Annotated in this window: 45 protein-coding genes (1 of these 45 running past the window's edge); 29 read left to right on the top strand and 16 right to left on the bottom strand. The window is 72.6% G+C overall.

Going from position 1 to position 57,671, the window contains the following annotated elements; genetic code table 11:
- The first annotated feature begins 66 nt into the window (after window positions 1–66).
- From AMK29_RS18130 to AMK29_RS18120, 3 genes are all read left to right on the top strand, one after another.
- Entirely contained in the window at window positions 67–684 is a 618-nt protein-coding gene (locus AMK29_RS18130) for a TOPRIM nucleotidyl transferase/hydrolase domain-containing protein (RefSeq protein ID WP_073814094.1), read from the top strand.
- 92 nt (window positions 685–776) lie between these two features.
- Window positions 777–1,985 carry a serine hydrolase domain-containing protein gene (locus AMK29_RS18125; protein WP_079196955.1) on the top strand — a complete coding sequence of 403 codons (1,209 nt, stop codon included), beginning with the start codon at window positions 777–779 and terminating at the stop codon, window positions 1,983–1,985.
- Window positions 1,986–2,607: 622 nt separating this feature from the next.
- Window positions 2,608–3,525, top strand: a complete 918-nt coding sequence (locus AMK29_RS18120) for a S1 family peptidase (protein ID WP_073814090.1) — start codon at window positions 2,608–2,610, stop codon at window positions 3,523–3,525.
- A gap of 66 nt (window positions 3,526–3,591) precedes the next feature.
- Here AMK29_RS18120 and AMK29_RS18115 read toward each other — a convergent pair whose 3' ends face one another.
- Both AMK29_RS18115 and AMK29_RS18110 read right to left on the bottom strand, forming a co-directional pair.
- Window positions 3,592–4,449, bottom strand: coding sequence for an SDR family NAD(P)-dependent oxidoreductase (locus AMK29_RS18115; RefSeq protein ID WP_073814088.1), 858 nt, complete (start codon window positions 4,447–4,449; stop codon window positions 3,592–3,594).
- A 97-nt stretch (window positions 4,450–4,546) separates the two neighbouring features.
- Entirely contained in the window at window positions 4,547–6,025 is a 1,479-nt protein-coding gene (locus AMK29_RS18110; protein ID WP_073814086.1) for a glutamate--cysteine ligase, read from the bottom strand.
- 225 nt (window positions 6,026–6,250) lie between these two features.
- On the opposite strand from AMK29_RS18110, the gene AMK29_RS18105 reads away from it, so the two are divergent.
- The 4 genes from AMK29_RS18105 (at window position 6,251) to AMK29_RS18090 (ending at window position 14,818) form a co-directional block, all read left to right on the top strand.
- Window positions 6,251–8,329: a DUF4139 domain-containing protein gene (locus tag AMK29_RS18105; protein WP_073814084.1), complete on the top strand. Its 2,079-nt coding sequence runs from the start codon at window positions 6,251–6,253 to the stop codon at window positions 8,327–8,329.
- 8 nt (window positions 8,330–8,337) lie between these two features.
- A complete protein-coding gene (locus AMK29_RS18100; RefSeq protein WP_073814082.1) occupies window positions 8,338–9,900 on the top strand; it encodes a mucoidy inhibitor MuiA family protein in 1,563 nt (520 codons plus the stop codon).
- Between the two features lie 213 nt (window positions 9,901–10,113).
- Entirely contained in the window at window positions 10,114–12,303 is a 2,190-nt protein-coding gene (gene katG, locus AMK29_RS18095; protein WP_073814081.1) for a catalase/peroxidase HPI, read from the top strand.
- Between the two features lie 235 nt (window positions 12,304–12,538).
- The gene (locus AMK29_RS18090; RefSeq protein ID WP_073814079.1) at window positions 12,539–14,818 is read left to right on the top strand and encodes a SpoIIE family protein phosphatase; all 2,280 of its coding nucleotides are present in this window, start codon (window positions 12,539–12,541) and stop codon (window positions 14,816–14,818) included.
- 24 nt (window positions 14,819–14,842) lie between these two features.
- Here the strand turns inward: AMK29_RS18090 and AMK29_RS18085 are convergent, their stop codons facing one another.
- The 4 genes from AMK29_RS18085 to AMK29_RS18070 all read right to left on the bottom strand — a co-directional run bounded on the left by AMK29_RS18085 (window position 14,843) and on the right by AMK29_RS18070 (window position 19,430).
- Window positions 14,843–17,851, bottom strand: a complete 3,009-nt coding sequence (locus AMK29_RS18085) for a hybrid sensor histidine kinase/response regulator (RefSeq protein ID WP_079196954.1) — start codon at window positions 17,849–17,851, stop codon at window positions 14,843–14,845.
- A gap of 150 nt (window positions 17,852–18,001) precedes the next feature.
- Entirely contained in the window at window positions 18,002–18,433 is a 432-nt protein-coding gene (locus tag AMK29_RS18080) for an STAS domain-containing protein (protein ID WP_079196953.1), read from the bottom strand.
- Window positions 18,434–18,490: 57 nt separating this feature from the next.
- On the bottom strand, window positions 18,491–19,006 hold the full coding sequence (locus AMK29_RS18075) for an SRPBCC family protein (RefSeq protein WP_073814756.1): 516 nt from the start codon (window positions 19,004–19,006) through the stop codon (window positions 18,491–18,493).
- Between the two features lie 88 nt (window positions 19,007–19,094).
- Entirely contained in the window at window positions 19,095–19,430 is a 336-nt protein-coding gene (locus tag AMK29_RS18070; protein ID WP_073814077.1) for a DUF3040 domain-containing protein, read from the bottom strand.
- Window positions 19,431–19,613: 183 nt separating this feature from the next.
- Between AMK29_RS18070 and AMK29_RS18065 the strand changes: the two genes are divergently transcribed.
- Together AMK29_RS18065 and AMK29_RS18060 are read left to right on the top strand one after the other, a co-directional pair.
- A complete protein-coding gene (locus AMK29_RS18065) occupies window positions 19,614–20,666 on the top strand; it encodes a DNA topoisomerase IB (protein WP_073814075.1) in 1,053 nt (350 codons plus the stop codon).
- Window positions 20,667–20,719: 53 nt separating this feature from the next.
- Window positions 20,720–21,421, top strand: a complete 702-nt coding sequence (locus AMK29_RS18060; RefSeq protein WP_073814073.1) for a nucleotidyltransferase family protein — start codon at window positions 20,720–20,722, stop codon at window positions 21,419–21,421.
- A 275-nt stretch (window positions 21,422–21,696) separates the two neighbouring features.
- Here AMK29_RS18060 and AMK29_RS18055 read toward each other — a convergent pair whose 3' ends face one another.
- Window positions 21,697–22,839, bottom strand: coding sequence for a S1 family peptidase (locus AMK29_RS18055; protein WP_073814071.1), 1,143 nt, complete (start codon window positions 22,837–22,839; stop codon window positions 21,697–21,699).
- 240 nt (window positions 22,840–23,079) lie between these two features.
- Between AMK29_RS18055 and AMK29_RS18050 the strand changes: the two genes are divergently transcribed.
- On the top strand, window positions 23,080–24,039 hold the full coding sequence (locus tag AMK29_RS18050) for an adenosine kinase (RefSeq protein ID WP_073814069.1): 960 nt from the start codon (window positions 23,080–23,082) through the stop codon (window positions 24,037–24,039).
- Window positions 24,040–24,059: 20 nt separating this feature from the next.
- Here AMK29_RS18050 and AMK29_RS18045 read toward each other — a convergent pair whose 3' ends face one another.
- The 3 genes from AMK29_RS18045 to AMK29_RS18035 all read right to left on the bottom strand — a co-directional run bounded on the left by AMK29_RS18045 (window position 24,060) and on the right by AMK29_RS18035 (window position 27,819).
- Entirely contained in the window at window positions 24,060–24,956 is an 897-nt protein-coding gene (locus tag AMK29_RS18045) for a geranyl diphosphate 2-C-methyltransferase (protein ID WP_073814067.1), read from the bottom strand.
- A gap of 3 nt (window positions 24,957–24,959) precedes the next feature.
- Window positions 24,960–26,213: a family 2 encapsulin nanocompartment cargo protein terpene cyclase gene (locus AMK29_RS18040; RefSeq protein WP_073814065.1), complete on the bottom strand. Its 1,254-nt coding sequence runs from the start codon at window positions 26,211–26,213 to the stop codon at window positions 24,960–24,962.
- A 193-nt stretch (window positions 26,214–26,406) separates the two neighbouring features.
- Window positions 26,407–27,819, bottom strand: a complete 1,413-nt coding sequence (locus AMK29_RS18035) for a family 2B encapsulin nanocompartment shell protein (protein WP_073814063.1) — start codon at window positions 27,817–27,819, stop codon at window positions 26,407–26,409.
- 383 nt (window positions 27,820–28,202) lie between these two features.
- Here AMK29_RS18035 and AMK29_RS18030 point away from each other — a divergent pair, with 383 nt between their 5' ends.
- Window positions 28,203–29,663, top strand: a complete 1,461-nt coding sequence (locus tag AMK29_RS18030) for a basic amino acid/polyamine antiporter (protein ID WP_073814062.1) — start codon at window positions 28,203–28,205, stop codon at window positions 29,661–29,663.
- A gap of 69 nt (window positions 29,664–29,732) precedes the next feature.
- Complete coding sequence (locus tag AMK29_RS18025) at window positions 29,733–30,995, top strand: arginine deiminase (protein WP_073814060.1); 1,263 nt, start codon at window positions 29,733–29,735, stop codon at window positions 30,993–30,995.
- A 68-nt stretch (window positions 30,996–31,063) separates the two neighbouring features.
- On the opposite strand, the gene AMK29_RS18020 is transcribed toward AMK29_RS18025, so the two are convergent.
- The 4 genes from AMK29_RS18020 to AMK29_RS18005 form a co-directional block, all read right to left on the bottom strand.
- Window positions 31,064–31,570, bottom strand: coding sequence for a DUF1269 domain-containing protein (locus AMK29_RS18020; RefSeq protein WP_073814058.1), 507 nt, complete (start codon window positions 31,568–31,570; stop codon window positions 31,064–31,066).
- 32 nt (window positions 31,571–31,602) lie between these two features.
- On the bottom strand, window positions 31,603–32,211 hold the full coding sequence (locus AMK29_RS18015; protein ID WP_073814056.1) for a hypothetical protein: 609 nt from the start codon (window positions 32,209–32,211) through the stop codon (window positions 31,603–31,605).
- A gap of 93 nt (window positions 32,212–32,304) precedes the next feature.
- On the bottom strand, window positions 32,305–33,399 hold the full coding sequence (locus tag AMK29_RS18010; RefSeq protein WP_073814054.1) for a baeRF3 domain-containing protein: 1,095 nt from the start codon (window positions 33,397–33,399) through the stop codon (window positions 32,305–32,307).
- A gap of 52 nt (window positions 33,400–33,451) precedes the next feature.
- Window positions 33,452–33,940 (bottom strand): DUF1269 domain-containing protein, encoded by a 489-nt coding sequence (locus AMK29_RS18005; RefSeq protein ID WP_073814052.1) that lies wholly within the window; start codon window positions 33,938–33,940, stop codon window positions 33,452–33,454.
- Between the two features lie 261 nt (window positions 33,941–34,201).
- Between AMK29_RS18005 and AMK29_RS18000 the strand changes: the two genes are divergently transcribed.
- From AMK29_RS18000 to AMK29_RS17960, 9 genes are all read left to right on the top strand, one after another.
- A complete protein-coding gene (locus AMK29_RS18000; RefSeq protein WP_073814050.1) occupies window positions 34,202–35,482 on the top strand; it encodes a serine hydrolase domain-containing protein in 1,281 nt (426 codons plus the stop codon).
- Between the two features lie 276 nt (window positions 35,483–35,758).
- Entirely contained in the window at window positions 35,759–39,790 is a 4,032-nt protein-coding gene (locus AMK29_RS17995) for a bifunctional nitrate reductase/sulfite reductase flavoprotein subunit alpha (RefSeq protein WP_241845549.1), read from the top strand.
- A 148-nt stretch (window positions 39,791–39,938) separates the two neighbouring features.
- Window positions 39,939–41,030, top strand: a complete 1,092-nt coding sequence (locus AMK29_RS17990; RefSeq protein ID WP_073814046.1) for a sugar ABC transporter substrate-binding protein — start codon at window positions 39,939–39,941, stop codon at window positions 41,028–41,030.
- Between the two features lie 84 nt (window positions 41,031–41,114).
- Window positions 41,115–41,879 carry an ATP-binding cassette domain-containing protein gene (locus AMK29_RS17985; protein ID WP_382823084.1) on the top strand — a complete coding sequence of 255 codons (765 nt, stop codon included), beginning with the start codon at window positions 41,115–41,117 and terminating at the stop codon, window positions 41,877–41,879.
- Window positions 41,876–43,174: a sugar ABC transporter permease gene (locus AMK29_RS17980; RefSeq protein WP_073814042.1), complete on the top strand. Its 1,299-nt coding sequence runs from the start codon at window positions 41,876–41,878 to the stop codon at window positions 43,172–43,174. The genes AMK29_RS17985 and AMK29_RS17980 overlap by 4 nt, the downstream gene beginning before the upstream one ends.
- 213 nt (window positions 43,175–43,387) lie before the next feature.
- On the top strand, window positions 43,388–43,891 hold the full coding sequence (locus tag AMK29_RS17975; protein WP_073814040.1) for a hypothetical protein: 504 nt from the start codon (window positions 43,388–43,390) through the stop codon (window positions 43,889–43,891).
- A 32-nt stretch (window positions 43,892–43,923) separates the two neighbouring features.
- Window positions 43,924–44,370 (top strand): hypothetical protein, encoded by a 447-nt coding sequence (locus AMK29_RS17970; protein ID WP_073814038.1) that lies wholly within the window; start codon window positions 43,924–43,926, stop codon window positions 44,368–44,370.
- 17 nt (window positions 44,371–44,387) lie between these two features.
- On the top strand, window positions 44,388–45,089 hold the full coding sequence (gene cseB, locus AMK29_RS17965) for a two-component system response regulator CseB (RefSeq protein WP_073814036.1): 702 nt from the start codon (window positions 44,388–44,390) through the stop codon (window positions 45,087–45,089).
- Window positions 45,090–45,094: 5 nt separating this feature from the next.
- A complete protein-coding gene (locus AMK29_RS17960) occupies window positions 45,095–46,324 on the top strand; it encodes a sensor histidine kinase (protein ID WP_073814035.1) in 1,230 nt (409 codons plus the stop codon).
- Window positions 46,325–46,399: 75 nt separating this feature from the next.
- Here AMK29_RS17960 and AMK29_RS17955 read toward each other — a convergent pair whose 3' ends face one another.
- The gene (locus AMK29_RS17955) at window positions 46,400–48,148 is read right to left on the bottom strand and encodes a BCCT family transporter (protein WP_382618460.1); all 1,749 of its coding nucleotides are present in this window, start codon (window positions 48,146–48,148) and stop codon (window positions 46,400–46,402) included.
- Between the two features lie 223 nt (window positions 48,149–48,371).
- Here AMK29_RS17955 and AMK29_RS17950 point away from each other — a divergent pair, with 223 nt between their 5' ends.
- On the top strand, window positions 48,372–49,154 hold the full coding sequence (locus AMK29_RS17950; protein WP_274535641.1) for a GntR family transcriptional regulator: 783 nt from the start codon (window positions 48,372–48,374) through the stop codon (window positions 49,152–49,154).
- Window positions 49,155–49,322: 168 nt separating this feature from the next.
- Window positions 49,323–50,708 (top strand): amidohydrolase, encoded by a 1,386-nt coding sequence (locus AMK29_RS17945; protein WP_073814033.1) that lies wholly within the window; start codon window positions 49,323–49,325, stop codon window positions 50,706–50,708.
- Window positions 50,709–50,783: 75 nt separating this feature from the next.
- Here the strand turns inward: AMK29_RS17945 and AMK29_RS17940 are convergent, their stop codons facing one another.
- Complete coding sequence (locus tag AMK29_RS17940) at window positions 50,784–51,158, bottom strand: VOC family protein (protein ID WP_073814031.1); 375 nt, start codon at window positions 51,156–51,158, stop codon at window positions 50,784–50,786.
- Between the two features lie 496 nt (window positions 51,159–51,654).
- On the opposite strand from AMK29_RS17940, the gene AMK29_RS17935 reads away from it, so the two are divergent.
- The 6 genes from AMK29_RS17935 to argJ all read left to right on the top strand — a co-directional run.
- Entirely contained in the window at window positions 51,655–52,329 is a 675-nt protein-coding gene (locus tag AMK29_RS17935; protein ID WP_073814030.1) for a hypothetical protein, read from the top strand.
- Between the two features lie 271 nt (window positions 52,330–52,600).
- A complete protein-coding gene (locus tag AMK29_RS17930; protein ID WP_073814028.1) occupies window positions 52,601–54,181 on the top strand; it encodes a pectate lyase family protein in 1,581 nt (526 codons plus the stop codon).
- A 187-nt stretch (window positions 54,182–54,368) separates the two neighbouring features.
- Window positions 54,369–55,064 carry a beta-glucanase gene (locus AMK29_RS17925; RefSeq protein ID WP_073814748.1) on the top strand — a complete coding sequence of 232 codons (696 nt, stop codon included), beginning with the start codon at window positions 54,369–54,371 and terminating at the stop codon, window positions 55,062–55,064.
- Window positions 55,065–55,210: 146 nt separating this feature from the next.
- Window positions 55,211–55,942: a hypothetical protein gene (locus AMK29_RS17920; RefSeq protein WP_073814027.1), complete on the top strand. Its 732-nt coding sequence runs from the start codon at window positions 55,211–55,213 to the stop codon at window positions 55,940–55,942.
- Window positions 55,943–56,139: 197 nt separating this feature from the next.
- Window positions 56,140–57,180 (top strand): N-acetyl-gamma-glutamyl-phosphate reductase, encoded by a 1,041-nt coding sequence (argC, locus tag AMK29_RS17915; RefSeq protein WP_073814026.1) that lies wholly within the window; start codon window positions 56,140–56,142, stop codon window positions 57,178–57,180.
- Window positions 57,177–57,671: the beginning of a bifunctional glutamate N-acetyltransferase/amino-acid acetyltransferase ArgJ gene (gene argJ / locus AMK29_RS17910; RefSeq protein WP_073814025.1), read on the top strand. It continues 657 nt past the right edge of the window; only the first 495 of its 1,152 coding nucleotides appear in the window; it begins with the start codon at window positions 57,177–57,179; its stop codon lies off the right edge, out of view. Before argC ends, argJ begins: the two co-directional genes overlap by 4 nt.

Below are 57,671 nucleotides of genomic sequence, written 5' to 3'. Positions count from 1 at the left end.
CGGACCGCCGCGGCGGGTGGCGAATAATCCCTGGTCCGGTGGGCATCGCGCGGGCAGACTCGCCCCATGGTGACCATGGGGGCGTTCCGGGACGCGATCGGTCGGTGGGCGGCGGGCGGGCCCGGTGAGCCGGCGCGTGCCCTGGCGGCGCGGCTGGAGCTGCGGGCGGCGGTCCTCCTGGAGGGGCCGAGCGATCTGGCGGCGGTCGAGGCGCTGGCCGCGCTGCGCGGCAGGGACCTGGGCGCCGAAGGGGTGGCCGTGGTGTCGATGGGCGGGGCGATGAGCGTGGGGCGCTATGCCGACCTGCTCGGGCCGGAGGGCCTGGGCCTGCGTCTGACCGGTCTGTGCGACGAGCGCGAGCAGCGCTACTACGACCGTGCCCTGCGGCGGGCCGGGGAGCTGTCCGGGGGCTTCCTCGTGTGCGCGGCGGACCTGGAGGACGAGCTCATCCGCGCGCTGGGGACGGCGAGGGTCGAGGAGATCATCGGGGCGGAGGGCGACATGCGGGCCTGGCAGACGTTCCTGCACCAGCCCGCGCAGCACGGGCGGCCCCGGCAGCAGCAGCTGCGTCGCTTCCTCGGCACGAAGAAGGGCCGCAAGATCCGGTACGGCCTCCTCCTGGTGGAGTCCCTCGGCTCCGCGCGCGTGCCGACGCCGCTCGAGGAGCTCTTCGCGCGCCTGTGACCGGTGTCCCGGACGGATCGGCAGCGCACTCCCTTCCCTCCGATCCGACCAGTCGGTATGTTGCTCGCGACCGTCGAGATCCGGAGGACGACATGCCCGAACCCGAGCCGGCCCCATCGCCCGCTCCCGCATCCCCGCCCGTGGCCGAGCCCACGGTCGAAGGGCTCTGCGAGCCTCGCTTCCACGCCGTGCGCGAGGCCTTCGAGGCCAACTTCCGCACGCGGGAGGAGCTCGGCGCCGCCGTGACCGTCCAGGTCCACGGCGAGACCGTGGTCGACCTGTGGGGAGGCTGGGCGGACGCCGCCCGCACACGTCCCTGGGAGCGCGACACCGTGGTCAACGTCTGGTCCACGACCAAGGGCGTGACGGCCCTCTGCGCCCACGTCCTCGTGGACCGCGGGCTGCTCGACCTGGACGCGCCGGTGGCCTCGTACTGGCCGGAGTTCGCCGCCGCGGGCAAGGAGAAGCTCCCCGTACGCCACCTCCTGTCCCACCGGGCGGGTCTCGCCGGTCTGCGCGAGCCGCTGTCGCTCGCGGAGTTCTACGACTGGGAGGTGACGACCGCCCGGCTCGCGGCGACGGAACCGTGGTGGGAGCCCGGCACCCGTTCCGGCTACCACGCCATGACGTACGGGTTCCTGGTGGGCGAGGTGATCCGGCGCGTCACGGGGAAGCTGCCCGGCGCCTTCCTCCGCGACGAGGTCACCGGGCCCCTCGGCATCGACTTCACCATCGGCCTCCCGGAGGAGGATGCGGCCCGGGCGGCCGAGCTCGTCCACCCCCGCGCCTCGACCGCGGGCGAGCAGGCCGCGGTCTTCGCCCAGTTGGAGCCCGCGGCGCGGGCCGCTCTGGCCAATCCCCTCGTGGGCGCCGCCCAGGCCAACAGCCCCGAGTGGCGCGCGGCCGAAGTGCCGGCGGCCAACGGTCACGGGACGGCCCGCGCGGTCGCCCAGCTGTACGGGATCTTCGCCGGACGCGGCCGGTCCGGTGAGCGCCGGATCCTCTCCGAGGCGGCCGCCGAACGGGCCCGCGAGGGCCAGGGGCCTGGCCGGGACCTGGTCCTGGGCGCGGGCTTCGCCCACGACACGGAGTGCGCCCTCGGCCTCTGGCTCAGCGGCGCCAACGCCTCCTACGGGCCCAATCCGCGCGCGTTCGGGCACGACGGCTTCGGGGGCTCCTGCGGCCTTGCGGATCCGGAGTCCGGCGTCTCCGTCGGCTACGTGATGAACCGCATGGGGCCCCGGATCGCGGACGATCCCCGCAAGATGGCCCTCGTCGAGGCCGTGTACGCGGCGCTCTGACCCCGGCCACGACGGAATCCGGACACCCGTTCGCCCGGACGGAGGGAACGATCGCGACATTGGGGGGCGCCCTTGACGACCCCTCGGGGCCGGAGGGACGGCCTCTCCTCGACTCGACGAGGCGCTCCGGTCGCGCTCAGGTCCGAGCGGAGGCGACGGCCGGAACTGTGCACCCGCTATGCCCGCGGCGGACGACCGCGGGCAGCCGCCCGCCGGGTCCGGTGGCAGTCGCCGCGCCGGACCCGGCAGGGTGCGCGGCCGGCGGTTGAACTGGCGAAACGGTATGGATTCTTCCACTTCCTCGGAGTCCTCGTGGCGCCGCATCAGCGGCGGAAAACGCTTACTGAGAGGCCGTCAGCAAATTCCAGCAAGCGTTTGCACCACGCCGGGGCATCGAGCCGCCCCCGGGCCGACGGCCCCGCCGCCGCGCACTCGCGCGGCCCGGCAGGGCGGGAACGCGCGTAGATCGGCCGAAAGGCGTCCTTGCCGCCGAGGTCGCCGGCTTCCAGGATTCCACCTGTCGAGCTTGACAGGTTCATGCCTCACAGGGCGGGACCTGGCTCCCTCGGCGCCAAGGGGTCGCCCACCCAGCGATTCCCCCACTCCCCCACCGGAGGATCCAGTGAACCTCAAGCGTCTGTCCCCCCTCGGCGGCGCCGCCAAGGGCGCACGGCTGATCGCCGTCGCCTCCGCGCTGCTCGCCGCGTCGGCGCTTGCCGTCCCCAGCTCGTCCGCGGCCCCGGCCGTCGACGGCCGGGCCACCGCCACCCAGCTCGCCGCCGCCGACCAGGCGGTCCGCGGAGCCGACGTGCCCGGCACCGCGTGGTACACCGACCAGGCGACCGGGAAGATCGTCCTCACCGCCGACTCCACCGTCTCCGCCGCCGAGATCGCCAAGATCAAGCAGGCGGCCGGCGACCGCGCCTCCTCCCTGGAGATCAAGCGCACACCCGGCACGTTCAGCAAGCTCATCGCTGGCGGCCAGGCCATCTACGCGGGCGGCGGGCGCTGCTCGCTCGGCTTCAACGTCCGCAGCGGCTCGACCTACTACGCCCTGACGGCCGGTCACTGCACCAACATCGGCAGCACCTGGTACACCAACTCGGCCAACACCACGGTGCTCGGCACCCGCGCCGGTTCCAGCTTCCCGACGAACGACTACGGCATCATCCGCCACTCCAACGCCTCCGCGGCGGACGGCCGGGTCTACCTCTACAACGGGAGCTACCGCGACATCACCGGCGCGGCCAACGCCACCGTGGGCCAGTCGGTGCAGCGCAGCGGCAGCACCACCGGTCTGCGCGGCGGGACCGTCACCGGTCTCAACGCCACCGTCAACTACGGCGGCGGCGACATCGTCTACGGCCTGATCCAGACCAACGTCTGCGCCGAGCCGGGCGACAGCGGCGGCGCGCTCTTCTCCGGCACCACCGCCCTCGGCCTCACGTCCGGCGGCAGCGGCAACTGCTCCAGCGGCGGCACCACGTTCTTCCAGCCGGTGACGGAGGCGCTGAGCGCGTACGGCGTGAGCGTCTTCTAGTCCGGACACCGGCCGAGGAAGCTCCACAGACAGGCCGGCGGGCCCCTCGGGGGTCCGCCGGCCTCCTCAGTCCACGGCCGGACGGCCGGCGCCCGCGCCCACCCCCACGAGCGAGTCCGTCAGCGCCATCAGCCGCCTGCGGGCGTCCGGGTCGTAGGCCTGCTCATGAGCGCGGGCATCCGTGAACCGGTCGAAGTACCGCCCGGTGGTGTGCGCCAGGTCGGGATCCATGACGAGCCGTACGGTGGGCCGCACCCCCTCGTCGATCCCGACGGCCGGGGTCAGCCCGTACTCGCGCACGCCCCGGGTGTCCATCAGGTGGGCGGGGTGCAGGGTGTTGACGGTGACTCCGGTGCCGCGGAGTTCGGCCGCGAGCTCGAAGGTCGCCATGATCATCGCCAGCTTGCTGCGGCAGTAGGCCCGCAGCCCCTCGTACCCCTCCTCCAGCATGACGTCGTCGAAGTCGATGCGCTCCTGCCCGAGGGAGGCGACGTTGACGACCCGGGCGGGCGCCGAGGCCGTGAGGAGGGGCAGCAGGGCGCGGGTGAGGAGGTAGGGCGCCGCGTGGTTGACGGCGAACCGCAGCTCGTGTCCCTGGACGCTCAGTTCACGCCGGAGCGGTTCGGCCCCGCCTCCGGCGACCGCGTTGTTGACGAGCGCGTCGAGCCTGGGCTCGGTGGCGCGTACGCGGTCGGCCATCGCCCGGACCTGGTCCAGGTCCGCGAGGTCGGCGAGGAAGGTCCTGACCGTGGTGGGCCCGGCCGTGGCCGTCCGGATCTCCTCGGCGACCGCTTCGAGCCGGCCGGGGTCACGGCCGTGGAGGAGGACGGGGCAGCCCCGGGCGGCGAGGTCGAGGGCGATACCGCGCCCGAGCCCCTGGGTCGCGCCGGTGACGAGGACGGTGGGTGCGTGACGTGGGTTCATACGGCCAGCGTGGACGGGGCGCCACGCGCGTGGGGAGCGGGAGGTGATCCTGGTGTCGCCACCACCAGGATGACGCGTGGCGCCCCCTCGCGTCACGTCACTCGACCGGCCAGGTGTGCGCCGGCACGTTCAGATGCATGTACTCGATGTACTGCTGCGTCATCCGCCGCAGCGCCTGGTGCCGGTCCACGTGGACGATGTCGTGGAGGTGGTGGAACATCTCCGACTGCCACACCGCGCCGTTGCGGCCACTGACGCACCGCTGCTCGATGATCCCCAGCAACGGCTCCCGCCGGGCCGCGTCCATGCCCAGCCGTTCCAGGCCGCGGTCCGCCAACGGCAGCAGGCGCCGGAGCACCAGCTCGGTGACCGGGACCTCGCCCATGCCGGGCCAGTACAACTGCGCGTCGATGCCGTGCCGGGCGGCGGTGTGCAGGTTCTCCTCCGCCGCGGCGAAGGACATCCGTGACCAGACGGGCCGGTCCTCGTCGACGAGGGCGCGGACGAGGCCGTAGTAGAAGGCGCCGTTCGCCAGCACGTCGGCCACCGTGGGTCCCGCCGGCAGCACCCTGTTCTCCACGCGCAGATGCGGTACGCCGTCGACGACGGCGTAGACGGGCCGGTTCCAGCGGTAGACGGTCCCGTTGTGAAGGGTGAGTTCGGCGAGACCCGGGGTTCCGCCGCGGGCGAGGGTCTCCTCGGGGTCCTCGTCGTCGCACAGGGGCAGCAGCGCGGGGAAGTACCGCGCGTTCTCCTCGAAGAGGTCGAAGACGGACGTGATCCACCGCTCCCCGAACCAGACCCGCGGCCGCACGCCCTGCACCCTGATCTCGTCCGGCCGGGTGTCGGTGGCCTGTTCGAACAGCGGGATGCGCGTCTCGCGCCACAGCTCCTTCGCGAACAGGAACGGCGAGTTCGCCGCCAGGGCCACCTGCACCCCCGCGACGGCCTGCGCGGCGTTCCAGTAGTCCGCGAACTCGTCGGGCGCGACCTGCAGATGGAACTGGGTGCTGGTGCAGGCCGCCTCCGGCGTGATGGTCTCGGCGTAGGTCCGCAGTCGCTCGACGCCGTCCACCGAGATCAGGAGGTCTTCGCCCCGCGCGGCGAAGATCTGCTCGTTCAGCAGGTGGTAGCGCGGGTTCTCGGAGAGGGACTCCGGGCCCACGTCCGCCAGTTCCAGCGTCGGCAGGATGCCGACCATGACGAGATGCGCGCCGATCGCCGCGGCCTTCTCCTCGGCGTGGTTGAGGGCCCCGCGGATCTCCTGCTCCCAGGAGTCGGGGCCGCCCTCCGTGAGCCGCCGCGGCTCGATGTTGATCTCCAGGTTGAACCGGCCCAACTCGGTCGCCCAGGACGGATCCGCGATCGCCTCCAGGACGTCCGTGCTGCGCATGGCGGGCTCGGCGTCGGCGTCCACCAGGTTCAGTTCGATCTCCAGACCGACCTGGGGGCGCTCGAAGTCGAACCGCGACTCCCGCAGCATCCGCGCGAACACGTCGAGGCAGGTGTGCACCTTGTTGCGGAAGCGGCGACGGTCGTCGCGGGTGAACTCCGCCGCCGGGACGTCACGGCCCATCGGTCCCTCCCGAGTCTCGTCGGCACGGACCCCCACCACTCAGCGTCCCACTCCCCGGGCCGCCCAACCACCGAGGCCGTCGGCGCCGGACCCCTCACAGCCCTTCGAACACGGCGGTGACCTGCGGGTTTCCGGCCGCGGCGAACCGGTTCCCGGTCCCGCCCGACGCACGGCCCGTCCGGGCGTAGGCTTCGCTCTGCATGGACACGACGGGGGGCGGGGCATATGACTGCTGAGACGGCACCGAGGTGGGGATCGACCCTCGATTCGGTCGTGGTGTACGCGCAGGGCGCGCTCTGCCGCCGGCTGGCCCGGGGCAGCGTGCCCCCGGAGGGCCGGGTACGGGTGACGGGGCTGCCGCGCTCGCTGGACCCCGGCTCCCTGCGCGCCCGGGTCCTGGGCCCGTCCGGGGTCCGGGTCACCGAGGCCCGGGTGGAGGTCGAGGCGCCCGGCACCGACGCCGGAGGACCGCCCGACGCGCTGCGGCACGAGTTCGAGCGGCTGCGCGACGCGTACGCGGCGGCGGAAGCACGCCGGGACCGGCACCTGGGCCTGATCGCGGAGGTCACCGGGCTGCGCCCGGTGCCGCCCGCCCGCAGGCGCGACGATCCGCAGCACCGCCGCACCCCGGTCGACGCGTGGCTGGAACTCGGCGACTTCGTCGACGAGCGGCTGACCGGACTGCACACGCGTCTGACCGAGCTGGAGCAGGCGCTCCGCGACGCGGAACACGAGTTCACCGTCGCCGCCGACAGGCTCGACCGTGCCTCCACGGACGCGCCGTCGGCGCACGTCGACACCACGGTCTCGGCGCTGCTGACCCTCACGGGCGCCGCCGACGACGAGGTGGAGCTCGACCTCGAGTACGGCGTGCCGGGCGCCGTGTGGGTCCCGGCCTACCGGCTCACCCATCGTCAGGGCGACGACACCGGACGCCTGGTGCTGCGCGCCTCGGTCGCCCAGCGCACCGGCGAGGACTGGACCGGGGTACGGATCGCCCTGGCCACCGCCGACCTCCGCCGCCGCACCGACCTGCCGAGGCTCCGCTCGGTCCGGATCGGACGTCGCCAGTCCGCCCCGGAGCCCTCCGGCTGGCGCGAGCCTCCGGCCGGGCTCTCCGACCTCTTCACCGGGTACGGGGCCGCGGGCCCCCGCCCCGCCTCGGGCGCCGCCGCCCCCGGCAGCGCCGCCGGGGGCGTACCGGAAATCGACCGGTACGGCGAGGTCCCGCCTCCGCCGTCGGTGGGTCCCGGCGGGCCGGTCATGCCGCCCCCGCCGGCGTCCCAGGGCTTCGGTGCGCCGCCGCCGGCGCCGGGCGGCGCGTACGGCGCCGCCCCCGCGCCCCCGGGCGCACGTCCCCGCGCCGCTCGTCCGTCCTTCGCCGCGCCGGCCCCCGCCGCCATGGTTCCCGCGGCTCCCGGCGCCCCTGCCGGGGCCGCTCCGGCCCCGCCTCCGCCGCCGGTGACCGGTCCGCCGCAGCCGAGCGGCGCCGAGCTCGACTACGCGGCCCTGGTCCTCAGCGGCCCCGACGAGCCGGGCGGTCGCCGGGGAAGGCTGTTCCCCGCGTCGCCGTTCGACGGGGTGACGGCCGAGTACCGCCGCCGCGCCGAAGCGGTGGCCTCGCTTCCGCTGCCCGGGCACGCCGTACGGCCGCGCGCGTCGGCGGGCTCGTTCGACCACCGGTTCGACGCCGCCGCCCGTGCCGACGTCCCTTCGGACGGCACCTGGCACACCGTCACGGTCGCCGAGATCCCGGTCGGACTGCGCACCGAGTACCTGTGCGTACCGTCGGTGGAACCGACCGTGTACGCGACGCTCGTGCTCTCCAACGCCACCGATCAGGCGCTGCTCGCCGGGCCGGTGGAGGTGACCGTCGACGACGACTTCCTGCTGACCGCCGCGCTGCCCACGCTCGCCCCCGGCGGCGTCCGCCGGGTCGGGCTCGGGCCCGCCGAGGGCATCCGGGTCACCCGCCGCACGAACCTGCGCGAGTCGACAGCGGGCCTGCGCAACAACGTCACCGTGCTCGACCACGACGTCCATGTGGAGCTGGCCAACCGGCTCGCGCGCCCCGTCACGGTCGAGGTGCGCGAGCGCGTGCCCGTCGCCTCGGAGCCGGACGTCCGGATCGAGGAGCGGGCCGGCTGGACGGCGCCCGCGGACGGCGGGCCCGAGCAGCACGCCCCCGGCACCCGCCTCTGGCGCGTGGAGCTTCCCGCCGGTGGCACCACCGCCCTCGACGGCGGCTACGAGATCCGCATCCCGGCCGGCAAAGCCCTGGTCGGCGGCAACCGCAGGAGCTGAGACACCCCATGTCCACGGTCTCGAAGACGATCGCCGTCCCCGTCACCGCCGTCACCCTCCTGGAGGACCGCGCCCACGTCGAGCGCGCCGTCGCACTCGACCTGGAGTCCGGGGTCCAGCGGCTGCGCCTCGGCCCGGTCAGCGCGCTGGCCGTCGACCGTACCCTCCATGCCGAGGTGACCTCCGGGCACCCGGCCACCGTGCTCGACGTGCGTGTCGTCCGCGCCTGGACACCGCGCGGCCCCCGGCCGCCCGCCGACGGGGACTCCGCCCTGCGCCACCGCGCGCACGCCCTGAAGGAGGAGCGGCTCGGCCTGCGGCAGAGGAGCGAGCGGCTGCGGGCCCGCCTCGACCTCCTCGGCCGTGTCGCCACCGACGTGCTGCGCGAGATCGGCGAGGGAGCCGGCTCCGGGGAGACCGAGAGCCCGCGCTGGGCCCGCGAACTGGACCGGGTGGACGCCGAGCGCGACACCTACGGCGAGCAGCTCCGTGCCGTGGACGCCCGGCTGACCGCGCTCGCCACCGAGCTGCGCGAGGTCCAGCACGCCACGGAGCTCACGGAGGAGGAGCCCGCGGAGCTGCTCGCCCACGTCGAGCTGACCGTGGACGCCTCGGTCGCGGGGCCGGTCGGGCTGCGCCTGACCCATCTCACGCCGTGCGCGCTGTGGCGGCCGGCCTACCGGGCCGTGCTCGACGGTGACGCGCTGACGCTGGAGACCGAGGCGGTGGTCTGGCAGCGCACCGGTGAGGACTGGTCCGACGCCCGGCTGACGCTGTCGACGGCCCGTTCGGCGCTGGCGACCGACCCGCCCCGCCTCTCGGAGGACCGGCTGACGCTCAAGGACCGCACGGCCGCGGAGCGCCGCACGGTCGACGTCGAGATCCGCGAGGAGGAGATCGGGGACCTGGGGCCGGCGCCGGTGCTCGGCCTGCCCGGGGTCGACGACGGCGGCGAGGCGCGGGTGCTGCACGCCCCCGCGCCGGTCTCGGTGCCCTCGGACGGCCGCGCCCACCGGGTGCCGCTCTCCGCGTTCACCACGGCCGCGCGCAGCGAGTACTCCTGCTCGCCCGAGCTGTCCCCGCTGGTCACCCAGGTGGTGCGGTTCGACAACCTGTCCGGACACGTCCTGCTGGCCGGGCCCGTGGACCTCATCCGGGGCAGCGGCTTCACCGGTCGCGGCACACTGGACTTCGCCACCCCCGGCGCCCCGGTCGAGCTGGCCTTCGGCAGCCGTGACGACCACCGGGTCGTGCGGGTGGCCGAGGAGTCCCGCGACACCACCGGGATCACGCAGCGGACCGTGGTCACGCGCACGGTCCGGCTGCATCTGTCGCGGTTCTCCGCGCCCGGGGAGCTCGGTGAGCGGGTGGTCGTCCTCCGGGAGCGCGTCCCCGTCTCCGAGGTCTCGGCCGTGGAGGTACGGCTGCGCAAGGAGGCCTGCTCGCCCGCGCCCGACACGGTCGACGCCGAGGGCATCGCGCGCTGGGACGTGGCTCTCGCGCCCGGCGGGCGCCGTACGGTCACCCTGGTCTACGAGCTGTCGGCGAGCGCCAAGGTCGCCGGACTCTAGGCCCGCGGGGACCGGCGGAGCCGGCCGGTCCCTCGCCGGCTCGCGGAATTCGACCGCGTGTTATGCGGCGGTGCCCTGCGTGTTCTCTCAGCGGGGCGGTATGCGGTGCGCGACCATACGAACGCCACGTCGCAGTCTTGACCCGGCGAAGCGGGCGGCGTCAAGAGCAGGCGGCCGGCAGACGGAAACACCGCGACAGGAAGAAGGACGGACGTGTCCGGCAGCGAAAGCGAGAACCCGGCAATCCCCTCCCCGGCTCCCACGGCGACCCGCCCCAGGACGAATCGGGACTGGTGGCCGAATCAGCTCGACCTCCAGGTGCTCCACCAGAATTCACCCCAGTCCGATCCCATGGACGAGGACTTCGACTACGCGAAGGAATTCGCGACGCTGGACGTCGACGCGCTGAAGCGGGACGTCTTCGAGGTGATGACGGCGTCGCAGGACTGGTGGCCCGCCGACTACGGCCACTACGGACCGCTGTTCATCCGGATGAGCTGGCACGCGGCGGGGACGTACCGCATCGAGGACGGCCGGGGCGGTGGCGGCGACGGCGCCCAGCGTTTCGCCCCGTTGAACAGCTGGCCCGACAACGCGAGCCTCGACAAGGCGCGCCGGCTCCTCTGGCCGGTCAAGCAGAAGTACGGCCGGAAGATCTCCTGGGCCGACCTGCTGGTGTTCGCCGGCAACTGCGCCATGGAATCCATGGGGTTCAAGACGTTCGGTTTTGGATTCGGCCGGGAGGACATCTGGGAGCCGGAGGAGGTCTTCTGGGGGCCGGAGGACACCTGGCTGGGAGATGAGCGGTACAGCGGCGAGCGGGAACTCACCGGTCCCTTCGGCGCCGTCCAGATGGGGCTGATCTACGTCAATCCGGAGGGCCCCAACGGGAATCCGGATCCGATCGCCTCCGCCCGGGACATTCGCGAGACGTTCCGGCGCATGGCGATGAACGACGAGGAGACGGCCGCTCTCATCATCGGCGGCCACACGTTCGGCAAGTGTCACGGTGCGGTCGATCCGGAGTGCATCGGTCCGGAGCCGGAGGCCGCGCCCGTCGAGCAGCAGGGCATCGGCTGGCGGAACACGTGCGGCAGCGGCGTCGGCGTGGACGCGCTCACCAGCGGACTCGAGGGGGCCTGGACCACCGAACCGACGAAGTGGGACAACGGCTACCTGGACAACCTGTTCGGGTACGACTGGGAACTGACGACGAGTCCGGCGGGCGCCAAGCAGTGGACGCCCACGGACCCCTCGGCCCGGGGCACGGTGCCGGACGCCCACGATCCGTCGAAGCGGCACGCGCCGATGATGCTGACGACGGACCTCGCGCTGAAGCTGGACCCGGTCTACGGCCCGATCGCGAAGCGCTTCCACGAGAACCCGGACCAGCTCGCGGAGGCGTTCGCCAAGGCCTGGTACAAGCTGCTCCACCGTGACATGGGGCCCCTCTCGCGCTACCTCGGCCCGTGGATCCCCGAGCCGCAGCTGTGGCAGGACCCGGTTCCCGCGGTCGATCACCCGCTCGTCGGCGACGCGGACGTCGCGGCCCTCAAGGAGCGGATCCTCGCCGCGGTACCGACCCTCGCCCACCTGGTCACCACGGCGTGGGCGTCGGCGGCGAGCTTCCGCGGCACCGACATGCGCGGCGGCGCCAACGGCGCCCGGATCCGGCTCGCGCCGCAGCGGGACTGGGAGGTGAACGACCTCCCCGAGGTGGCCGGCACGGTGCAGGCCCTCGATCAGATCCGGCAGGAGTTCGACGCCTCCCGGTCCGACGGCGTACGGGTGTCGCTCGCCGACCTGATCGTCCTCGGCGGCTGCGCGGCCGTCGAGCAGGCCGCGCGGAAGGCCGGGTACGCCATCACGGTCCCCTTCGCACCGGGGCGTACGGACGCCTCGCAGGAGCAGACGGACGTGGAGGCGTTCGCCGTGCTCGAACCGAGGGCGGACGGGTTCCGCAACTACCTCCCGGCGGGAGAGAAGCTGTCGCCGGAGACGCTGCTGCTCGACCGGGCCAACCTGTTGACGCTGACCGCCCCCGAGATGACGGTCCTGGTCGGTGGCATGCGGGTCCTGGACGCCGGCTTCCGGGGGGCCCGCCACGGGGTGTTCACGGACCGGCCGGGGACGTTGACCACGGACTTCTTCGTGAACCTGCTGGACATGGGCACGGAGTGGAAGCCGTCGACCGCGACGGAGAACGTGTTCGAGGGCCGCGACCGCGCGACGGGCGAGGTCCGGTGGACCGCCACCGCGGTCGACCTCGTCTTCGGCTCGCACTCCCAGCTCCGGGCCCTGGCGGAGGTCTACGCGTCCCAGGACGCCGGGGAGAAGTTCGTGCGTGACTTCGTGGCGGCGTGGGACAAGGTGATGAACCTCGACCGGTTCGACCTGTCCTGACCCCGTGGCCCTGGCCCGGCGGCGACCGGCGCGCCCACCGCGTCGCCGCCGCCGGGCCGAGGAGCGGGCCCAGGGGCGTCCGGCGTCCAGGGGTCTTCCGGGTGCCCCGGCGCTCCCGGCCGTGCGGCGGGACCCCCGGTAGAATTCGTACGCGTATCACATCTTCTGTCCCTTTTCGTACACGTATCTGCTCCACCTCTCTGTACGTCGCCGTGCGGGCGGATCGGAGGTCGCCGTGACGGGTTCCGGAGGTTCGTCGGAGGCGTCCGCCCTCCAGCCGGTGTCGGGCTTCGCCGGGCTCGCCGCGGAGAACCGGCGGCTGCGGGAGCGGGCGGCGCGCCGTCGTCTGATCGATCTCGCCACCGGGATGCTCGCCGTCCAGCTGGGGCAGTCCACGGCCGGCGCCGCCGACCATCTGGAGGACCTCGCCCGAGCGACGGGGGTGTCGCCGGAGGACCTCGCCGCCGACATCGTGAACTCCGTCGCCGCCCCCGGTGACCCGCGCGCCGATCCCGGACCGGAACCGCCCCTCCCGGCCCGCCGGCTCCGTCGCACGGCCTCCGCCGCCGAGACGGCGGACAGCGTCGGCGACGCTGCCCTGACCCTCCTGGAAGGCGGGCTGACCCTGCTCGGCGCGGACAGCCTGTGGCTGTGGCGGTGCGCCGACGCCGGGCATCTGCGGCTCGCCGGATGCGCCGGTGTCTCCGCGACGGAGGCGGCTGCCTGGCGAGGGATCCCCCCTGCGGCGCCCGCGCCCATGCGGACCGCCCTCGTCGAGAACGCGCCGCTGTGGCTGGGGGGCGGCCCGGCGGACGCCGCCGCGCTCCCGGGTGCGTCGGCGGTCGCGGCCCGCGCGCTCGTGCCGCTGCGGCGGCGGGGTGCCACGATCGGCCTGGCGCTGGTCGGCTGGCCGGAGCCCCGGGTGTTCGACCCCCGGACCCGGCGGGCGGTCACCCAGCTGATGACCGTCGCGAGCACGGTCCTCGGCCTTCCCGACTCACCCGGGCCCGGCGCCCCGGTGCTGGTGGACGTCCTCGACGCGCTGACCCACCCCGGGGTGCTCCTGCGGACGCACGGCACGTCCGGCGCCCCCACGGTGGAACACGCCAACGAGGAGGCGGCGGCCTCGTTCGGCGGTCCGCTCCCCGCCGACGACAGGTCCCTGATCCGTCTCTTCCCCCTGGCGCACCGGGAGCTCGCCCGGCTGGTGCGGCGGGTCCGGCGGACCCGGCGCGCCCAGCACGCCGCCCGGCTCCCGGTCGCGGCCCGCGCCGGGCGGGAGGGGGATCCCGCACCGCTCCTGGACGTACGGGTCCTGCCGGCCGGCGAGGAGCTGGCCGTCGTCCTCTGGCACACCGCGGGCGACCGTCGGCTCGCGGTGGGCCGGGCCGTCGCGAGGCTCCAGACGGTCGCCACCTTCCAGGACAGCCTGGACGGCGGCGAGACGGTGTGGTCCGAGCAGGCGTACGGCATCTTCGGGATGTCCCGGCACGAGGCCCCGGTGCCGCTCCTCGCGCTCCGGGGGCGGATCCACAGGGACGACGGCGAGGCGCTGACCGGGCTGCTGACGACCCTGACGGAGCGCGGCGCGGGCGGCCAGACGGTGCTCAGGGCCCTGCTCCCGGACGGCTCGGTGCGCCATGTCCGGGTGGCGGCGGAGCCGCTCCTCGACGGCGAGACGGTCACCGGCTGCGTGGGGGTCTACCAGGACGTGTCGGCGAGCAGACGCACCGAGCTCGCCCTGACGGCGACCTTCGACCACCTCAACGCCGTCCGCGACCAGGCGGACATCCGTCATCAGCTGGCGCTCCAGCTCCAGCGGGCGATCGTCCCCGAGGTGACGGCGCTGCAGGGGCTGCCGGGCGGCCTCGTGGTGGCCGCCCGGTACCGGCCGGCGGCCGAGGAGTACCAGGTGGGCGGTGACTGGTACGACGTGCTGCCGCTGCCGAGCGGCAAGGTCCTGGTGGCCGTAGGGGACATCGCCGGGCACGGGATCGACTCCGTCACCGGCATGGTCGCCCTGCGCAACGCGCAGCGGGCGCTCGCCTTCACCGGCCGTGGTCCGGGGCAGCTGCTCGGCTGGCTCAACGAGGTGACGCTGCGGACGGGCGGCGGGAGCACGGCGACGGCGGTGTGCGCGCTGTACGACCCCGACGACGGCGAACTCGTCTGGTCGAGCGCCGGGCACCTGCCCCTGCTGCTGCTCAGGGGCGGCCGGGCGACGCTGCTCGACCCGCCCCGGGACATCCTGCTGGGTGCGACGGTCTCCCCCAGGTACCAGCAGCGCCGTACGGCGCTGCGGCCCGGGGACACGCTGCTGCTGTACACGGACGGTCTGGTGGAGCGGCGCCACGACGGTCTGGACACCGGACTCGGCGGGCTGGTCGCCGCCGCGGAGGAACTCGCGTCCGTGGAGGACCTGGAGCAGCTGGTGGACGGGCTGCTCGGCATGGTGACGGGGGACACCGACGACGACACCAGCGTGGTGGCGGTCCGGCTGCGGGATCGGGACTGAGAGGCACGGCGCCTGGTGGTGCGGTCACCCGGTCGGCCGGTTCGCCAGCCGGCGTCTGATCGTGACCAGGAGTTCCGCCTGGTCGACCGGTTTGGCGAGGTAGTCGTCGGCGCCCGCCTCCAAGGCGCTCGCGCGGTCACCGGGCATCGCCTTCGCGGTGACGACGATGATCGGGAGCGCGGCGCGGCCGGGCAGCCGTCTGATCTCCTCGATGGCCCGGTAGCCGTCCGTCCCGGCCATCATGACGTCCATGAGGACCAGCCGGATCTCCTCGTGCGCGGCCACCAGGTCGATGCCGTGGCGGCCGCCGTCGGCCGTCAGCACCCGCAGGCCCTGCGCCTCCAGGACCTCGGTGAGCGCGTACACGTTCCGGGTGTCGTCGTCGACGACGAGGACCGTGCTCCCGGCCCAGCCGGGGCGGTCGCCGCCGGCGGCCGCGTCGGCGGCGCCGCTGTCGCGGTTCGGCGGATCGTCCTCCGACGCGGCGGTGACCGGATCCCGGGGCACCGCGCGCTCCGGGAGGTGGAAGGTGAAGGTGCTGCCCCGGCCGGGTGTGCTCTCGACGGTGATGGTGCCGCCGAGCAGTCGGGCGACCTCGCGGCTGATGGAGAGGCCGAGGCCCGTCCCGCCGTACTGGCGGGCGGTGGTGCCGTCGCCCTGCTGGAAGGCGTCGAAGATGTGCCGGAGGCGATCGGCGGGGATGCCGACGCCGGTGTCGGTGACCCGGAAGGCGAGGACGGGACGGCCGTCGCGCAGGGCGGCCGGGGCCTCGTCGGGGGGTGTGTGCGCGACGGTCAGCTCGACGCGGCCCGTGTCGGTGAACTTCAGCGCGTTGGAGAGCAGGTTGCGCAGCACCTGGCGCAGTCGTCCCTCGTCGGTGGTGAGGTGGCCGGGCACGTCGGGTGACACGGTGACGGCGAAGTCGAGGCCGCGCTCGTCCGCGACGGGGCCGAACGTCGACTCCAGGTACTCCAGGAGCTGGGACATGGCGAACGGTTCGTGCCGGACCTCCATCTTGCCCGCTTCCACCTTGGAGAGGTCCAGGATGTCGTCGATCAGCTGGAGCAGGTCGGATCCGGCGGAGTGGATGACCTCGGCGTAGTCGACCTGCTTCTGCGTCAGGTTGCCCTCGGGGTTCTGGGTGAGCAGCCGGGCCAGGATGAGGAGGCTGTTGAGCGGGGTCCGGAGTTCGTGGCTCATGTTGGCGAGGAACTCGGACTTGTACATGGAGGTGCGGGAGAGCTGCTGGGCCCTGGTCTCCAGCTCCTGCCGCGCCTGTTCGATGACCCGGTTCTTCGATTCGATGTCCTTGTTGCGTTCGGCGAGGAGCGCGGCCTGCTCCTTGAGTTCGGCGTTGGAGCGCTGGAGCTCCTGCTGCCGGGCCTGCAACTCGTCCGTACGGGTGCGCAGTTCGTCGGCGAGGGTGCGCGACTGGCCGAGCAGCGCGTCGGTGCGCAGGTTGGCGACCAGGGAGCTGAGGACGGCGCCCGCGCTGTCCACGAACCGGTCGAGGAAGTCACGGCGCAGACCGGTGAAGGGGTGCAGGGAGGCGAGTTCGACCGCGCCGAGCACCTGGTCCTCGACCACGACGGGGAGCACGATCAGGGCGCGGGGTTCCGCGGAGCCCACGCCGGAGGAGATCGTGACGTACCCCTGCGGCACCGGGTCGACGACGAGGGGGCGGCGGCCGTGGGCCGCCTGGCCGACGAGTCCCTCGCCGGGCCGGAAGCGGCGCGGTGCGTCGCCCTCCGCCGGCTCGGGGAGCCCGTACGAGGCGGCCATGACGAGGCCGGGGCCGCGCTCGTCCTCCTCGGCGACGAAGAAGGCGCCGTACTGGGCGGAGACCAGCGGCGGCACCTCGGCCATGGTCAGCTCGGCCATCTCGGCGAGGCCGCGGGTGCCCTGGAGGAGTCCGGTGATGCGGGCGAGGTTGGTCTGCAGCCAGTCCTGCTCCTGGTTGGCCTGGGTGGTGACGCGCAGGGACTCGACCATGGCGTTGATGTTGTCGCGGAGTTCGCCGACCTCGCCGGGCGCCTCGACGGTGATGGAGCGGGTGAGGTCGCCCTCGGCGACGGCGCTGGTGACCTCGGCGATGGCCCGGACCTGGCGGGTGAGGTTCCCGGCGAGTTCGTTGACGTTCTCGGTGAGGCGCATCCAGGTGCCGGAGACGCCTTCGACCTCGGCCTGGCCGCCGAGCTTGCCCTCCGTGCCCACCTCCCGGGCCACGCGGGTCACCTCGGCGGCGAACGAGGAGAGTTGGTCGACCATGGTGTTGATGGTGGTCTTGAGTTCCAGGATCTCGCCGCGCGCGGACACGTCGATCCGGGTGGTCAGGTCGCCCTGTGCGACGGCGGTGGTGACCTGGGCGATGTTGCGCACCTGGTTGGTGAGGTTGTCGGCCATCGAGTTGACGTTGTCGGTGAGGTCCTTCCAGGTGCCCGACACCCCGCCCACGGTGGCCTGGCCGCCCAGTTTTCCCTCCGTGCCGACCTCGCGGGCCACCCGGGTGACCTCTTCCGCGAAGGAGGAGAGCCGGTCGACCATCGTGTTGATGGTCTCCTTCAGCTCCAGGACCTCGCCGCGTGCGTCGACCCGGATCTTCTGCGTGAGGTCGCCGCGTGCGACGGCGGTGGCGACCTGGGCGATGGACCGCACCTGCGAGGTGAGGTTGTCCGCCATCGTGTTGACGCCGGTGGTGACCTCCTGCCACACCCCGCGTGCCCGCGCTTCGCGCACCCGACTGCCGAGCAGACCCTGTCCTCCGACCTCTCCGGCGACGCGGGTGACTTCCGAGGTGAGCAGGGAGAGCCGTTCGACCATGTCGTTGTACACGCCGGCGATCTCGCCGAGGACGCCGTCCGAGCCCTCGGCCAGGCGTACGGAGAGCTCGCCGTCCCGCACGGCGGTCAGTCCGACGAGCAGGCGTCGCAGCCCGTCGTCACCGTTCCCGCCGTTCTCGTCGCTCCCGCCGTTCCCGGCGGCCCGGACGCGCGGCTTCTCGCCGCCTGGGGGCACCATTCTGCGCTCTACCATGAAGGACCTCGCGTACGGGGTTCTGCACGCCAGGGGCGGGAGAACCGGGATGCCGTCCGCTCCCGGCCGGTGCCCCACCACTCCACCTTAGGGCCGGGCACGTGGGTGGACCTCCGGAGAGCGTCCGCCCCGTGTCCTGGGGTGATGGAGCTAGGCCGACGGGGTGTCCGCCAGTGCCGCGGCCGTGTCCTCGTACACGCGGAAGACGGTCCGCGCCCCCGTGACCTCGAACATGCGGGCGACCGGAGCGCGCAGTCCCGCGAGGTCCAGCCTCCCGCCGTCGCCCTGCATCACCGACCGGGCCTTGAGCAGTAGATTGAGTCCGGTCGAGTCGCAGAACCGCAGTCCCGAGCAGTCGACGACGACGCGACCGGGTCCCGTGTTCTCCTCCAGGGCCTCGCGCAGGGGCGCGGACGTGCCGTACTCGAGTTCCCCGCGCACCGCGATGACGACCGTCCCCGAGGGCCTGCCGGGCCGGACGAGGACGGCGACGGGCGCCGCCGTCTCGTCGTCGCCCGCGCCGTGGGGGGTTCCGAAGTGTTCCGTTCCGACCTCTGCCTCCGCACGGTTGTCACCCTGCATGGGTCGCGAGCCTCCTTCCCGTCACTGGTGTCACCTCGGCGCCGCGGGGTCCTGCGCCTACGGCCGTTCCGGGTCCCCGGGCGCTCCGGGTGCGTCCCGGCCCTCCATGGGTTCCGGTGCTCCGGCGGGCCGCAGCCGGCCGCGCCAGCCACCGGTCGCCCTGTCGTGCTCCTCCATGAACTCCTTGAATCGGAGCAGATCGCCGCCGACGCGGCTGTCGACCATGCCGACGGCGGCCGCCGCCTTCTCGGCGACGCCCTCCGGTTCGAGTCCCATCGCCAGCGTCACTTCCGTGTGGGCGTCGTCGAGGCGCTGGAACGTCACGACGCCCCGCTGCTTCACGTCCCCGCCGACGGTCCTCCAGGCGATCCGCTCGTCGGGGAGCTGGTCGACGATCTCGGTGTCGAACTCACGGGTCACCCCGGCGACACGCGTCCGCCAGTGGCAGTGCCGGTCGTCGAGCTGCCGGACCTCCTCCACCCCGTCCATGAACCGGGGGAACTCCTCGAACTGCGTCCACTGGTCGTAGACCTCGCGCACGGGGGCGTCCACCCTGATCGTGTCGTGCACCATCACGGTCATCTCCCTCGGTCGTGGCGTACCGGGACGGCTGCGCGGCTACCCGGCCGGGACCCCCGTAACCCCTGGCGCGGAGCGCGCCTCACCTCTCGGGTGTGCGCGGCGCCGCTGTCCTGCGCCGCGCCCAACGGACCACCAGGCGCAGCAGGAGGACCAGGGTCAGGACCCAGCTGGCGGCGAAGCCCCAGATCAGGAGCGGGGCCTCGGTGGCGACGGCCAGGACCAACAGGGCCAGCGTCACCGCGCCGAGGACGCCGAGCACGAGGCCGGCCGGTCTTCGGCGCGCTCCGTCGGCCCCGCCCGGCGGCCCGTGCCGCCTCGGGCGCAGCCTGCGGGCGAGCGGCCGGTCCTGCTCCAGCCTCTGCTCGATCTCCGCCAGGATGCGTCGCTCACGTTCCGAGAGACGAGCCTCGTCCATCACGGGCACCTCCCGCCGTCCGCCGGCGTCCTGTCCTGCCGCTGCCCACACGGACCGGGATCAACCCCGTACCGGCGCATCTCCCGCGGCGCGTCCGCCCGCCGGGGCCGCGCGCTCGACCGCGCGCGACGCGGCCAGCGCTCCGGCTCGCGTGATCCCGCGGATCCGGGGCACAGGTACGGCGTGCGACTGAGGACCAGTGACGCCGGCGGCCCGGGATGGCGACGTGTGCGCCACGGCCGAGGATTCAGCTATCGCGACGCTCGGGGCCGGCCTCTTCGGGAGGCCGACCGGGATCGCGTCCAGGCCCTGGCGATTCCCCCCGCCTGGCGGGACGTGTGGATCTGCCCCTGGCCCAACGGCCACGTCCAGGCCGTCGGCACGGACGAATCGGGCCGCAGGCAGTACCTGTACCACGAGGAGTTCCGCGCCCGGCAGGAGCGCGCCAAGCACGAGCACGTCCACGAGGTCGCCGCCGCGCTGCCCCGGCTGCGGGCGGCCGTCGAGCGCGACCTCGGGCGCCGCGGGCTTTGCGAGGCGCGGGTCCTGGGCTGCGCGGCCCGCCTGCTCGACCTGGGTTTCTTCCGCGTCGGCGGGGACCGCTACCGGCTCGACAACGGCTCGTACGGCCTGACGACCCTCCTGCGGTCCCAGGTCAGCTGCTCCGGCGGGCGGATCGAGTTCGACTACCCCGGAAAGTCGGGCAAGCAGGTGACGGCCGCCCTCGTCGACGAGCCGGCCCACCGGGTGGTCCGTGCCCTCGTGCGCCGCGGCGGCGACAGCCCGCGGCTCTTCGCGTACTGGAGCGGCCGGGCGTGGTACGAGGTGCACGCGGACGCCCTCAACGCCTATCTGCGGGACCGGTCCGGCGTGGACATGAGCGCCAAGGACTTCCGTACCTGGCACGCGACCGTCCTCGCCGCCGTCGCGCTCGCGGTGTCGGAGGAGGCGGGGGCCGAGTCGGTGACGGCACGCCGGAAGGCGGTGCGGCGGGCCGTGTGCGAGGTGAGCGACTATCTTGGCAACACCCCGGCGGTCTGTCGCAGCTCGTACATCGCTCCACGCGTCATCGAACGGTTCACCGAGGGGGTCACGGTCGCCGCCGTGCTCGAACGCCTCGGTGAGCACGGGGTGTTCGGCCATCCGGCGACACAGGGCGCCGTCGAACGGGCCGTGCTCGACCTCCTGGAGGAGCGGAGTCGCCCCCGGACGCGTTCTCCGCGGCGTTCGGGGTAGCCGCAGATTCCCGCCCCTCGACGAGCAGGCGGCACCCGTGAGGAGGAACCTTCATGAACCTGGCCGAAGGCCGCGCGGCGGACGCCCCCGTGCCCCCGGGCGACCCGGATCCCGCCCGGATCCCGGATCCCGCGGCACACGCGGCGGGCGTCACGCCGGAGCAGGCTCTCCCGCTGGACCACACCCAGGCCATTCTCGAGGTGACCAAGGAGATCGCCGGTGTCCTCAAGGCATCGGACTGCCCGTTCGCCCTGGTCGGGAGTGTCGCCGCGTACGCCTACGGCATCCCGGTGCGGCTGCAGCACGACACGGACTTCGCCGTGCGGCGCGAGGACGCCGACACCGTGACGGGTCTGCTGCGCGACCACGGGATCGAGATCGTCGACCCGCCGGAGGACTGGCTGGTGAAGGCCCGCAGGGGCGGGGAGCACATCGACCTGATCTTCTCCCTCGCCGGCCGGCCGGTCACCTCGGAGCTGCTGGAGCGGGCGTGGACGCTGCCCGTGGACTCGGTGCACATGCCGGTCATCGACCCGACCGACCTCATGGTGGGCCGACTGGCCGCACTGTCCGAGCACCACTGCGACTACGGAAAGCTCCTGCCGGTCGCGCGGGGCGTGCGTGAGCGGGTCGACTGGGACCGCGTACGCGAGGAGACCGGGGACAGGCCGATGGCCGCCGCCTTCCTGTACCTCCTGGAGCTGCTCGACGTCATCCCGCCACGCGGCGACGCCGAGAAGGGCGAGCCGGGCTGATCACCGGCACGGAGACCGAGGTGCGGCGGTGACGACCACGCCGACCCTGAGGACGGGCCGCCGGCCACCTTCCCTCGATGTCGCCTGGCTCCTCGCCGAGGGCTTCCGGTCCGGCTCACCACGGCGGCACGCGAGCCGGTCCGTGGCCGCGGCCCCTCGCGGGCTCGTGAAGCTGCCCTGACGGCGCCTCGAGGGGCGTCGGCACCGCGGCCCCGGGCCGGTGGTCGCGTGTTCGCGACCACCGGCCCGGGGCACGCACGCCGTGGCGCGGACCGTCAGGCCGTGTGGAGCGTCAGGCCGTAGCGGCCGAGGATCTCGTTGACCGGCTGGAACCAGGTCTCGCCGCCGGTGGAGCAGTTGCCCCAACCGCCGGAGGTGACGCCCTGGGCCTGGTCGCCGCTGATGAACGCGCCCCCGGAGTCACCGCCCTCCGCGCACACACTGGTCTTCGTCATCTGGTACACGGCCCCCTGGCTGTAGTTGACCGTCTCGTTCTTGGCCAGGACGGTGCCGCAGTGCCAGCGGGTCGTGGAGCCGGAGCGGCAGATGGACGCCCCCACGGGCGCCTCGGCCGAGCCGCGGACGAGCCGGTCCGGCACCGTCCCCCAGCCGAGGACCACCGGTACCGTCCACCAGCCGCTGTGGATGCTCACGTACGCGTAGTCGTCGCCGGGGAACGAGGAGCCCTGGAAGGTGCCCATCGCGGAGCCGTCCCAGCCTCGGACGGCGGCCCCCGCCCGGCCGCAGTGCCCGGCGGTGACGAAGCCGCCGTGCACGGAGAACCCTATGGAGCAGCGGACGTTGCCGGTGTAGTACGGGTCGCCGCCGACCGTTCCCGCCGCGTACGTACGGGGCGCGGCCGCCGTCTCGGCGACGGTGACGGGACCGGTCGCGCGGGCCCGGTCGACGAAGGCGCGCACGGCCGGCAGGTCCCGGTCGGCGCGGACGACGGTGACGACGACGCTGTTGGACCGGGGGTCCACGTGCCAGCCGGCGACTCCGGCGGGCGCGGGGCGGGTGTCGAGCCGGGCCTTGGCCCGGTCGAGCGCGCCGGCGCTGTGCCGGACGAGCCGGGTGTCGGCGCCGAGCGCCCGGACCTCCGCCTCGTCGCCGCGGTCGGTGAGCCCGACCACGAGCCGTCCGCTGCGCGCGTCGAACCACGCGCCGCCGAAGGAGTCGCCGGCCGCCCGCCGCGCCTCGGCCTCCACGCGGGCCGCGTCCCTTTCGGCCCGCAGCCGTTCGGCGGCCTGGTGGTCCGTCAGCCCGAGGTCGCGGCGCATGGCTTCGAGGAGTCCGGCGGAGGCGGTGGGCGTGGCGCTGGGAGGTTCCGCCGCGGCGGGGACGGTGTGGGCGGCGCCGAGTCCGACGGTGAGCAAGAGGGCCACGACGGTGGTGCGCAGGGCGGATGTTCGTCTCACAGGAGCCTCCTGGTGGGGGAAAGAGGACGTTGAGAGCGCTCTCAGACGAGCACCGCGTACGTTAGCGACCCGGACTTGTCAGGTCCATACCATCCACACGGATCACGCCCGGGCGATCCGCGCCCACCGGCCGCGAACACCTCTCGATCGCTTGCTGAAATTTCCTGCAAGCACTTGCCGGGATCGGTGCCGGCTGCTTGACTCCCCGAGCGAGCAGGCGGGCCCGCGAGAGGAGCCACGATGACCGGCCGGTACGACGTCCTCGTTCTCGGAGGGGCGGGCGTCGACACGATCGTGTACGTGCCCGAGCTCCCCCTGCCGTACGCGGACAGCTACATGATCCGGCCGGGCATCGAGACCCGCGCCGGGCAGACGGGCGATTTCGTGGCCCTGGGCCTGAGCGCTCTCGGCCTGCGGACCCATCACCTCGACATGATCGGCGACGACTCCGCCGGCGACCTCGTCCGCGCCTTCCACCGCGACCGGGACATCGAGTTCACCGAGGTCCCGCTGCCCGGCGGTACGAAGCGGGCGGTCAACCTCGTCGGCCCCGACGGCCGCCGGCTCTCGCTCTACGACGACAGCCGGTCCCGGGAGTCCGACCGGCTGCCCGGGGAGCTGGTCCGCTCCCTCGCCTCGGCGAGCCGCCACGCCCACGTCTCGATCACGTACCCGTGTGCCCACGCCCTCCCGCACCTGCGCGAGGCGGGCCTCGGCATCTCCACGGACCTGCACAACTGGGACGGCGAGAACCCCTATCACGAGCCCTTCGCCTACGGCGCGGACGTCGTCTTCGTCTCGACGACCGCCCTGGCCGAGCCGGAGCGCACCATGCGCCGGATCCTGGAGCGGGGCCGGGCCGAGGTCGTGGTCGCCACCGCGGGAGCCGAGGGCGCGTACGTCCTGACGGCCGGCGGACTCGTCCACGTCCCGGCCGTCACGCCCCGCGCGCCGGTCGTCGACACCAACGGAGCGGGCGACGCCTTCGCCTCCGGGTTCCTCTTCGGCCGGCTGACGGGCGAGGACGTCGACCGGTGCGCTCTCTACGGCGCGGTGGCGGGCGCCTACGCCTGCACCGTCCCGGCGACCGCCACCGACGCCATCGACCGCGCCGGACTCCTCGCGGAGGTCGCCGAGCTGACGGACCGTGCGGGATCCGGCGCCGCCAGGACGGACGAAAGGGCCGGGTCCGTCGGCTGACGGACCCGGCCCGCGCGCGGTCAGACCCGGTCGGCCGCGATCAGGACGTACTGGAAGGAGCCGTCCTTGTAGGAGTTGATGAACGCCTCCTCGATGCCGGTGACGAGGGACGAGGTGGCACGCAGCTCCCAGTACGGCAGGGTGTCGGGCGTGAGGTCGATGACGGCCTGCGGGACGAGACGGTTGTCGGCCATCGCGCGCAGGTACTCGCGGCGGGAGTGGATGTTGCACTCGAAGTGCGCGTTGATCTGGGACACCCACTTCGACGGCTGGCCGTACCGCGGGTTCCAGCACCCGGTGATGGTCACGTAACGGCCGCCGACCGCGAGGACGCGGGAGTGCTCGGCGAAGAGGTCGTGGAGGTCGACGTACATGCTCGACTCGTTGTTCCACGAGCCCGCGGCCTGCCCGGTCTCGAAGGGCATGTCGAGCATGTTGCAGACGCGGGCGCGCACATGGTCGTCGATGCCGAGTTCCTTGGCGCGCCGGTTGCCGAACTCGGCCTGCTTGGCGGAGAGGGTGACGCCCTCGACCGTGCAGCCGAACCGCTGGTGGGCCATGACCATCGAACCGCCACGGCCGCAGCCGGCGTCCACGAGCGTGTCGTCACGCCCGATCGAGCCGAGGTGGTCCAGGAGCACCTCGGCCTGCGCGGACTCGAGCCGGTGCAGCTCGGCGATCAGCTTCTTCTCGTACGCGCTGTCCTCGGTGTCCCCGAGGGCGGCGTGGTCGATGTCGCCGATCCCGTAGTGGTGGTGGTAAAGACCGTCGACGTCACCCAGGCGCAGGTTCACGGGCCTGGCCTCGTCGTTCCAGTAGCGGGCGATGTCGCCCTGGTAGGGCGTCGCCGGCGAGGGGACGAACGCGGAGGTGCCGGTGGCGGTGGTGAACTCGGTGCTGGTCACAGATAATTCCATTTCTTACCAGAAATCGGGCAGGCTGTAGCGATAGGTGTTGGTCTGGTGCCAGTAGTGGTTGCCGTCGACCCACACGGCCACGCCCCGCAGGAAGCGCACCACGCTCGGGACGGGACATGCGGCGGCGAGTTCGGCGGCCGCGGCTTCGAACTCGCGCATGAGGTCGTTGTGGACCTCGACGGCCTTCAGATACCCCTCCTTGTCGGAGAGGCCTTCCCGTTCGGCGATCACCACGGGCAGGTTCAGGTGCTTGCCGGGACTGGCGAGTTCCTTCGTGTACGAGTACAGGTCGTTCACGATGGTGGTGGCGTTCCCGGCGAGGGCGAGGACGCGCTGCATGGCCGGCTGGGCATGCAGGTCCGCGGGCAGTTCGTAGCCGCCGACGGAGTCCGTGATGGTGGGGCAGGGGCGGAAGTTGTTGAACTGGCGCATCGCCAGGTACTCCCACACCTCCGGGACGTGGTCCGTCTCGGACCAGGCCGCCTCCGCGAGGTACCCGAGGTGGAGTCGGGCCATGTCGTGACGGAAGCGGTCGGCCTGGGAGGGGGTGGCCTGGCCGACGAAGTACTCCATGGCGGAGCGGTAGGCGCGCCGCGGGGCGTCCGCGTGGAGCGACTCGGCCCACGCCGGCTGGTACTCCTTCGTCGTGTGCAGCGGGTCGAGGGCGGTGTGCGCGAGGAGGAGACGCCCGCCGAGACCGATGGGCGAGCCGCCGTGGTCCTCGCAGTAACAGTCGTCGACGGCGTTCTCGGCGACCATCAGGCGGGTGGCGAGCATCAGGTGCTCGACGGTGGGGGCGTCCGGGTGGCAGGCGACCATGTAGCGCCCGACGGAGAAGCCGTCGAACTCGCCCTCCCAGTCGTCGGGGAACAGCTGGACCTCGTCCAGGGCCCAGGCCTTGATCCGGCGGCTGACCTCGTCCACCCGTGCCGGGTCCGGTTCCGGTACGGGATGGAAGTAGAGGCCCGGGATCGGGCGCCCCGCCACCGGTGCCGGGGCCGACGGCTCCGGCGGCGCGGACACCGCCGCGCGCCGGGCCAGGGACAGGCCCGCCGTGCCGAGCCCGGTGGGGCCGGGCGGGATCCACCCCGGCGCGGGGTGGGGCGGCGCGGCCGCCGAGGCCGCGACGGGCGCCGCGGCCTCGGCGCTCGCGAGGGGCTCGCCGGGCGGAGCGGCGAGCCCGAGGACGTGGGCCGCGAAGTGGCCGGCGGCGGTGGGCAGGCTCGACTGCAGAGGGGAAAGCCCGGGTTCGGGCATCCGTGACTCCTTGGTGACGGGGTGGACTGTCCGGTCTCCCGGGCGCCGTCCGCCACGGTCAGGGAGGGCCCGGGCCGCGGCGGACGGACGGGGGGCGGCCCGCGAGCACCGGTGCCGGGCGCCGCGAGCCGGGCGTCCGGGATGAGGATCGGGGAGTGTCCTGGCGAGCCCGGCCTGATCGACAGGACTCCCCCTAGTCGCGCCTGCGGGCGATCTGCACGTTCTCCAGGACGCCGAGCGCGTTGGGCACGAGGATCGCGGCGGAGTAGTACGTGGTGACGAGGTACGACATGATCGCCTGCTCGCTGATGCCCATGAAGCGCACCGAGAGGCCCGGTTCGTACTCCTCCGGCAGTCCGGTCTGGCGCAGGCCGATGACGCCCTGGTTGTCCTCGCCGAGGCGCATCGCGAGGATGGAGCTGGTGTTCTCCTTGCTGATGGGGATCTTGTTGCAGGGCAGGATCGGGACCCCGCGCCAGCCCAGGACCCGCTGTCCGTCGAGCTCGACGGTGTCCGGGTAGAGCCCGTGGGCGTTCCACTCGCGGCCGATCGCGGCGATGGTCCTCGGGTGGGCGAGGAAGAGTTTGGTGCCGCGCCGGCGGCAGAGCAGCTCGTCGAGGTCGTCCGGGGTGGGCGGGCCGGAGTGGGTCTGGATCCGCTGCTTGAAGTCGGCGTTGTGGAGGAGACCGAACTCCCGGTTGTTGATGAGCTCGTGCTCCTGGCGCTCGCGCAGCGCCTCGACGGTGAGCCTGAGCTGCTCCTCGGTCTGGTTCATCGGCCCGTTGTAGAGGTCGGCGACCCTCGTGTGGACCCGCAGCACGGTCTGCGCCACGGAGAGTTCGTACTCGCGCGGATTGAGCTCGTAGTCGACGAAGGCGCCGGGCAGTTCGACCTCGCCGGTGTGGCCGGCCGACATGGCGATCTCCGCCTCGCCGTGGCGGTTCTGCCGCTGGAGCGGGAGTGAGCTGAACTCCTGGATGTGGGCCTGGAGCGCCGGCGCGGAGGAGAGTACGGCGGCGAACTCGGCGCGGGAGAGGGTGAGGAGCGTGCCGGAGGTCTCCGCGGTGGCGGTGTAGTCCCAGCGGGCGTCGGCGTCCAGCAGGGCGTTCTCACCGAAGCGGTCACCGTCGGCGAGGACGGCCACGGCCACCTCGTCGCCGTACTTGCCGAGGGAGGTCTGGCCGATCCGGCCGTGGGCGATCAGATGGATCTGCTCGGCGGGCGCGCCGCGTACGACCAGTACCTCGCCGGCGCCGAAGTCGCGCTGCACACACCGGTTGGCGAGCTCGTTCAGCACCTCCTCGTCCTCGAAGCCGCGCAGCAGGGCGAGTTCGCCGAGTTCGCGGGGGATCACCCGCACCCGGGCACCGTCCTGGACGAACTCGATGCGGCCGTCCCCGACCGTGTAGCTCAGCCGACGGTTGACCCGGTAGGCGCCGCCCTTGGTCTCCACCCAGGGGAGCATCCGCAGCAGCCAGCGGGAGCTGATCTCCTGCATCTGCGGGGCGGATTTGGTCGTGGTGGCGAGGTTCCGGGCGGCCGCGGTGCTGAGGCTGGACTGCTTCGGGGCGTCCAGCTGTGCGTCCGGGCTGGTGTCGACGGTCATGGGGCGGGCTCTCCTTCGGAGGGGGGTGGTGGCCGGCGCACGGGGGCGCCGACCGGCGACAGAAGAGAAGGGGGAGGAAAGGGAGGAACAGGAGTGAAGCCCTGGCAATCCGTCCAGATCCGGGGGAACAGTAACGGCCGGTGACTACGGTCCGCCCCATCGGACGGAGGGCATTACCTCGAAACGGCGATCTTGGTGCGCGCGAGGTTTAGGTGAGGGAACGTCAGTTTTCGGACGTGTCGGCCGAGATCGCCGGGCGCCCGGCGAGACGCAGACCCTTCTCCGTCGACGCGACGCGCGGGAACCACACCCCCGAGAGATACATAGGCCACTATTGCGACAAATTACTCTTATCGAGCTTTCAGTAGAGGGAGAGGCAGACCATGCCGAACGCCGACACCGGTAAGGGCGACGTCACCACCGGCTCCCCGCCCACGGCCAAGCTGACGCTCGTCACGCTGACCGCGATGGTCGTCGGGTCCATGGTGGGAGCCGGCGTGTTCTCGCTGCCGCGGAGGTTCGCGCAGGAGACCGGTGTCGCGGGCGCGCTGATCGCCTGGGCCGTCGCCGGCTGCGGCATGCTGATGCTCGCGTTCGTGTTCCAGACGCTCGCCGTGCGCCGGCCGGACCTGGACGCCGGTGTCTACGCGTACGCGAAGGCCGGTTTCGGCGAGTACCTGGGCTTCTTCTCGGCCTTCGGCTACTGGGCGAGCGCCTGCGTCGGCAACGTGACGTACTGGGTGCTCATCATGTCGACGATCGGCGCGATCGCGCCGGCGCTGGGCGACGGCGACACCGCCCTCTCCATCATCCTGTCCTCGGCCGGACTGTGGGCGTTCTTCCTGCTCATCCGGCGAGGGGTGAAGGAGGCCGCGGCGATCAACCGGATCGTGACCGTGGCCAAGATCGTGCCCATCGTCGTCTTCGTCATCCTGGCCCTGTTCTACTTCGACCCGTCCGTCTTCGCCGACAACTGGGGCGGCGCCGACTACGCCGGCTCCCTGTTCAACCAGGTCCGCGGCACCATGCTCGCCACCGTCTTCGTCTTCCTCGGCGTCGAGGGCGCCAGCGTGTACTCACGGCACGCCAAGCGCCGCGAGGACGTGGGACGGGCGACGGTCCTGGGCTTCCTCAGCGTCTTCGCCGTCTTCGCCTCGGTGACCATCGTGTCGTACGGGATCCTGCCCATGGGCGAGATCGCGGAGCTGCGCCAGCCGTCCATGGCGGGCGTCCTGGAGGCCGCGGTCGGCACCTGGGGCCAGGTCTTCGTCAGCGTCGGCCTCATCGTCTCCGTCCTCGGCGCCTACCTCGCCTGGACCCTCATGGCCGCGGAGGTGCTCTTCGTGGCGGCCAAGGACGAGGACATGCCGCGCTTCCTCGGGCGCTCCAGCGGTGACGACGTCCCCGTCCCCGCCCTCCTCATGACGACGTCCCTCAGCCAGGTCGTCCTGGTCGTGACGGCCTTCTCCGACGACGCCTTCAACTTCGCCCTCGATCTGACGAGCGCGCTCAGCCTGATCCCGTTCCTGCTGGCCGCCGGGTTCGCGGTGAAGATCGCCCTGAGACCCGAGCGGGAGAAGGTGGCGGGCGACAGCACCCGTCGGGAGCTGGTCGTGGGCGTCCTCGCCACGGTGTACACGGCGTTCCTGCTGTACGCGGCCGGGCTCAAGTTCGTCCTGGTGTCCTTCATCATCTACGCGCCCGCGACCTTCCTGTTCGTCAAGGCCAGGCGTGAGCAGGGCAGACGGCTCTTCTCCGGGCGGGAGCTCGTGATCCTGGCCGTCTCCGTCGCCGGCGCCGTCCTCGGGGTCGTGGCCCTCGCGGCCGGCTGGATCAGCCTCTAGGCCGTGTCCGGAAAGTCCCCACCTCCCCACTCCCCCACTCCCCGCTCCCCCACCCGGAAAGGCCCCCGTATGACCGGCAACGACGCTTCCGCCGAGCCCGCGCTCGGCGTGCACTCCGAGGTCGGACGGCTCCGCAAGGTCCTCGTCTGCTCTCCCGGGCTCGCCCACCGCCGCCTGACCCCGACCAACTCGGACGACCTCCTCTTCGACGACGTGATGTGGGTGGAGAACGCGCAGCGCGACCACGCCGACTTCGTCAACAAGCTGACCCAGCGGGGCGTCGAGGTCGTCGAGCTGCACAACCTGCTCACCGAGACCATGGCGATCCCCGAGGCGCGGGCCTGGCTCCTCGACCGGAAGATCGTCGCGAACGAGGTCGGCCTCGGTCTCATCGACGACACGCGCGCCTTCCTCGACTCCCTCGCGCCGCGCGATCTGGCCGAGTACCTCATCGGCGGCCTGTCGACGGCCGACCTGCCGGACGCGTTCCGTTCCGGGTACGTCTCGCTGGCCCGGGAGGCCACCGGGGCGCGCGAGTACCTGATGCCGCCGCTGCCGAACACCCTCTACACCCGGGACACCACCTGCTGGCTGTACGGCGGGGTCACCCTGAACCCGCTGTACTGGCCCGCCCGGCACGGCGAGACCCTCCTCATGAAGGCGGTCTACTCGTTCCACCCCGACTACCGGGACGCCACCGTCTGGTGGGGGGACCCGGAGGAGGACTGGGGCCAGGCCACCTTCGAGGGCGGCGACATCATGCCCGTCGGCAACGGCGTCGTCCTCATGGGCATGAGCGAACGCACCTCGCGGCAGGCCATCACCCAGGTCGCGGCCTCCCTGTTCCGCAACGGCGCCGCCGAGCACGTCATCGTCGCCGGCATGCCGAGGCTGCGCTCCGCGATGCACCTGGACACCGTCTTCACCTTCGCCGACCGTGACATCGTCACGCTCTACCCGAAGATCATGGACGCGGTCCACACCTTCTCGCTGCGCCCCGGCGACGGGGCGCCCGGGGTCGACATCACCGACGAGGGCAGCACTCCCTTCGTCGACGTGGTCGCCAAAGGCCTCGGCCTGCCGGAGCTCCGGGTGATCGAGACCGGCGGCGACGAGTACGCCTCCGAGCGGCAGCAGTGGGACAGCGGCAACAACGCCGTCGCCCTCGAACCCGGCGTCGTCTTCACGTACGACCGCAACACCCAGACCAACACGCTGCTGAGGAAGGCCGGCGTCGAGGTCATCACCATCGTCGGCGCCGAGCTCGGCCGGGGGCGCGGCGGCGGCCACTGCATGACCTGCCCCCTCATCCGGGACGCGGTCGAGTTCTGACGTCGCGGAGGACCGGCCGCCCCTCGCGGGGGCGGCCGGTCCTCCCGGTGTTCCGCTCCGGGGCCGGGTCAGTCCTCGCTCGCGTCCGGGCCGGCCAGCTGTGCGGCGAGTTCCCGTTCGCTCTGCTCCGGGAGCGAGGTCTTGAGCACGGTCCCGCCGAACTGCTCCATGGCGGCGGCGAACGCGTCCTCGGTGACCTTCGAGGCCATGATCACGACAGCGGCGTGCCCGGGTTCGAGCAGTGTCCGGACCTTGTCGCGGAACGCGTTGTCGACGCCCATCTGGTTCAGCTTGCCGATGATCCCTCCGACGGCGGCGCCCACGACGCCGATGCCGGGGGTCAGGATCAGCATGCCGAGGACCATGCCCCACAGGGCGCCGGCTGTGGCCGAGAGGGCGACCTTGCCCTCCCTCCTGGCGGGGGTGTCCACATGGGTCTCGCCGTCCGCGTCCACGGAGACGACCGCGAGGCCCTTCAGCTCGACCACGCCGCCGGTCTCGAGCTCCTGGACCGCGGCGAAGGCCCGGTTCGCGACGGCCCGGTCGTCGTAACCGAGGACGATCAGTTCGGACATGGGGCTCTCCTCCTGTGTCGGTACCGCTTCTGTCAGTACCGCTGTGCCTTGGCGAGCTTCGGGGTGAGCACCGGCTCGGCCGGCTGCCGGCTGATGACCACCGGCTGTTCGCGACCGCCGGGTTCGAGGTCCTCGACGCCGACGAACTGCGTCTCGACGACCTTCCCCGAGGGGTCGAGGAAGTCGACCTGGACGGCGTAGGAGGCTTCCTCGGCCGTCTTGTTGGTGATGTTCAGGACGACGGCGAGGCGGCCACCGGTCTCGGATCGGGGCTTGCCCGTCATGCCGACCTCGCCCAGGGCGTTGCCCTGGCCCTGTACGTCCTCCAGCTCGTCCTGGGCTTGTCGGCGCGACCGTTCGATCTCGGATCCGATGGACGCCTTGCGCGACGCCTCGCGCTCGGACGCCGAGGCGGCCGCCGAGGAGGCGGACGCGCGGGCGGACTCGATCGCCTCCTGCGCCTCCGAGGCGACGGCGGACGGCGGCTCGCCCGTGAAGCCGGCCGTGTCGGGGGCCGAGGGGCGTTCGCTGAACGTGGGGCTGCCGGTGTCGTCGCCTCCGCTGTCGCAGGCCACCAGGCCGGTCGCGCCGAGAGCGGCGACGACGACGGCGACCGCCGCGCCGGCCGCGCGTGCGCGCACCGACCGGTCCGCCCGCGTCGTTGAGGGGTTCACAGGATGCGTCCTCTTCTCGTGTCCGGGCCGCGATCGTGGCCGTGGGGGTGAGGGGGGTGGTCAGTAGCGGAGCACGCCGGCGATGCGGTCCATGTCGAGCAGGGTGTCGTCACGGACGAACTGGACCTCGGCTCCGGTGTCGAGGGCCCGCTCGACGATCTCGTCGACCATGTCGTCCCGCGCCCCGGCCTCGGAGGGCTCGGCGGGTTCCAGGTGGCCGCCGTCGTCCCGGACGACGGTCCGGTAGTGGTCCTCGACGGCGAGCAGCCGGACCCGGCCCTCCTTCACGGCCTGCCAGACCTCGTCGATCCCGCCGGCGAACTCCCGCCGTCCCCTGGCGGCGTCGAGTTCGGCGACGACCGTGGTCGACGCGGCGGCCTCGCGGGCGGCGCGGGCGGGCTCGACGGCCTCCCGGACGGCCGTGGCGGGCCCCCGGGCGAGCCCGCCGTGGTGGACGGGCGTGGTGCCCGGCTGGAGCGCTCCGGTCTCCTCGAAGAGGGCGAGGGCCGCGGGCTCGCCGAGCACGTACAGCGGGCGCGGGCGGGAGGCGAGGAGCGCGCGCAGGGCCTGGTGCGCCTCGCGGAGGAACTGCCGCGTGGCCTCGTCGCGGAAGGTGCTGGGCACGTCTCCGACGCGTTCCTCCCGCTCCACGTCCTGGGGGTCGAGGTCGCGGGTGAACGGGAAGCCGTCTCCGGTGTGCTCGGTGACCCGCTCGTGGTCGCCGCTCCACAGCGAGACCCGGTCGGCCGCCACGGCGATCGTCCAGGAGGGTTGTTCGGCGGCCCGGGCGGCGACGAGGTTCCGGGTGAGGAAGGTGTCGGCGAGGACGACGCGCTCCGGGACCGTCCGGGCGACCGTCCACACGTGCCGCTCCCCCGGGGCGACGAAGATCACCAGTCCGTCCTCGGCGTGGGCGAGGTCGATCTCGGCCACCGCCCGCCGCAGCTGGTCCAGGACGTCGGAGCGCCGCTCCCGGGTGACCGCCGGATCGTCCTGGATCGCCTTCTCCGCCGCCGCCACGAGGTTGCGGAGGCGTACGGGGTCCTGGAGGTTCTCCGGTTCACGGCGGTGCGTCGGCATCACGAGGGACACGGCCGGGTACGGGCGGGGCTGTCGCAGTCTCGCGAGTACATCGCTGCTGAGCGCGGGTTCCATGAGGAAGCCTTCCTGGCGGATTCCGGCGGTTCTGCGGGGCGGGTGCGGGTGTCTACTGCGGCCCGGCCAGCTGGTCGGCCAGCTCCTTCTCGTCCTGGTCGCTGAGCGAGGTCTTGAGGACGGTGCCGCCGTGCGGCTGCATGGCCACCGTGAACTTGTCGTCGGTGACCTTCGACGCCATGATCACGACGGCCGCCGCACCGGGTGTGAGGAGGTCCCCCACCTGCCGGCGGAACCGGTCGTCGACTCCGGACTTGCTGAGCCTGCCGACGAGGCCGCCGAGGGCCGCTCCGGTCAGGAGCCCGAGACCGGGCAGCAGGAAGAGAATGCCGAAGATCGCTCCCCAGAGGGCTCCGGACGCGGCGGAGACGCCGACGATGCGGCTGGTGGTGTCGACATGGGTCCTGCCGTCGGCGTCCACCGAGACCACGGCGAGACCGTTCAGGTGCACCACGTAGTCCCGCTGCAGGTCCTGCACCGTGTCGAACGCCCGCCGGGCCACTTCCGGGTCGTCGTATCCGATGACGATGAGCTCAGACATTCCCGCCTCCTGTCGCGGCGGCAGCGCGCCGGACGTCCGCGTCGCCCTCCTGCGGAGAGGGCGGAGCGGCCTCTCCAGGGGCCACAAGATGTCATCTTGTCCCGATATGTACATCATCGCGACTCGATGCCGCCCTCAGCGGCTGTACGGGCGACACCGCGCGCGCGGAGGTGCGCCGCCTCTGCCCCACACGGGCGGGAGCGCCGCCGTCCCCGGAGTGTTCGGCCGGGGGCGGGCCGGCGCCCCGGACATAGTGCGGGCATGGCACACACCCCCCTCCCCTCACGCCCGCGCCCGCGTGCGCGGTCCCGCCGGGCCCTTCTCTGCGCCGCGCTTCTCGCCCTCACCGTCCAGACGACCGCCGTCGCGGCCCCGCTCACCGTCCAGACGACCGCCGTCGCACCCGCGCTCGCCGGGCCTCCCGGTGGCCACGGCGGGTCCGCCTGCGTGCGGACCCAGGGCTCCCCGGGGGTCGAGGCACGCCGGATCCTCGACATCGCCCGCACGGCCCAGAAGGACCTGGACCTCAAGGCCGTACAGCTGCGGGTCACCGTCGACGGCCGCGAGATCGTCACCGACGCGCTCGGTGAGTCCATGACCGGCGTCCCCGCCCAGCCGGACATGCACTTCCGCGCCGGCTCCGTGGCCTTCGCGCACATCGGTACGGCCCTGCTCCGGCTGGTGGAGGAGCGGCGGGTCCGGCTCGACGACACCGTGGAGCGCTGGCTGCCCCACCTGCCGCAGGCCGACCGGATCACCCTGCGGATGCTGGCGACCAACACGACCGGCCTCCACGACTACGTGACCGACCCGGCGTTCGGGAAGGAACTCCTGGCGGACCCGTTCCGCGCGTGGACGCCGCGGGAGCTGCTCGCCTTCCCGCTCCGCCACTCCTTCTGGTACGAGCCGGGCACGAACTGGAGCTACTCCCACGCCAACTACCTGCTGCTGGTCGCCGCGCTCGAGAAGATCACCGGCACCCGGATCGACAGGCTGGTGAAGGAGCTGGTCACCGGCCCGCTGGAGTTGCGCGACACCCGGAACTCGTTCACCCCCGACATCCCGAGCCCGGTGCTGCACGCCTTCAGCACCGAGCGCGGCCTCTACGAGGAGTCCACCTTCTGGAACCCGTCGTGGACCACCGCGCCCGGCGCGGTCATCACCACCCACATCTGTGACCTCTCCCGGTCCGCGGAGGCCATCGGGAGCGGCGAGCTCCTCTCCCCCCGCTCGTACCGCACCCTTCTCGACCCGGGTACGGTCGGTCTCGGGTCCCCGACCGCGACGTGCCCGGCCACCGTGTGCCTGCGGCAGACCGAGGCCAAGCACTTCGGCCTCGGGGTCATCGTGATCAACGGCTGGGTCCTGCAGAACCCGTCGTTCTCCGGTTACGCGGCGATCCAGGCGTACCTCCCGTCCAGGCGTCTGGCCGTTGCCGTCTCCACGACGAAGACCGCGACCACGCCCGAGGGCAACACGGCGGAGGTGCTCGCCGGGCGCATCGCCGCCGCGCTCGCTCCGGAGGCCCCGCTGCTCGGCTGACCCTCCGCGTGGGGGCGTCCGCCGCACGGGCGGCGGCGCCCCCTGTGACACCCGCGGGTCCGGCGGCTCACACAGCGCCCCGGTGCGCTGTGTGGCCGGTGTTACGGACCATGATCGACCCGGGTGACACGGGTGTAACGGCCGTTGCGTACGGTCGGGGCTCGAACGGTTCCACAGAGAGGCGCCCCGGTGACCCCACAGGACTCGGCGGACCCCCGGGGCGGTACGGCCGAACAGGTACGGACCGCCTGCTCGTACTGCGGTGTGGGGTGCGGCCTGCTCCTCGACATCGGGCCGGGCCCCGACGGACGCCGTACGGTCCTCAGGGCGACGGGCGACAAGGACCACCCGGCCAACCGCGGGCGGCTCTGCACCAAGGGCGCCACCACCGCCGACCTGCTCGTCGCCCCCGGCCGTCTGACCACCGCCCTCGTCCGGGCGGAGCGCGGCGCCGAACCCGTGCCCACGGACACCGACCGCGCCGTCACCGAGACCGCCCGCCGGCTGCGCGCGATCGTCGACGAGCACGGTCCCGACGCGGTGGCGCTCTACGTCTCCGGCCAGATGAGCCTGGAGGCCCAGTACCTCGCCAACAAGCTCGCCAAGGGCTTCATCGGCACCAACCAGATCGAGTCGAACTCACGGCTCTGCATGGCGAGCGCCGGCACCGGCTACAAGCTCTCCCTGGGCGCCGACGGACCGCCCGGCTCCTACGACGACCTCGACCGGGCCGACGCCTTCCTCGTCATCGGCTCCAACATGGCCGACTGCCACCCCATCCTGTTCCTCCGCATGATGGAGCGGGTCAAGGCGGGGGCGAAGCTGATCGTCGTCGACCCCCGGCGCACCGCCACCGCCGAGAAGGCCGACCTGTTCCTGCGGATCAGGCCGGGCACGGACCTCGCGCTCCTCAACGGCCTGCTGCACCTGCTGCACCGGAACGGGCACACCGACGCGGCCTTCGTCGCCGCGCACACCGAGGGCTGGGAGGCGATGCCGCCGTTCCTCGCCGACTACCCGCCCGACGCGGTCGCCCGGATCACCGGCATACCCGAGGACGACATCCGTACCGCCGCCGAGTGGATCGGCACGGCGGCCGAATGGACCAGCTGCTGGACCATGGGCCTCAACCAGTCCACCCACGGCACGTGGAACACCAACGCCCTGGTCAACCTGCACCTGGCGACCGGCGCGATCTGCCGCCCCGGCTCGGGTCCCTTCTCCCTGACCGGCCAGCCCAACGCCATGGGCGGGCGCGAGATGGGCTACATGGGTCCCGGCCTACCCGGACAGCGCTCGGTCATGGTCGCCGAGGACCGGGCGTTCACCGAGGAGCTCTGGGACCTGCCGCCCGGCACGATCCGCGAGGACGGCTCGGGACAGGGCACCGTCGACCTCTTCCGGCGCATGGCGGACGGCGGGGTCAAGGCGTGCTGGATCATCTGCACCAACCCGGTCGCCTCCGTCGGCAACCGCGCCACCGTCGTCGAGGGCCTGCGGGCGGCCGAACTCGTCATCACCCAGGACGCGTTCGCCGAGACCGAGACCAACGCGTACGCGGACGTCGTCCTGCCCGCCGCCCTCTGGACCGAGACCGAGGGCGTCCTGATCAACAGCGAGCGCAGCCTCACCCTCACCCAGCCGGCCGTCGACCCGCCGGGCGAGGCCCTCGCCGACTGGCGGATCATCGCCCGCGTCGCCTGCGAGATGGGGTACGAGGAGGCGTTCTCGTACGACAGCGCCGAGGAGATCTTCGAGGAGATCCGACGGGCCGCGAACCCCAAGACCGGGTACGACCTGAGCGGGGTGTCGTACGAGCGGCTGTGCGCCACGCCCGTGCAGTGGCCGGCCGCCGCCGGCGGGCCCGCGCGCAACCCGATCCGGTACGTGGCAGGGGACGGCTCCGGACCCGTCTTCCCGACGGCGAGCGGCCGGGCCGTCTTCCACGCCCGGCCGCACATCGACCCGGCCGAGATGCCCGACGACACGTACCCGTTCGTCCTCAACACCGGCCGTCTCCAGCACCAGTGGCACACCCTCACCAAGACCGGGAGGGTGGCCAGGCTCAACCGGCTCAACCCGGCGCCGTTCGTCGAAGTGCATCCCGAGGACGCCCGGCGGCTCGGCGTCGTGGAGGGCGACCCCGTCGAGATCGCCTCGCGGCGCGGCAGGGCCGTGCTCCCGGCCGTGGTCACCGACCGGGTCGGTCCGGGCAACTGCTTCGCCCCGTTCCACTGGAACGACCTCTTCGGCGAGGACCTGTGCGTCAACGCGGTCACCCAGGACGCCGTCGATCCCCTCTCCTTCCAGCCCGAGCTGAAGGTGTGCGCGGTGGCGCTGGCGAAGGCGGAGGCTCCGGCGGCCGTGGTCCCGGCGGCCTCGGCTCCTTCCGTGGTTCCCGCCGCCGTCAATCCCTCGGCCGTGATCCCCTCGCCCCTGGTGATACCGAACGGCGGTCCGCCGGCCGGGTCGGCCGCCGCCTTCGGTCTCGAACCGACGCCGCCGCCCGTCCTGACCGCCGAGGAGCGGCAGTACCTCGTCGGCTTCCTCGCCGGCCTCGGGACGGGCGCGCCGGGGGTGCCCGTGCTGCCGTCCGGCGCTCCCTTCCGCGAGGACCACGCGCGCTGGGTCAACGGGGTCCTGGCCGGGCTCTACTCCCGCGCCCCGCAGGCCCCGGCCCCCGCCGAAGCGGACACGGCGGGCCGCGAGGTGGTCGTGCTGTGGGCCTCCCAGACCGGGAACGCCGAGGACTTCGCCGCCGCCACCGCCGAGCGGCTGCTCTCGGCCGGTCACCGGGCCGCGCTCGCGGGCATGGACGAGACCGACCTCGGCGCGCTGCCGCCCGCCGCCGACCTCCTCCTGATCACCAGCACGTTCGGGGACGGGGACGCGCCCGACAACGGCTCCGGTTTCTGGGACGCGCTCGCCGCGCCCGACACCCCGCGCCTGGACGGCCGCCGCTATGCCGTGCTCGCCTTCGGGGACTCCTCGTACGGCGACTTCTGCGGGCACGGGCGGCGGCTCGACCGGCGTCTCGACGAGCTCGGGGGCGTCCGCATCGCCCCCCGTACCGACTGCGAACCCGACTACGAGCCGTCCGCCCTCGCCTGGCTCGACCAGGTGCTCGCCGGTCTGTCCGACGCGAGCGCGGCTCCGGCGGCCGCCCCTCCCGCCCCCGCGCGGCGCTCCGGGCCGGCGACCACGACCGCCCGGCTCGTCGGGAACCGGCTCCTCAGCCTGCCGGGGGCGGGCAAGGAGGTCCGCAGGTTCACCTTCGACACGAGCGAGACGGGGGCACCCCTCGGCTACGAGAGCGGAGACGCCCTCGGCGTCCAGCCCGTGAACTGCCCCGAGCTCGTGGCCGAATGGCTGGCGGTCACCGGACTCGACGCCGACGTCCCGGTGGAGCTTCCCGGCGCCGGCGCCGTGCCCTTCGGCGAGGCGCTGCACCGGCATCTCGACATCACCGGCGTCTCCGCCGCCCTCCTCGGCTTCGTCACCGAGAGGACCGGCGACCGGGACCTGAAGCGGCTCCTGCGGCCCGACAACAAGGACGGGCTCGCCCAGTGGACCTGGGGCCGGCAGGCCGTGGACGTCCTGGCCGAGTACGCCGTCCGCGCCGCCGCGCAGGAGTGGGTGGACGCCCTCGGCCGCCTGAGGCCCCGGCTGTACTCGATCTCCTCCAGTCCGCTCACCGATCCCCACCGGGTGTCGCTGACCGTCTCCGTCGTCCGCTACGAGAACCGTCACGGCCGCCCTCGCAAGGGCGTCTGCTCGCCGTTCCTCGCGGACGCCGAACCCGGCGCGCTGGTCCCGGTCTTCGTCCAGCGCGCTGCGCGTTTCCGGCCCCCGGCAGACCCCACGACCCCGATGGTGATGGTCGGCCCGGGAACGGGCGTGGCGCCCTTCCTCGGCTTCCTCGACGAGCGCAGGGCCCTCGGCCACCGGGCTCCGAACTGGCTCTTCTTCGGCGAGCAGCACCGCGCCACCGACTTCTACTACGAGGAGGAGCTGACCGCCCTCCTCGCCGACGGAACCCTGGACCGGCTCGACACCGCCTTCTCCCGTGACCAGCGCGCCAAGGTCTACGTGCAGGACCGGATGCGGGAGCACGGACCGCAGCTGTGGTCCTGGCTCCAGTCCGGCGCGCACTTCTACGTGTGCGGCGACGCCGCCCGGATGGCGAAGGACGTCGACCGTGCTCTCCGCGACATCGCCGTCACCCACGGCGGCCTCGACGAGGAGGCGGCGGGCGTGTACGTCAAGCAGCTGGCGGCCGACAAGCGGTACGTCCGGGACGTGTACTGACGGCGGTGCGGCCCCGGGGACCACGGGCCGGGGGGTCACCCGCTTGCCGGTCCCCAGGTTGAGGCTAATGTCGATATATGGCCACATACGCACCTTCGGCCCCCCGCTCCAGCGGCGGCGGCACGCGGGCGTACGGAAGGAGCCTGCCATGACCCGTACATTGCGTGGCGCGATAGCCCTGGCCGGAGCGACGGCCCTGTGTCTCGGAGCGGTGGCGACCAGCGGGGCGAGCCAGCAGGGCTCGGCATCGGCGGCTCAGGGCGACGTGAAGATCGGCCTGCTGCTGCCGGAGAGCAAGACCACGCGGTACGAGAAGTTCGACCGGCCGTACATCGAGGCCAAGATCAAGGAGCTGGCGCCGGACGCCCAGATCGACTACTACAACGCCGCCGAGAGCGCCACCACCCAGCAGCAGCAGGTGAACACGGCACTCGCCAAGGGCGACCAGGTCCTCATCCTGGACGCCGTGGACGCGAAGTCGATCCAGTCCTCCGTGCAGAAGGCCCGTGACGCGGGCGTGAAGGTCGTCGCGTACGACCGCCTCGCCCAGGGCCCGGTCGACGCATATGTCTCGTACGACAACCGCAAGGTCGGTGAGCTGCAGGGCAAGGCACTCCTCGACGCGCTCGGCGACAAGGCCGAGACCGGCGAGATCGTGATGCACAACGGGTCGCCCACCGACCCGAACGCGGCGGAGTTCAAGGCCGGGGCGCACTCGGTCCTGGACGGCAAGGTGAAGATCGGCAAGGAGTACGACACGCCGAACTGGGACCCGAACAACGCCAACCAGCAGATGTCCGGTGCGATCAGCTCCCTCGGCAAGGACAAGATCGTCGGGGTCTACTCGGCCAACGACGGACTGGCCGCCGGCATCGCCACCGCTCTCAAGGCGGCGGGCATGAACGTGCCGCTGACCGGCCAGGACGCCCAGCTCGACGCGATCCAGCGGATCCTGCTCGGCACCCAGACGATCACCGTCGAGAAGCCGTACAAGCCGGAGGCCGACATCGCGGCCACGATGGCCGTCAACCTCGCCGAGGGCAAGCCGCTCCCGGCCGACCTGACGCCCACCACCGTCACCAGCGGCAGCGGCCAGAAGGTCCCGGCCAACCTGCTGACGCCGATCGTGGTCGACAAGGACAACATCAAGGACACCGTCGTGAAGGACGGCCTGTACACGGTCCAGGAGATCTGCACCCCGACCTATGCCGCGGCCTGCAAGGAGGCCGGTCTCCAGTAGCCGCGCGGACATCCAACCCGGTGGGGCGGAGCGGCCCGCGCGAGCGGGCGAGCGGAGGAGGCGGTTCCTTTGCCGGAGTCAGCCGTGCTCACACTGCGGGGGATCTCGAAACGGTTCGGCGCCGTCCAGGCACTGAAGGACTTCGACCTGGACGTGCACCCCGGTGAGGTGGTCGCGCTCGTCGGCGACAACGGCGCCGGCAAGTCCACCGCCGTGAAGGCGATCGCCGGGGTGAACCCGCCCGACGAGGGCGTCATCACCTGGCAGGGCCGGCCGGTCTCCATCGACCGGCCGCACGACGCGCAGAACCTCGGGATCGCCACCGTCTACCAGGACCTCGCCCTGTGCGACAACCTCGACGTGGTCGCCAACCTCTTCCTCGGCCGGGAACTGCGCCGCTTCGGCGTCCTCGACGAGGTCCGCATGGACCAGCGTGCCCGCGAGCTGCTCGACACCCTGTCCATCCGCATCCCGAGCGTGCGCATCCCCGTCGCCTCCCTGTCCGGCGGTCAGCGTCAGACGGTGGCGATCGCCCGCTCGCTGATCGGCGCGCCCAAGGTCGTCATCCTGGACGAGCCCACCGCCGCTCTGGGCGTGGAGCAGACGGCCGAGGTGCTCGACCTGGTCGAGCGGCTGCGCGTCCAGGGCCTCGGCACCATCCTGATCAGCCACAACATGGTGGACGTGATGGCGGTCGCCGACCGCATCGCCGTGATGCGCCTCGGCCGGAACAACGGGTTCTTCGACACACGCTCCACGTCCACCGAGGAGATCATCTCCGCCATCACGGGCGCCTCCGACAGCGCCGTCACCCGCCGCCAGGCCCGCAAGCTGGAGGAGGAGCGATGAGCCGCGACCGAGGCCGCGCCGACCCTCCGGACGGCCGTTCCGACACCAACACCCAGGAACCGGCGTCCGGCGCCATGCCCGCCGTCGACTCGCGTCTCCTCGTCCGCGAGGAGGGGCTCAAGGGGTACGTGGGTGAGTTCCGGCGCAAGTTGCGCAGCGGTGAGCTGGGCTCGCTGCCCGTCGTGCTCGCCGTGATCATCATCTGGACGGTGTTCGGGAGTCTGAACAGCACGTTCCTCTCGGCCCAGAACCTCTCCGACCTCAGTCAGCAGATCGTCGGCACCGGCATGATCGCCGTCGGCATCGTCTTCGTCCTGCTGCTCGGCGAGATCGACCTCTCGGTCGGCTCGGTCAGCGGTCTGTGTGCCGCGATCTTCGCCGTCCTCAACGTCCTGAACGGCATGAACGAGTGGCTGGCGCTCCTGGTCGCCATCGTGGGCGGAGCGGCCGTCGGTCTCATCCAGGGGTTCTTCTTCGCGAAGGTCGGCGTACCGGCCTTCGTGGTCACCCTCGCGGGCAATCTCGCCTGGAACGGGCTGATGCTCCAGATACTCGGCTCCAGCGGCACCGTCAACATCCCGAGCGAGAGCGTCGTCTCCAAGCTCTACTCGACGATCTACCACAGCCCCGTCGCCGCCTATGCGACGGCGGCCGTCGGGGTCGGCCTGTTCCTTGCGGCCTCACTCCTGGACGCCAGGCGCCGCCGGGCCGCCCGGGTGCCGTTCCGGCCGATCGCCGAGATCGTGCTGCGGACGGTCGTCATCGCCGCGCTCGCCTTCGCCACGGCGTACATCCTCAACCAGTACCAGGGGCTGCCGCTCGCGCTCCTGATCTTCCTGATCCTGCTGGTGGTGCTGGACTTCGTGCTGCGGCGCACCACGTACGGCCGGCGGATCTTCGCGGTGGGCGGCAACATCGAGGGGGCGCGCAGGGCCGGTATCAGCGTGCCCTTCGTCCGGATGTCCGTCTTCTCGATCGCCGGGACCATGGCGGCGATCGGCGGCATCTTCCTGGCCGGTCAGATCCAGTCCGCGAGCCAGACCTCCGGCGGCGGCAATCTCCTGATGAACGTCATCGCCGCCGCCGTCATCGGCGGGACGAGCCTCTTCGGCGGCCGTGGCTCGGTCTGGTCCGCGCTGCTCGGCGCGCTGGTGATCGGCTCCATCCAGTCCGGGATGAACATCATGGGCGTCAGCAACGCCGTGCAGTTCATGATCACGGGTTCGGTCCTGCTGGCCGCCGTGGTCGTCGACTCGCTGTCCCGCCGGAGCCAGAAGGCGGCCGGCCGGGCGTGAGCCGCGGAGGCGGGTCGGGGGGGCGGGGGCTACCGTCCACCCGGCCGCGGCCTCCTCGCCCGACGTGCCGCCGCCGCCCGGCGACGAATGTGTAGGTCGCGTAACAGCCGTCGATGAGTGGTTGCAACACGACCGACGAACCGCCGAGAACCACCCCTCGTAGCTTCTCTCACACCAGCCGACGACCGACGGCAGCAATGGAGCGAGGAAGCCATGAACCGCAACGCGCACGTCCCCACCGGCAAGGCCGGCACGATCTCCCGCGGGAAGGCCGCCCTCGCGGCCGGCCTCGCCGGTGCCGCCGTTCTCGGGCTGTTCGCCGCGCAGTCGGCGAACAGCGCGCCGCCGCGGAAGCCGGTCGCCTCCGTCACCACCGTGTCCCCGTACGTCGTCAACCACTTCGGCGAGGAGAACGTCGACACCGGTCGCGCCGAGCGCCGGCCGAAGGACCTGGTGCTGTCCGAGTTCACCGGCATCCACCGGGTGACGTGGAAGGTGTGGGGTGCCACGAAGGCCGTCGGCACCGGCGAGGTGACGGGCACCTGGTGCCTCGACACCTGCCTCGACAAGCCGCTGAAGGCGACCGTCGTGCTCTCCGACCCCCGGACCGTCGACGGCAGGGTGGTGTACTCCGCCTTCACGCTGGCACCGGCCGGGCGGTCGGACGCGTACGATTCCGAGGACCTCCAGGGCAAGCGCCCGCTCGCCACGCGCTGACCCCCAGGGCCCCCTGACACGAAGGGTCACCGATGCCCAAGCCCACGGCCGCGGGGACAGCCGCCGCACTGGCCCTGCTGCTGGCCGTGGGCTCCACCGGGTGCGGTGGCCCGCAGCAGCCGAAGGTCCAGGGCCCCGCGCCCACCCGGAGCCCGGCCGCCGGTCCCGTGTACGTCTCGGACGCCATGGGGCACCCGCTGAGCCGTCCCGCGACCTTCCCCCTGACCGAGTTCACCGTGCTCTCCGACCTGAAGTGGCGCGACTGGGGGCAGCCGAAGGCCGTGGCCACCGGCACGGTGAGCGGGCTGTGGTGCACGGACTGCGGCCCGACCGGTCACCCCGCCACCGTCGAGGTCTCCGGCCTGCGGCGCCAGGAGAACGTCTCCTACTACACCCGGGCCACCGTACGGTCTTCGCACCTCCCCTCCGAAGAGACGGACGACCTGACCGGGGTGCCCCTGCCCGTCCCGGAACCCTGAGCAGGAGACCGCACGCCATGACCGATGTACTTCTCGTCGAGGACGACGCGCTGCTCCGGGAGGCGACCCAGTTGTCGCTGGAGCGCCACGGCTACGAGGTACGCACGGCCTGCGACGGGCTCGACGGGCTGGCCCGGTTCCGGGAGAGGACCCCGGACGTCGCCGTCCTGGACGTCATGCTGCCCCACCTCGACGGGGTCAGTCTGGTGCGCCGCATCCGGGAGGAGAGCGGCGTCCCGGTGCTGATGATCTCCGCCCGCACCGACCCGGTGGACGTCGTCCTCGGCCTGGAGGCCGGGGCCGACGACTACCTCACCAAGCCCTACGACATCCCCGTGCTCGTCGCCCGCATCCGCGCGGCGCTACGCCGGTCCACCGGCGTCGCGGGGACCGCGCCGCAGGTCGTGGAGAAACCGCTGCTGCGCTTCGGCGACCTGACGGTGGACGCGGCCTCCACGGACGTCCGCCGGGACGGGCGGCTCCTCGACCTCACCCCCACCGAACGCAAACTGGTGCTCGAGTTCGCGCACCAGCCCGGAGTGGTGCTGTCCAGGACCGCCCTGCTGGAGCGGGTCTGGGACTACGCGTGGGGCGGCGACAGCCGGGTGGTCGACGTCCATGTGCAGCGGCTGCGGGGGAAGATCGGCCGCGACCGCATCGAGACCGTCCGCGGCTTCGGATACAAGCTGGTCTCCGGACCGCTGCCGGACCGTGGCTGAGCGCCATGGGACTGCGTACGAAGGCCGCCCTGGTCATCGCCGCGACCGCTGCCGTGGTCGCGGCGCTCATCGGGATCCTGGTGCACCAGCGCACCGCCGACCATCAGAGCGGGGAGGCGGAGCGCGCGGTGGACGCCCAGCTCGTCGCGGCCCTGGAGGCCCGTAGCTACGGCGTCGACGGCGGCGCGCTCGTCGATCCGCCGGAACTGCCCGCCGCCCTGCGCGAGATGGTGACCCGTCGACCGGTGCGGGCCACCTACCTCACGGAGTCAGGGGACCGCCACGGCCCGGTGATGTGGGCCGCGGCGCGCAGTGGCGCCGAGATCGTCGCCGTCCGGCGTTCCTACGCGCCGCAGGCACGGGCGCTGGAGGCGCTGGACAGGGAACTGCTCGCCTCGGGCGTGGCAGCCGTGGTGCTGGGCTCCGCGCTGGGCATCGCCGTGGCCGGCACCGCCGGTCGGCGCATCGGCGCGTCGGCACGCACCGCCCAGCGGATCGCGGGCGGCGATCTCACGGCGCGGGTCGAGCCCCGAGGCAAGGACGAGATCGCCCGCCTCGGCGAGGCGGTCAACACCATGGCCGATGCCCTGAGTGCCCGGCTGGAGGCCGAGCGGAGGGTCACGGCCGACATCGCCCACGAACTGCGCACACCCGTGGCCGGTCTGGTGGCGGCCGTCGGCCTGCTGCCGCCCGGCCGGCCGGCCGAGCTGGTGGGCGGAGGCGTGGACCAGCTGCGCCGCCTCGTCGAGGACGTCCTGGAGGTGGCGCGCCTCGACGTGCCGGGCGTCGAGCTGGCCCAGCGGGACGCCGTGCGCGTGGGCGAGCTGGCGCGCCGCGCCGCGGCCGCCGCGGGCGGGGAGGTCGAGGTACGGATCCGCGAGGACGAGGTGGTGGAGACCGACCCGCGCCGGGTCGAAAGAATCCTGGCCAACCTGGTCACCAACGCCCGCCGGCACGGTGCCCCGCCGGTCCTCCTGGAGGTCGACGGAACCGCCGTCCGCGTGTCCGACCACGGGCCCGGCTTCCCCGACGGCCTCCTGGCGGAGGGCCCGCGGCGCTTCCGCACCGGGGCGCGCGAGCGGGGCACGGGACTGGGCCTCGGCCTGACGATCGTCATGGGCCAGGCCGCGGTCCTGGGCGCCCGGGTGAGCTACGAGAACCCGCCGGAGGGCGGGGCCCGGGCGACGCTGGACCTGGCACCCGGCGGGGAGCCCACGCCTCGATTCGCACCCTAGACGTGTGCCGTCCGGCCCTACTTCTTCCGGGCCGGCCCTACCTTTGCCGGACCGGCCCCGCTTTCCGGGCCGGCTCTATTTTCCGGGCCGGTCCGGCTCGGGCGCGTCCGTGGAGCCCGGGCCGATGCGCAGTTCGAAGTCGCCGTCGTACTGCTCGTGCCCCGCGATCACGGCGAGTTCGACGACCTCGAGGCCGACCTCGCCCCGGACGATGAGCGGGTCCTTGCGCAGGTCCCGCATCAGGGCCACACACATGCCGATCATGACCAGGACGAACGGCGCGGCCACCAGGATCGTGAGGTTCTGCAGGCCGGCCAGCGCGTCGCCCTGGCCGTCGCCGATGAGGAGCATGATGGCGGCGACCGCTCCGGTCACCACGCCCCAGAACACGACGACGAGGCGGGCGGGCTCGAACGCGCCGCGCTGGGAGAGCGTGCCCATGACGATCGACGCGGCGTCCGCGCCCGAGACGAAGAAGATGCCGACGAGGACCATGACGAGGAGGCTCATCGCGCCGGAGATCGGGAACTCCTGCAGCACACCGAAGAGCTGACCCTCCGGCGTGGTCTCCCCGGCGAGCTCGCCCTGCTCGCTGAGCTTCATGGCCGTGCCGCCGAAGATGGCGAACCACACCAGGCTCACGGTGCTGGGCACCAGGATGACTCCGCCGACGAACTGGCGGATGGTCCGGCCCCGGCTGATCCGCGCGATGAACATCCCCACGAAGGGCGTCCAGGAGATCCACCAGGCCCAGTAGAAGACCGTCCAGCTGCCGAGCCAGTCGTGGATGTTCGCGCCGCTGGTCGCCTCGGTGCGGCCGGCCAGCTGCGGCAGGTCGCCCAGGTACGCGGCGATCGAGGTGGGCAGCAGGTCCAGCACGATGATGGTGGGCCCGGCCACGAACACGAAGAGGGCGAGCACGCCCGCGAGGACCATGTTGATGTTGGAGAGCCACTGGATGCCCTTCTCCACACCGGACACGGCGGAGAGGACGAAGGCCGCGGTCAGGACCGCGATGATGGCGACGAGCAGTCCAGTGCCGGTCTTCTCCATCCAGTCCAGCTCCTGGAAGCCGCTGCCGATCTGGAGCGCGCCGAGGCCCAGCGAGGCCGCGGAGCCGAAGAGCGTGGCGAAGATGGCGAGGATGTCGATGAACCGGCCGGGCCCGCCGTACGCCCGCCGCTCGCCCATCAGGGGGACGAAGACGGCGCTGATGGTCTGACGGCGGCGGCGCCGGAACGTGGAGTACGCGATGGCGAGCCCCACGACGGCGTAGATGGCCCACGGGTGGAGCGTCCAGTGGAAGAGCGTGGTGGCCATGGCGGTCTGCATCCGCTCGGCCGAGTCGGCGGGCTGGGTGCCGGGCGGCGGGGTGCCGTAGTGGGCGAGGGGCTCGCTCACGCCGTAGAACATCAGGCCGATGCCCATACCGGCGCTGAACATCATGGCGATCCACGACACCGTGCGGAACTCCGGGCCCTCGTCCTCCTGGCCGAGCGTGATCCGCCCGTAGCGGCTGATGGCCAGCCAGAGCGCGAACACGACGAACCCGGAGGCGGCCAGCATGAAGGCCCAGCCGCCGTTGGTGATCAGCCCTTCGAGGAGGCTGCTCGACGTGCTCTCCAGGCTGTCGGTGGCCGTGGCGCCCCAGACGACGAAGGCCACCGTGAGGACGGCGCTGACGCCGAACACGATCCGGTCGGTCCGGGCGCGATGGTGGTGGTCGGGGCGGCCGGGCAGGTCCGCCGTCACCGACAGCCCTTCCCTGCCGCTCCGCTCGGCGCCGCCCTTGCGGCCGTCCGGCTGCTGATCCTCCTGCAACAGATGCCACCTTTCACGGCTGTACGACAGTACGGAACGACGCGATCTCGGCATGACGCCGCAAATGTGACGATGTCCTGGTAAGGCAGTACCACAGTCCGGGCCCGACTCCAGGGACCAACAGACCTTCACGGCCCCACCGGTGACCGTCGGTGGACCGACGTATCCTCGGCCCCCGGGGCACGCCCGGAAGTGGGGCGGTAGAGGACGGAAGAGGACGGCACAGGTGGCGGACAGACACGGGACCGGCTCGACGACCGGGGACGACTCCCGCAAGGCCGGCGGGGGGAAGCCGGCCGACTCCCGCAAGGCCGGCGGGGGAAAGCCGGCCACGGGGGCGACACCCGCGCCCACCCCTCCCGCCGCCTCCGCCGTCCCGCTCAGTACGCGCGCGCGTGAGGCCGTCCTGCAACGGATCGTCGACCGCCGGTACGCGCAGGGGGCGCGGCTCGTGGAGCGGGAGGTCGCCGAGGAGCTCGGCATGTCCCGCGTCCCGGTGCGCGAGGCGCTGCGGGCGCTGGTCACCGAGGGTCTCCTCGAACTGCTCCCGCACAGCGGCGTCCGCGTCCGCCGGCTGGAACGCGCCGACGTGGAGCACCTCTACGAGGTGTGGGAACCGCTGGCGGTGCAGGCCTCCCGGCTCGCGGCGCGGGCGCGGGCGGCGGGCGACTCCCAGGGCCTCGGCGCACTTCGGGCCGCGCTCCGGCAGGCCGAGTCGGCCGCCGCGGCGGACGAGGGGTCGCGCGAGGTGGCCGCCCACACGGCGTTCCACGAGTGCGTCGTCGCCATGTCGGGCAACCCCCTGCTCGCCCGCACCCTGGAGCAGCTGAGCTGGCAGCTGCGGCTGGTGTTCGGGCTGCGCGAGGAGCCCGACCACATGCGTGCCCAGCACGCCGAGATGTACCGGCACATCGAGGCGGGGGACGCGGAGGCGGCGGCGGCCTGCACGCTGTTGCACGTACGGGACAGCCGGGCGGTCGCCCTGCGGTCCATGTTCGGCGACGGCTGACCTCTCCCTCGTCTTCGTATACCAGCAGCGCCTCTCACGCCCATCCCTTGACGCCCTTACGGAACATATGCAGCATTCCGCCATGAAGCGATGCCGGACCTTGTCGCCCGGCCTGGGCTTGGTATACAAAACGGGAAGCCCTCGGCCCCACTCCCCCAAGGAGCATCCATGCGCGTCGACGCCACCACTCCGCCGTCCAGCACGCTCAGTCGCCGCAGCGTCCTCGCCGGTGCCGCCGCTCTCGCCGGTACGACGGCCACGACCGCCGCCATGGCCGCGCCCGCGCAGGCGGCGGCCGCGGCCGGTCCTGGTTCCGGCGCCTCCGCCGCCTCCTCCGCCGAACCGGCCGCTTCCGCCCTGTCCGGACGGCCGGGGCGGGCCGTGGTCTTCCGTGACGTGCGCCTGTTCGGCGCGGCGCGGGCCACGGACCTCGTGGTCGTCGACGGGCGCGTCTCGGGCGGCCCGGCGCCGCGCGGCGCCCGGGTCGTCGACGGGGGCGGCCGGATCGCGCTGCCGTCGCTCGTGGACGCCCACATCCACCCCGACAAGACGACCTGGGGCGGTTCCTGGGTGTCGCGCCGGCCGGCGAGCGGCATCGCCGACTACGTCGCCCAGGACGTGGAGCTCTTCCGCAGTCAGCGGCGCCCCGTAGCGGAGCGGGCGTACGGGCTGATGTCCCACGCCGTCTCCCGGGGCACCCGGGCGATGCGTGCCCACGCCGACGTGGCCCCGGCCTACGGTCTGGCCGGCGTGGAGGGAGTCGCGGAGGCCCGTGAGCGTCTGCGCCACGCACTCGACGTCCAGATCGTCGCCTTCCCCCAGCACGGCGTCATCCGCACGCCGGGCACCACGGCGCTGCTGGAGAAGGCAGCGCGTGAGGGGCTGATCGACATGATCGGCGGCATCGACCCGGCCGGGTTCGACGGGGCTCTCGACGAGCAGCTCGACGCGGTCTTCGGCATCGCGGACCGCCACGGCGTCGGCGTGGACATCCATCTGCACGACCGCGGCGAGAAGGGCATGGCGGCCATGCGCGGCATCGTCGACCGCACACGCGCCCTCTCCCTCGCCGGAAAGGTCACCGTCAGCCATGTGTTCTGTCTGCCGGGCCTGACGGATCGCGAACTGGGCTCCGTCGCGGCGGACCTGGGCGACCAGGACATCGCACTCACGACGGTCGCGCCGTCCGACTCCCTGGTGCTGCCGATCGCCCGGCTGCGGGAGCACGGGGTACGGGTCGGGCTCGGTTCCGACGGGGTCCGCGACTCCTGGAGCCCGTTCGGCAACGCCGACATGATGCACCGCGCGCACATCCTCGGCTGGGTGACGGACGTGCGTCTCGACGAGGAGCTGACGGACTGCTACGGCGTCGCGGCGCACGGGGGCGCGGACGTCATGGGTCTCGCGCACGCCGACTTCACGGCGGGCGCACCGGCCGACTTCGTCCTGGTCCGGGGCGAGTGCCTGCCGCAGGTCGTCGTGGACATGCCCCGCCGGGACATGGTCGTGCACGGCGGTGTCGTCGTGGCCCGTGACGGGGAGTTCACCGGCTGAGTGTCCCGCCGGGCCGGCGGCCCGGCCGGGCGCCTCGTCACGGGGTGCCCGGCCGGCCGCCTTCGCGTGCGGCGCCTACAGGTACGGCCGTGTGATCAGCTCGAAGGCGTGACCTGCGGGGTCCTTGAAGTAGACGCCCCTGCCGCCGTGTTCGGTGTTGGTCTCGCCGGGGCGCCGCATCTGCGGATCGGCCCAGTGCTCGATCCCCTGGTCGCACAGCCGCTGGTACGCGCGGTCGAACAGTTCGTCGTCGACGAGGAAGGCGTAGTGCTGCATCTGGATCTCGAACGGGGGCTCGGCGAACTGGATGAGGACGCCGTCGGCGAGCTGGACGTTGAGGAAGGGACCCCAGGACGGCGCTTCGGGGAGTTCCAGCAACTCCCGGAAGAACGTCGCCGATTCGTGGCGGTCCTTGGCGGCGATGATGGTGTGGTTGAACGTGACTGCCATGTGGATGACCTCGCTGTTGATTCGACACGGAAACGGACTTGTCGTGCTTGCGCATCGAGGAGGTCCACGTGCCGAACCGAGGGGGTGCCTGCCGGGCACCCACTGAGCGGTCAGTCGTCCACCGGATGGCCCGTCTGTGTGTGGCGTCGAGTCGCCGGTCCGGTGTTCACGTCGAGCGACGGTACGTGATCAAGGCCCGGGTGGCAAGAGCGGGGTCGACGGCGGTGTCCGTGGGGGCACCGTGAGGCCTGGGCGGCTCTCCGTACGACGTCCCCTCCCAAGGTGTCCGCCGGAGCGCGACGCCCTTGCGGTGCCTCGGGTTTCGCTCCCTCGACCGAAAGGCCGATCTCTCCGAGATGCCGAGGAGGCCACCCGGGGCTTTACTGAGGGAGGCGTCGCTCGCCGGAAGGCGTCACGCGACAGCCCGTGGCGGCGATCGAAGGGGGCTCGATCCTCCTCTCGCCGCGAAACCCACATCCACGTCCGGAGGTTCCTCATGGACGGAAAATCCTTCAGTCGCCGCACGCCTCGCCGCGGCCTGCTCCTCTCGGGGGGACTGGCGCTCACCGTGGCGGCAGCGACCCTCACCGCGGCCTCTCCCGCTCAGGCGCAGTACGGCCCCTACACGTGCGCCTCCGGCCTCGTATGGCGTGAGGCGGTGAGCGGCGACCGCGTCTGCGTAAGTCCGCAATGGCGCACCAAGACGTGGGAGGAGAACCGGCTCGGCCCCTCGAACGTGCAGCCGGGAGGCGGGGCGTACGGTCCGGACACCTGCAAGCAGGGGTTCGTCTGGCGGGAGACCCGCCCCTCGGACCACGTCTGCGTCGACCCGCGAAGTCGTGCCGACAACCGCCTCGCCAACGCGCACGCGGCCACGGGGTACGCGAACCCCGGCCAACTGCCCGCGAACGGCACCCACGCCTCGTGGACGCAGTACGGCAGCCGGTTGGCCGTCAGCCCCGCGCACCTCACCTTCCAGGGATACGAACCCGGAAGGGGCTACCACTCGCAGATGGGCAACTACGGCAGCTCCTACGGCTCCAGGCTGGTGACCCCGCAGAACTGCCGGCAGAGCTCAAGCCGGACCATGTACGTGCTCGCGGTCGACGTCACCACGGGCACCGTGAGCAACGCGGGCCGGGTGGCGGTCCCGCTCTGCCTCTACCCCTGACACCGCAGAACCCCGCACGTCCGAGGGCCGGGTGCCGCACGGCACCCGGCCCTCGGACGCGTATCCGGACAGCTGTCCCGTACGGGACGGGACGCCGGGGGCAGCGTCTGCGCGAAGCCTTGCCACGCCTCAGGGGGCGCCCTATCGTCCCGTGAAGAAAGCGCTTTCCATGCGGTCGTGGACGCCTCCCCCAAGGCTGCCCGCGACCGGATCCCTCTGCACCGAACGGCTTTTCACCCCCTGACGTTCACAGACGAGTAGGACGGCGAGCATGAGACGACGAGTCACATTCCGACTGCACGCGGCGGCGGCCGCGATGGCCCTGGCGGCCGCCACCGGTGTGGTGCTGTCGATGCCTCAGGCATCGGCGGCGACCGGCGGCGCCACCGGGTACGCCACGCAGAACGGCGGAACCACCGGCGGCGCGGGCGGGCAGACGGTACGGGCCACCACGGGCACCCAGATCCACGCGGCCCTGTGCGGCCGGGCCAGCAGCAGCACCCCGATCACCATCGAGGTCGAGGGCACCGTCAACCACGCCAACACCGCCAAGGTGTCGGGCACCAGCTGCAACACGGCGGCCGGTGTCATCGAGCTGAAGCAGATCAGCAACGTCACCATCGTCGGAGTCGGAGCGGGCGCCGTCTTCGACCAACTCGGCATCCACATACGCGAGTCCAGCAACATCATCATCCAGAACGTGACCGTGAGGAACGTCAAGAAGTCGGGCTCGCCCATCTCCAACGGCGGTGACGCCATCGGCATGGAGAGCGGCGTCCGCAACGTCTGGGTCGATCACGTCACCCTGGAGGCGTCGGGCGGCGAGTCGGAGGGCTTCGACGGCCTCTTCGACATGAAGGACAACACCCAGTACGTCACCCTCTCGTACAGCATCCTGCGCAACTCCGGTCGCGGCGGCCTCGTCGGTTCCAGCGAGACGGAGCTCTCGAACGGTTTCGTCACGTACCACCACAACCTCTACGAGAACATCGACTCGCGGGCGCCCCTGCTCCGCGGCGGCATCGGCCACATGTACAACAACCACTACCTGCGGATCAACGAGTCCGGCATCAACTCCCGTGCGGGCGCCCGCGCCAAGGTGGACAACAACTACTTCGAGGACTCCAAGGACGTCCTGGGCACGTTCTACACGGACGCCGCCGGATACTGGCAGGTCGCCGGCAACGTCTTCGACAACGTGACCTGGTCCGCCCGCGGCACCGACAACAACCCCGCCGGGCCGAACCCGCAGTCCAACACCACGGTCGCCATCCCGTACCCCTTCGCCCTGGACGCGGCCGGCTGCGTGCCGGACGTCGTGAGCCGGACGGCCGGTGCGAACAAGGGACTTCAGGTGTCGAACGGCAGCTGCTCGCCGCAGACGCCGAGCCCCACACCGACCCCGACGACCACCACCCCCGCGCCCACGCCGACCGCCACCACCCCGGTTCCCACCACGCCCACCCCCGGGCCGACCCAGCCGAGCGGGACCAACCTCAGCATCGGGGCCGGCTCCGACGGTTCGAGCAAGGCGGACGGCACCAGCTACGGCAACGTACGGGACGGCAACCTCGGCACGTACTGGTCGCCGGCCGGCTCCACCGGCTCCGTGTCCATCAAGTGGGGCTCCGCCACGACCGTCTCCTCCCTCGCCATCCGTGAGGCGGCGGGCGCGACGGGCGCCATCGGGTCCTGGCGGGTCCTCAACGGCGACACCGGAGCCGTGCTGACGTCGGGCACCGGAGCGGGCGTCATCACCGTCCCCCGGACCTCCCTCACCAAGATCACCTTCGAGATCGTCAGCGCGACCGGCACCCCCCGGATCGCCGAGTTCGAGACGTACGGCGGATAACCACCGCGCGTGTCGGTCCGGGTCCGGCGACGCCCCGGCCCGGACCGACTGCCGACACCTCCGTGACGACTTGTCGCCAACGGGTGGCCGGTCGCGTACGGGGGATCCGCGGTGGGCAGCATCCCTCCCATGCCGGGCCATACCCCCGCGAAAGGAGCGTGCCGTGCTGTCCAACCTCTTCGACCGGCTGCTGAGGCGCCGCAGGAGCGATCCGGGCGGGCCCGCCCGGACGCCGGGAACCCTCGTGCTCGACGCGGACTTCTCCTCCACCGAGCAGTGGGGCGCCGGCCGGTCCTGGGCCTATCCCGGCGGCGGGCCGACCAACCCGGGTGACAACAAGCTCGACCACCTCGTGGAGGACCCCTCGTACAGCAGGACGGGCGTCTTCCGGGCGACCCGGCGGTCCGACGGCAACTGGGACGCGGGGCTGCTCACCACCGAGGGAAGCTCCGAGGGCTTCCTGGTGCGGGCGGGTGACGTCCTGGAGGCGCGGGTGCGGCTGCCGGAGGAGACCGGCGCCTGGCCGGCGATCTGGACCTGGCTCGACGGCGGGCAGGAGATCGACGTCTTCGAGTACCACCCCGACAACCCGGACCTGCTGGAGCTGTCGAACCGGGTCCGCGGGCGCCACCTCTACTTCCGGGACCCCGCGATCCGGCCGGGGGCATGGGTGGACTTCCGGGTCGAGCTCGGCGCGCGCAACGTGGTGTGGTGGATCAACGGCGCGCGGGTCTTCGACGACCGGCGCGGGGTGGGGCGCTCCTGGCGGGCGCACCTCATCGTGAACCTGTCGGTGTGCGCGGGCCGCTACCATCCGGCGCCTGACGCCGGGACGTCGGAGATGTCGTACGAGGTGGCGGAGCTGCGCGTGTACCGGGGCTGACGGCAGCGGTGCGCACGGGCGGTACTCGACCCCGATCAGGAACACGAGGGGGGAGGCGGGCCCTCGGGGTACGGGCGTTGCGTAGGCTCCGACGGAGCGTTCCGCGCGCCCGCACCGGGCCGTCCGTACGACGAGGAGGACTCCCCATGAACACCGCCGACGAGGGACGTCAGCAGCTCGACGCGGCCAGTGTGCTCAACGCCAAGAGCACGCTGCTCCAGCTTCTCGCCCGTGCGGGGGTCTACACGGGCGACGCCGAGGAGCTGATCGGACTGGTCGAGGCGGGTGCGCTCGCGCTCGCGTACGAGGAGCTCGACGACAACGTGAGGAGCGCGCCGGAGGAGAAGGGCGCACTGTACGCGTCGGGCTGGTCCGACGGTGCCCGGGCGGTGACCGAGGAGCTGGGGGCGGTCGCCGAGCGGGCGCTGGTGCGGGCCGTCACCTCCGGTCCCACGGCCTCCTCGCCCGACGAGCGTTCCCCCGTGGGGCGGGCCGAGATGGAGCGGGCCAAGGTCGCGGTCACGCCGCTCTACCTGTCGTTCGCCGAGGTCTCGGACCTCGATCCCGAGGTGACCGAGCAGGTGCTCGGCGCGGTCCTGCGCACGATGAGCCCCCGGCAGCGGGCCGGGTATCCGGGGCGGCTCACGCAGTTCGCCTCGGCGCACCGCGGGCACCTGGAGCGGCTGTACGCGGAGTACGGGCCGGGCAGCCCGATCGCGATCCACGGCCGCTACTCCCTGGTGCACTCGGCCACGAGCGTCGCCGTGCTGGAACGTCTCGCGGTGACCCCGTCGGCCCTGCACGAGGAGTGGGACGCGGCCGAACTGCCACCCGCGTGGCTCGACGGCCTGACGACGGCCTGGGGCTCCGCCGACTGAACGTCGGCGTTCAACTCCGTTGTCCTGATGCGCAGTTGCAGGTGTCCGCCCCCAAGGGCGGGCGCCGGTGCGGCCGTTCCACCCCATGGGAACTTAGGTTAGGCTAAGTTAAGTTCCTGTGCGCCGAGTTGGGACCCCCACCGGGTGCTCCCCCGCTCGTGCGCCGCGTCCCCATTCATCAGGAGAGACGGAAGAACATGACCTTACGGGTCGCGGTGGCCGGAGCCAGTCGGTACGCCGGCGGGGAGATCCTGCGCCTGCTCCACTCCCACCCCGGTGTCGACATCGGTGCGCTCACCGCGCACAGCAGCGCGGGGACCGGGCTCGGCCGCGTACAGCCCCACCTGACCTCACTCGCCGACCGTGTGCTGACGGAGACGTCGGCGGCGACGCTCGCCGGGCACGACGTGGTGTTCCTCGCCCTGCCGCACGGACAGTCGGGGGCGCTGGCCCGGCAGCTGGGCGGCGCCACGCTGGTCGTGGACTGCGGGGCGGACTTCCGGCTGCGGGACCCGGCCGAGTGGCGGCGCTTCTACGGCACCGACCACGCCGGCACCTGGCCCTACGGACTGCCCGAGCTGCCCGGCGCCCGGGACGAGCTGAAGGGCACCACCCGGATCGCCGTGCCGGGCTGCTACCCGACCGCGGTCACCCTGGCCCTATGGCCCGCGCACACCGCCCGCCTGGTGGAGCCCGACGTCGTGGTCGTGGCGGCCGGCGGCTCCTCGGGCGCGGGTCGGACCGCCGCACCACGGCTGCTCGGCTCCGAGGTGATGGGCTCCATGAGCCCGTACGGCGTCGGCGGCGGGCACCGGCACACCCCCGAGCTGACCCAGACCCTGTCCCTGGCGGCGGGCGAGCCCGTGACGGTCTCCTTCACACCGACCCTCGCCCCCATGCCCCGCGGCATCCTCGCCACCTGCTCGGCCCGTCTCCGCCCGCACGTGGCCGCCACCGGCGAGGTGGACGAGGTGCGGGAGGTGTTCGAGGCCGCCTACGCCGACGAACCGTTCGTCCAGCTGCTACCGCGAGGTCAGTGGCCGTCCACGGCCGCGGTGCTCGGATCCAACACGGTGCAGGTGCAGGTGGCCGTGGATCCGGCCGCCCGCCGCCTCATCTGCGTGAGCGCGATCGACAACCTGACGAAGGGCACCGCAGGTGGCGCGGTGCAGAGCATGAACGTCGCCCTCGGCCTGCCCGAAGAGCTCGGCCTGCCCAAGAACGGAGTGGCTCCGTGACCGTGACCGCCGCCAGGGGTTTCCTCGCCGTCGGGGTGGCCGCCGGCATCAAGTCGTCCGGCGATCCCGACCTCGCACTCGTCGTGAACCGGGGGCCCGCGCCGGCCGCCGCGGGAGTCTTCACCTCCAACCGGATCCAGGCCGCGCCCGTCCACTGGTCGCGGCGCGCCCTGGCCGCCGGCCGGGTCTCCGCGGTGGTCCTCAACTCCGGTGGTGCCAACGCGTGCACGGGCCGGGCCGGGGCCGACGACGCGCGGACGATGGCCGAGCACACCGCCCGCGCCGTCGGGCTCGCCCCGGAGGAGGTGGCCGTCTGCTCGACCGGGCTCATCGGAGTACCGCTGCCCATGGATCGCGTCACGTCCGGCATCGCCCTCGCGGCGCGGCGGCTCTCGACCGACGGCGGCCGGGACGCGGCCGTCGCGATCAGGACCACCGACTCCGTGCACAAGACGGCGGTCGTGTCCCGGTCCGGGTGGACCGTCGGCGGC

It is taken from the genome of Streptomyces sp. CB02261 (assembly GCF_001905665.1).
Taxonomy (GTDB): Bacteria; Actinomycetota; Actinomycetes; order Streptomycetales; family Streptomycetaceae; genus Streptomyces.
The sequence above is the reverse complement of the archived record's forward strand: the minus strand, read 5'-3'. Positions and strand labels throughout refer to the sequence as shown.

What these genes read in the sequence shown, in the direction of transcription:
- AMK29_RS18130 (WP_073814094.1), top strand. Translation starts at nt 67, where the DNA reads ATGGTGACCATGGGGGCGTTCCGGGACGCGATCGGTCGGTGGGCGGCG.
- AMK29_RS18125 (WP_079196955.1), top strand. Translation starts at nt 777, where the DNA reads ATGCCCGAACCCGAGCCGGCCCCATCGCCCGCTCCCGCATCCCCGCCC.
- AMK29_RS18115 (WP_073814088.1), bottom strand. Translation starts at nt 4,449, where the DNA reads ATGAACCCACGTCACGCACCCACCGTCCTCGTCACCGGCGCGACCCAG.
- AMK29_RS18110 (WP_073814086.1), bottom strand. Translation starts at nt 6,025, where the DNA reads ATGGGCCGTGACGTCCCGGCGGCGGAGTTCACCCGCGACGACCGTCGC.
- AMK29_RS18105 (WP_073814084.1), top strand. Translation starts at nt 6,251, where the DNA reads ATGACTGCTGAGACGGCACCGAGGTGGGGATCGACCCTCGATTCGGTC.
- AMK29_RS18100 (WP_073814082.1), top strand. Translation starts at nt 8,338, where the DNA reads ATGTCCACGGTCTCGAAGACGATCGCCGTCCCCGTCACCGCCGTCACC.
- AMK29_RS18085 (WP_079196954.1), bottom strand. Translation starts at nt 17,851, where the DNA reads ATGGTAGAGCGCAGAATGGTGCCCCCAGGCGGCGAGAAGCCGCGCGTC.
- AMK29_RS18080 (WP_079196953.1), bottom strand. Translation starts at nt 18,433, where the DNA reads ATGCAGGGTGACAACCGTGCGGAGGCAGAGGTCGGAACGGAACACTTC.
- AMK29_RS18075 (WP_073814756.1), bottom strand. Translation starts at nt 19,006, where the DNA reads ATGGTGCACGACACGATCAGGGTGGACGCCCCCGTGCGCGAGGTCTAC.
- AMK29_RS18070 (WP_073814077.1), bottom strand. Translation starts at nt 19,430, where the DNA reads ATGGACGAGGCTCGTCTCTCGGAACGTGAGCGACGCATCCTGGCGGAG.
- AMK29_RS18060 (WP_073814073.1), top strand. Translation starts at nt 20,720, where the DNA reads ATGAACCTGGCCGAAGGCCGCGCGGCGGACGCCCCCGTGCCCCCGGGC.
- AMK29_RS18050 (WP_073814069.1), top strand. Translation starts at nt 23,080, where the DNA reads ATGACCGGCCGGTACGACGTCCTCGTTCTCGGAGGGGCGGGCGTCGAC.
- AMK29_RS18045 (WP_073814067.1), bottom strand. Translation starts at nt 24,956, where the DNA reads ATGGAATTATCTGTGACCAGCACCGAGTTCACCACCGCCACCGGCACC.
- AMK29_RS18040 (WP_073814065.1), bottom strand. Translation starts at nt 26,213, where the DNA reads ATGCCCGAACCCGGGCTTTCCCCTCTGCAGTCGAGCCTGCCCACCGCC.
- AMK29_RS18035 (WP_073814063.1), bottom strand. Translation starts at nt 27,819, where the DNA reads ATGACCGTCGACACCAGCCCGGACGCACAGCTGGACGCCCCGAAGCAG.
- AMK29_RS18030 (WP_073814062.1), top strand. Translation starts at nt 28,203, where the DNA reads ATGCCGAACGCCGACACCGGTAAGGGCGACGTCACCACCGGCTCCCCG.
- AMK29_RS18025 (WP_073814060.1), top strand. Translation starts at nt 29,733, where the DNA reads ATGACCGGCAACGACGCTTCCGCCGAGCCCGCGCTCGGCGTGCACTCC.
- AMK29_RS18020 (WP_073814058.1), bottom strand. Translation starts at nt 31,570, where the DNA reads ATGTCCGAACTGATCGTCCTCGGTTACGACGACCGGGCCGTCGCGAAC.
- AMK29_RS18010 (WP_073814054.1), bottom strand. Translation starts at nt 33,399, where the DNA reads ATGGAACCCGCGCTCAGCAGCGATGTACTCGCGAGACTGCGACAGCCC.
- AMK29_RS18005 (WP_073814052.1), bottom strand. Translation starts at nt 33,940, where the DNA reads ATGTCTGAGCTCATCGTCATCGGATACGACGACCCGGAAGTGGCCCGG.
- AMK29_RS18000 (WP_073814050.1), top strand. Translation starts at nt 34,202, where the DNA reads ATGGCACACACCCCCCTCCCCTCACGCCCGCGCCCGCGTGCGCGGTCC.
- AMK29_RS17990 (WP_073814046.1), top strand. Translation starts at nt 39,939, where the DNA reads ATGACCCGTACATTGCGTGGCGCGATAGCCCTGGCCGGAGCGACGGCC.
- AMK29_RS17980 (WP_073814042.1), top strand. Translation starts at nt 41,876, where the DNA reads ATGAGCCGCGACCGAGGCCGCGCCGACCCTCCGGACGGCCGTTCCGAC.
- AMK29_RS17975 (WP_073814040.1), top strand. Translation starts at nt 43,388, where the DNA reads ATGAACCGCAACGCGCACGTCCCCACCGGCAAGGCCGGCACGATCTCC.
- AMK29_RS17970 (WP_073814038.1), top strand. Translation starts at nt 43,924, where the DNA reads ATGCCCAAGCCCACGGCCGCGGGGACAGCCGCCGCACTGGCCCTGCTG.
- cseB (WP_073814036.1), top strand. Translation starts at nt 44,388, where the DNA reads ATGACCGATGTACTTCTCGTCGAGGACGACGCGCTGCTCCGGGAGGCG.
- AMK29_RS17960 (WP_073814035.1), top strand. Translation starts at nt 45,095, where the DNA reads ATGGGACTGCGTACGAAGGCCGCCCTGGTCATCGCCGCGACCGCTGCC.
- AMK29_RS17945 (WP_073814033.1), top strand. Translation starts at nt 49,323, where the DNA reads ATGCGCGTCGACGCCACCACTCCGCCGTCCAGCACGCTCAGTCGCCGC.
- AMK29_RS17940 (WP_073814031.1), bottom strand. Translation starts at nt 51,158, where the DNA reads ATGGCAGTCACGTTCAACCACACCATCATCGCCGCCAAGGACCGCCAC.
- AMK29_RS17935 (WP_073814030.1), top strand. Translation starts at nt 51,655, where the DNA reads ATGGACGGAAAATCCTTCAGTCGCCGCACGCCTCGCCGCGGCCTGCTC.
- AMK29_RS17930 (WP_073814028.1), top strand. Translation starts at nt 52,601, where the DNA reads ATGAGACGACGAGTCACATTCCGACTGCACGCGGCGGCGGCCGCGATG.
- AMK29_RS17920 (WP_073814027.1), top strand. Translation starts at nt 55,211, where the DNA reads ATGAACACCGCCGACGAGGGACGTCAGCAGCTCGACGCGGCCAGTGTG.
- argC (WP_073814026.1), top strand. Translation starts at nt 56,140, where the DNA reads ATGACCTTACGGGTCGCGGTGGCCGGAGCCAGTCGGTACGCCGGCGGG.